This window comes from Rothia sp. HMSC071B01, from assembly GCF_001808945.1.
Taxonomy (GTDB): Bacteria; Actinomycetota; Actinomycetes; order Actinomycetales; family Micrococcaceae; genus Rothia.
The window spans coordinates 150,540-208,210 of record NZ_KV795071.1 but is presented as its reverse complement, the minus strand read 5'-3'; the positions used below and the strand labels follow the sequence as shown (position 1 = coordinate 208,210).

The window sequence follows — 57,671 nt, the reverse complement described above, 5'->3', positions numbered from 1 at the left end:
AGCGCCTGTGCGACCACGTAGCCGTCATGGACTCCGGCCGTATTCTCGCCGCCGGAACGGTCGATGAAGTACGCGCCGGCATGAGCCTTGAAGAACGATTCGTGCAGCTGGTCGGCGGCCGCACCTCCTCGGAAGGATTGTCATGGTTGGGCACCTCGTCTCACTAAAGTGGCAGTATGTGCTCGCTTCCTTCCGCCGCAGCATCTGGGCACTGATCGGCCTGATTTTTGCGGCGCTCTACGCGGGCGGTATGCTCTTCGGCCTCGGCTCCGCATACTTTATCGCTAACTCGGAGGTACCCGAATACGGTCAGCTCGGAACCCTCCTGGTAGGCGCGGTTATTGCGCTCGCCTGGGCTATTGTCCCCATTTTCTTTAGCGGACTGGACGGCACCCTGGACGAGAGCCGATTCGTGCTCTTCCCCATCAAGCCCTCCACCCTGCAGAAGGGCCAGTTCCTCGGCGGGTTCGTGGGTATCCCCGGCATTGCCAGCATCATTGCCGTGCTGCTGGGTGCGATCGCGTTTATATCGCAACCGCTCGCGCTGGTCGTGTACCTCATCTGCTGCGTGCTCGGCCTTGCGAACCTCATGGTGTGGGCTCGTCTCGCCAACCGCCTGGGCATGGCGCTGAATGATAACCCGCGCATCGCCAACACCCTGATGATCGTTGCCATGCTACTGATGATGAGCGCCGGCTTTATCTTCGGTGGAACGATAACCTACCTGACCAAGCACTGGGAAGAGGTGCTGCCCTACCTGCCGTGGCTCAGCGTGACGCCCTTCGGGTCGGCATTTGCGGTGCCCTACTTTATGGCGACCGGCAATATGGGCACCGCCCTTGGTTGCCTGGCTCTGACCCTCGTCTACCTGGCTGGCGGATGGTGGCTGTGGGGTAAGAACCTGGCACGCTCCATGGCGAATGTGGGCGGTAGCGCGCACCACGCGAGCGCAGCTGAAGTCGCCGCGGGTGATTTGGGTCTGTTGGCACGGTTCCCCGCAACCCCGCGTGGTGCCGTGGCGGCACGAACCCTGCACTCATTTCTGAAAGACAACCGTCTGCAGCTGCTGACCGCAAGCACCGCCATGCTTTACCTGATACTGACGGTGGCTATGCCCCTGTTCCTGAGCTCTGTAGGCTCCTTCGAAAGTCGGGCCAGTTTTAACGGCGTCAACGCGGCTGAAGCTAACCAGATCATCAATAGTGGCGTGATGCAGCTCTTCGGATTCTGGATGTACTTCTGCACCGTCTTCACCGGCTACTACATGTGCTACCTCGTCTCCTACGACAACACCGCATTCAGCCTGCACGTGCTCTCCCCGCTACGCGGTATTGACGATCGTCTCGGCCGTCTTTGGGGTTACAGCATCCTGATGGTTCCGATCGTGGTGGTGATGGTGTTCGTCGCCTCAGCGGCAAATGGACACCTGGAGCTTTTCCCCATCGTGCTGATGCACCAGCTGGGCGTGCTCGCCGCAGCGGCTGGTATGGGCTGCGTGATGGACACCTTCATTAGCCCGCCCGTGGCGCCTCCGGGTGCTAACCCGTTCAAGAACCCGAAGAACAATGAGGGCTTCGCTAATCAGTTGCTGCTCATGCTCACCGTAATTCTGGTGATGCTCAGCGCGCTACCCGGCGGTATCTCGGTTGTTGTGTACATTTTCGTGACCCAAGATCTACTAACCCTCGTCTTCGGTGGCTTGATTCAGCTCCTGATTGGTGCCGCACTGCTCGTGGGTGGCGTGGCGTGGGGCGGTCACCGCTACGACAAGGTCAGCTCCAAGATGCTGGAACGCGTGGCACGTTTCCAAGCGAACTAACAAGAGTCGAAGCTCCAGCACATCAGGAATAAAAGAGAAGGGTTCCGTGTTAGGTACTAAGCCTGGCGCGGAACCCCTTTTCTGTGCCGCCCGAACTTCTAACGGAAAGAGGCGCAGGGGAGTGCCCGAAAGGCACCGGAGTCTATGGTTGAGCTGTGGCCTGCCTCCATATTGACCGCCCGTAGGCTCAGCACCTCCCAACTGCTACTAAAATAGAGAAGGCGCCGATCACCCAACCGTGCAGCGGCACCCCTCACCCTATGTATCCCACCTCATCATCAAGGAGAAACATGAGCTCGATCGAAGGCATCGAAGACCCCTTTGGCCCCGGAACCGCAGGCGGTACCGCTCTGCTCGAACGCGAAGAAACCCAGCTTTCTGAGCCCGGCGACCACGAGCGCTTCTCCCACTACGTACGCAAGGAAAAGATCCTCGAATCGGCGCTGACCGGTGAACCCGTGCGCGCCCTCTGCGGCAAAATGTGGGTACCCGGCCGCGACCCGCAGAAGTTCCCCGTCTGCCCCCAGTGCAAGGAAATCTACGAAGGCCTCGCACCCGGCAACGACGGCGACAACGGCTCCGGCGAATAATACACGCCAGACGACACGCCTCAGACAACACATCCTGGGCAATACAACCTGGGCGATACGCCTGAATAAATACGAATAAATAACACGCCGCAGCAAGACTCAACGGCCCAACACCGCTCATGAGACTTTGCTGACGAGCACCAAATTCTTGCACCACAGCCCGGCCCAACCCGCGGATGTGGTGCTAGAATTTAACCTCGCTGTGCCCGGCGGGCATCAGCCGTCCCGAGCCTAACCCGCCGCAACAGCAGATGCAGACGAGGAAGAAGGAGAGAATGAGCGCACCCGCAGAGGAACCCACCCTATTCGACAGTATGGTGAAGCCGAAGCTCTCCCCGGCATACCCCGACCGCGCCCCCTGGGGTACTTCCGTCAGCCTGCGCGCCTGGCAGGCAGAAGCCATGCAGAAGTACTTCGAAACCAACCCCCGCGACTTCATGGCTGTGGCAACCCCCGGCGCGGGTAAAACCACGTTTGCGCTGACCCTCGCCAAGGAACTATTTAACCGCGGCACGGTCCGCCAGCTCATCGTTGTGGCGCCCACCGACCACCTGAAAAAGCAGTGGGCAGACGCCGCCGCGAAGGTCGGTATTCCTATTGATCCGAACTTCAAGAACGCGGATGTGACCATCAGCCGCCACTACAAGGGTGTGGCGCTGACCTACGCGCAGGTGGCGAATAAGCCGCAGCTGCACGCCCGCAACACCGAGGAAACGAAAACCCTCGTAATTTTTGACGAGATTCACCACGCCGGTGATTCGCTGTCCTGGGGCGACGGCCTGCGTGAAGCGTTCGACGACGCGACCCGCCGCGTGGCGCTGACCGGTACCCCGTTCCGTTCGGACACCTCCCCGATTCCGTTCGTCACCTACGAGGTCGACAATGACGGTATCCGCCGCTCCAAAGCGGACTACTCCTACGGTTACGGCCCCGCGCTGAAGGACCACGTGGTGCGCCCGGTCATCTTCATGGCGTACTCGGGCCAGATGCGTTGGCGCACCTCCGCTGGTGAGGAAATGGCGGCAAACCTCGGCGAAGGCTTCACCAAGGACATCACCTCCCAGGCGTGGCGCACCGCCCTCGACCCCAACGGAGAATGGATTCCGACCGTGCTCGCGGCGGCCGATAAGCGCCTGACTGAGGTGCGCCGCACCGTGCCCGACGCCGGTGCGCTCGTCATCGCAACCGACCACGCGGACGCCAAAGCCTACGCCGAACAGATCCAGAAAATCACCGGCGAATACCCCGCCGTGATCCTCTCTGACGACCGTGAAGCCTCCGCGAAAATTGACGAATTCCGTGAAGGCATGCAGCGCTGGATGGTCGCCGTGCGCATGGTATCCGAAGGCGTGGACGTGCCCCGCCTCGCCGTGGGCGTGTACGCCACCAGCACCAGCACCCCGCTGTTCTTCGCGCAGGCTATTGGTCGTTTCGTGCGTGCCCGCAAGCGCGGCGAAACCGCGTCCGTGTTCCTACCCTCGGTGCCGCAGCTGATGATGCTCGCCAACGACATGGAAGTAGAACGCGACCACGCCCTCGACCGCGGCGCACCCCAGGAAATCGACCCCATGGTCGAGGGGCTGGACGACCATCTGCTCGAGGAAGCAAACCGTGAGGAACGCGCCTCCGAGCAGCTGGCACGCGGCAAGTTCGAGGCGCTCGGCTCCGAGGCGTCCTTCCACGGCGTGCTGTTCGACGGCGCCGAGTTCGCCTCCGGCAACCTTGCCGTGGGTAGTGAGGAGGAGCAGGACTTCCTGGGTATTCCGGGTCTGCTGGACGCCGAGCAGGTCGGTACGCTGCTGCGCGCGCATCAGCGTGAACACGCGGCACGTCGCCCGGCGACTGCGGCGCCTTCGGTGGTGGATCACCGCCAGTTGAAGGAGCTACGCAATAAGCTGGCGAAGAATGTGGCAGCGTGGTCGATTCGTTCGGGTCAGCCGCACGGCGTGATTCACAATGAGCTGCGTAAGATTTGTGGCGGCCCGGCGGTCGCGCAGGCTTCTGCGGAGCAGATTCAGGCGCGTATCGATAAGCTGTCGGACTGGTTCGTGGGCCGACGCTAGAACGTGGATAGAACATAGGGGAAAGCCCCGCGGGTGTGCGCTCGCGGGGCTTCTCGTGTGCATAAAATGCAGAATGTTGGGTATGAGGCGCCATAATCATGGCAGCGCAGAGACGGAACGTGTAGCCTAGTGTGGGAAAGGTCTTTAGAACACACGGCATGGTCGCCGAGTTCAGGGGACTTTCCAATGATGCGCAGCATATAGGTCTATGCTGAGCCATCAAAACTTTAAGAAACACCATGCAACCAACCTCGCAATAGCGCGCACCCCGATAGCGTGCCAGGGGAGTGATTGCACCAACCATCGAAGGACAGTGATGTCTCATATTTCTCGCCGTAAGGTCGTGAAGGGTGTCGCCTGGGCGACGCCCGTGATTGCGGCTTCTTCAGTAGTTCCGGCCTTCGCCTCCTCTGTGGACTGTACGTTTGCTGAGAACGCATTTGTCTCTGCTCGGGGTATGAGCAATTATGAACGCGTTGAAGAAGAATTTACTATTCCAGCAGGCACCCATAAGCTACGTTTTGAACTGACCGGTGGCGCAGGCGGAACGTACGAGAAGGGCCTGGACGGAGGATCTGGTGCCAAGGTCAGCGGAATCGTTGAAGTGAAACCTAATCAAACCGTCAAAATTATTGCTGGCGGCGGCGGTAGCTTTGCTCCTGAGTACTACCCCAGCGGTGAAGGATACCGAACCGCTCCGGTAAAGGGTGGATACGGGTTCGGCGATGGAGGCTCGACTCCTGAGGTAAGAATCCCTAACGATGTTATGGATAAAGTATATGAGCGCTGGGTCTGGGCTCACCAATGGTCTTACAGACCCAATCCTTCGCCTATGGAAGAAGTCTACGGATGCTCGGGTGGTGGCTCATCGGCACTACTGATTGATGGTGAAGTCATTGCCGTTGCCGGTGGCGGCGGTGGCGTATCAATTGTCGGAAAACCATACACCGCAGAACCTAATCATCGCCATTTTCCCGGCATTGTGGATGTCCGCATGACCGGTCCGGAGCACCCGACCCACGCGCCCGTATACAGTGCAGCTGGCGTTGCTGGTGGGGCTCGTGGCGGTGATGCTACCGAAGGTCATGAATACTATGCGCAGGATGTGAGCCTTGAACTGACTGTTGAAGGCGGTAAAGGCGGCGGTAACGGTATCGGAGGCGCCGGCGGTGCTAAGCCGACCGTGTTGACCGGTACTCCCAACAGTATCTTTAGCTTCGATAGCCAGAATAAGCAGGTGCTTTATAGCTCCTCGACCGCAGGTAATCCCGGTACTAATGGTCTGCAAGGAAATGGTGGCGACGGAGTAATGTCTGTGAGCTACCAGCTAGATGATAACGAAGCAAGGTACCGTCAGGAAGACGTAGAAGTTCTTGAATTCCCTGATGGAACTCGAGAAGAAATCCACTACTACGGTGTAGCGCCCTACTTTAACGGTGGGCAGATTATTGTGTCCGGTGCTGGAGGCGGCGGTTATGGTGGTGGCGGCTCCGGCGCGGCGCTCTCGCAGTCATCTATCACAATTGCTCAGAAGTGGAATAACAACCCTAAGGGTGTTCGTCAGAGCATCAGCTATGTGCAGCTGGCTGGCTCTGGTGGTGCGGGTGGTTCCTACCTGGCGCCGCAGGTGATGGAGGGTGAAATCTCCAACTCCAATAACGTCACTTCCAGCGAGGTGTTTAGCGGGGCAACCGTCTCCCACGATGGCATCGTGAAGGTATTCCTCTGCCAGGTCGGCAAGTAACTAACCAATATTTGAAGGGTACCGGAGATGAATTGATTCGGTCGCCAGTAAAGCCCCGCGAGTGTATGCGCTCGCGGGGCTTTTTCGCGCCCGGAAATGCTGGGTTGAGCGAGGCCATGGCGTGGTGAGTTGAGAATGTTTTTCGGTGTCTATACTCCAGAAAATGAATATTGCACTTAATGTACAAAGGTATAAATTATTTACCCCCTTAACCCTCATGCAAGAAAACCTCATGCCACACAACGCACACCCCACCCGCCGCACCAGCTTTACCGGCAGCGCAGGTGGCACCGTCATGGGGGAGGTCCGCTTTAAGTAAGCGGCTCAACCGGCTACATAACCGCCGAGGTTTCATGACCTCGGCTAGTTGCAGACACGCTCGGTCATGGGCACGCTAGGTTCGTGGACACGCCAAGAGGCGGGGAGCCTGGGATGTACTATCCCAGGCTCCCCGCCTCTGTATATTCAAGGTCTCTGTATATTCAACGCCCGCCTGAAATGGCGAGTTACCTACAGTGATAGTGGAGGTTAGAGAACCTCAACCACCTCGACGCCCTCATCTTCAAGCTCGGCAACCACGTCGTCGAGCTTGTCCTCGTGCACGGGCGCGGTCAGGTCAATCAGCACGCGAGTCTCGTAGCCTGCATCGACCGCATCGCGAGCGGTTGCCGACACGCAATAATCGGTGGCGATACCGACAACATCGACGAACTCGATACCGCGCTCATCCAGCCACTCCGACAGGGGAGTCTGCGGGCCGTCCTCGGACGCATCCGCACCGGGCTCGTGCTCGCCGGTTGCGACCTCATCCTCGGGAGCGAGAAGACCCTCAAAACCCGAGTAGGCTGCCTCGAAGCGGCCCTTGCGGAAGTACGCCTCAATGTAGTCGGTGTCCAGGTTCTCGTGAATCTGTGCGCCTTCACTCTTGGCGACGCAGTGCACCGGCCAGGAGTCAACGTAGTCGGGGGTGTCAGAGAAGTGCGAGCCCGGATCGATATGCCAGTCCTGGGTGGCGACAATCGCGTCGTAGCGGTGGTGGTTGTTCTCCACGTATTCGCTAATCAGCGCGGCAACGTCCGCACCGCGCTCGGTGGCGAGGGCGCCGCCGGCGCAGAAATCGTTCTGCACGTCAACAATAATCAGTGCCTTAGACATGTCTGTCCTTTACAAGTAGGAATGAGTTTTCACTCTGATTCGCCAGGTGAAAACAGTATCTCAGAAGGGTGGTTTAGATGAATTCGGTCGGAATGATCGGCTCACCCTCCGAGAGGCGGTGGGCAGCTTCGGGAAGCTCAGCCAGGGATGCTACGTGGCGGGCGGTTGCGCGGCGCACGCCTTCCTCGCCGGTGAAGCCGGGGAGCAGCTCGCCGTTGCGGACGAAGTCCACCATGAGCGGGCGGGTGTCCTCGAGCAGGTTCGGGTCCTCGTGGGTGCCCAGAACCTCGGCGGTCGCAATGCCCATGCTGTTGAGGCGGCGGGCCGCACGCTTGGCGCCACCGATGGACGCCTTGCCAGCAGACGCCTTAGCGACCGGCTGCATTTCACCGGCGGAGTTCTCACGCTCAACAACCTTGTACACCATGGAGGAAGTCGGTGCGCCGGAACCGGTGACCAGCTTGGTACCCACGCCGTAGGAGTCCACGGGTGCTGCCGCCAGGGATGCGATGGCGTACTCGTCCAGGTCGCTGGTGACGGTGATCTTGGTGTGGGTGTTGCCGAGCGAGTCGAGCAGTTCACGCACACGTGCCGCGGTGGCGACCAGGTCGCCGGAGTCCAGGCGCACGCCGCCAAGCTCTTCGCCCGCGAGTTCCACGCCGAGGCGGACCGCCTCGTCCACGTTGTAGGTGTCGACGAGCAGGGTGGTGCGGGCGCCGAGGGAACGCAGCTGCGCCTCGAACGCTTCACGTTCGCTGTCGTGCAGCAGGGTGAACGCGTGGGCGCTGGTGCCGATGGTGTGCAGGCCGTAGCGCAGGCCAGCCTCCAGGTTGGAGGTGCCCGCGAAGCCGGCAATCACGGCGGCGCGTGCGGCGGAGACGGCGGCGCGTTCGTGGGCGCGGCGCGAACCCATTTCGAGGCAGGGGCGGTTGCCTGCGGCTGCGCTCATGCGGGAGGCGGCGCTCGCCACGGCGGAGTCAAAGTTCAGGATGGACAGCAGGTAGGTTTCGAGGACGCACGCTTCGGCGAAGGTGCCTTCGACCTGCATGACGGGGGAGTGGGGGAAGAACGCTTCGCCTTCTGCGTAGCCGCGGATGTTGCCGCTGAAGGTGAAGGATTCGAGGTAGGAGAGGGTTTCTTTGTTGACGATGTTGCGGGAGGAGAGGAAGGAGAGTTCTTCGTCGTTGAAGCGGAAGTTTGCGAGGCCTTCGAGGAATCGGCCGGTGCCTGCGAGGATGCCGTAGCGGCGGCCTGCGGGCAGGCGGCGGGTGAAGACTTCGAAGGTGCACTTACGGTTGGCTGCGCCGGAGGCGAGTGCCGCCTGGAGCATGGTCAGTTCGTAGTGGTCGGTGAGAAGAGAGGTAGTAGCCATGTGTTTATTGTAGTGGGGTATTAGGGTATTTTTCTTCTTAAACCGGCGTGTCAATCACTACATAAAGTATTCTTGACTCTAAGTGCTGTAATATGACAAATTACCAGCACTCTGCACAGATACAACACACGATAAACACCGGCACAACGCAGAACGAACACCGCAGTAGCGCAGGACGAACACAGGGGCCACACAGGGGCAACACATACCCGCCCGTATAATCAAAGGGAACCGGCCGCAAAGGAAACCAATGAACACTACCGCCGTGACCCTCTCCACCGGAACCCTCGAGGACACCGACCTCGACACCGCTCTGGAGAACATCCTCGCCACAGACACCCCCTGGAAAGTCATCGTCTGGAACGACCCCGTCAACCTCATGACCTACGTGTCCTACGTCTTCCGCAGTCACTTCGGCTACTCCCGCGCCCGCGCAGAAGAGCTCATGCTGCAGGTGCACAACAACGGCAAGGCAATCGTCTTCACCGGCTCGCGCGAAGACGCCGAAAAACACACCCAGGCAATGCACGCCTGGGGTCTGCTGGCAACCTTCGAGAAAGTAGAAAACTAATGGCGCGACCCTTCCGCCGCACCCCCGGAGGCTACACCGCCTCCTTCGAACCCGCCGAACGCGACCTGATTCGCGAACTCGCCGAAGATGTGCGCGCGCTACTGCGCCCGGCAGACACCACTGCAGACGGCGGCACCGTCGACCCGCTGGAGGCGCTGGTCGGCATCACCGAAAACCCCACCATCCCCGCCGACAGCGCCGTAGCACGCCTGCTCCCCGCCGCAAGCAGCGACGACGAGGCCGCCACCGAATACCGCCGCTACACCGAACGCGACCTGCGAGAAACCAAACGCGCGAACCTCGCCATGCTCGCCTTCGACATTGAATCCAGCGACCTGCGCCTGAACGAAGAACACGCCCGCGCCTGGGCTGCCGCGCTCGGCGATATTCGCCTGGTGCTCGCCGACCGCCTCTACATCGTGGACGAAGACACCGCAGAAGATATTGCGGCATTCACCGACCCTTCCGAGATTGAGACCCAGGAAGAGTACATGGCTGTGGTGTACAACTTCGTCTCTTGGGTTCAGGACTCGCTCATGCTCGCCATGCTCGACGGGCTGGACGACGAAGAAGAGGAAAAGCCTGGCGGAGTATTTGGCGGGGCAAACGAGCAAGAATAGAACGAATTTTTCGAATTCCCCCTCAAACTATCGTCATATACAACCACATAATGGTGGTTCTCGACTCATCTAACCGCTCAACGGACTAAAAGGGTAACCTTAGCGAGTTAGCATAGAACGTGGTACCCGACCGATAACGAAGTGTAGGTGACACATGAGTGACAGCATTGATGCAACCAATCCCTACCGTGCCCGCACCCCCTGGGGAAGCCCCGCGCCCGTAGGCCCCACCGCCGCGGCACCCATCGGCGTCTTCGACTCCGGCGTTGGCGGACTCACCGTGGCACGCGCCATCATGGACCAGCTGCCTCACGAACGCATCATCTACGTCGGTGACACCGCCCACGGCCCCTACGGCCCCCTCAAAATCGCAGAAGTACGCGCCAATGCCCTGCGCATCATGGACGAACTCGTCGACTCCGGCGTGAAAATGCTCGTCATCGCCTGTAACACCGCCTCCGCAGCGGTGCTCCGTGACGCCCGCGAACGCTACACCCGCCAGTACGGCATCCCCGTCATTGAGGTGATTCAGCCCGCCGCCCGCCGTGCGCTCGCCGCAACCCGCAACCGCAAGATCGGTGTGATTGCGACGGAGGCGACCGTCACCTCCCGCGCCTACGAGGACACTTTCGCGATTACCCCGAACCTTGAGGTGCACTCGGTGGCGTGCCCGCGCTTCGTGGAGTTCGTGGAGAAGGGCATTACCTCCGGCCCCGAGCTGCTGGAGACCGCCCGCGAGTACCTGCAGCCGCTCAAGGATGCCGGCGTGGACACCCTCGTGCTCGGCTGTACCCACTACCCGCTGCTGGCCGGCGTGATTTCCTACATTATGGGTGAGGATGTCACCCTGGTTTCCTCCGCGGATGAGACCGCAAAGGACGTGTACCGCGAACTGCTCAACCACGCCATTGAAAGCCCGGTCCCCGAGGAAAACCCGCGCCACGAATTCCTCGCCACCGGCGAATCTGAGACGTTCTCGCAGCTGGCACGCCGCTTCCTCGGCCCCGAGGTCACTAACGTGCGCCACACCAGCTCCGTGGCGGAACGCTATCCGACCGGCTCGCTGGCGGCACTCACCCCCGAAATGCTTGCGGCACACCGCAACATCACCATCGACGAATCGGCAGATCCTGCAGAGGCGGCACGCACCTCCGCGGACACCGAATTTTCTAGCACCACCCCTAAGGACGACACCTCATGCGTCTAACCGTTATCGGTTGCACGGGCTCCTTTCCCGGCCCCGTCTCACCGGCTAGTTGCTACATGCTCACCGCCACGGACTTCGCGGGTCGAACCTGGCGCATCATCATGGACATGGGCAACGGCTCCCTCGGCATGCTCCAGCGCCATATCGATCTGAGCGATATCGACGCGATTCTGATTTCGCACCTGCACCCGGACCACTGCATCGACCTGTCCGGTCTGCACGTGGCGGTCAAGTGGGATCCGCGCGGCTGGCCCAAGGGCCGCATTCCGCTGTACGGTCCCGCCGCGATTAACGAGTACCTTTCGGCGACTCACGGCCTGGACCCGGATCCGGGCATGAGCACCGAGTTTGACTACCACACCTGGACTGAGGGTGAGCCCGTGCAGATTGGTCCCTTCCGCGTGGAGCCGTTCCGTGTGGTTCACCCCTCGAAGGATCCGTACGCGCTGCGCATCATCTGCAATGACCGCGAGGGTCACACCGTGTTCTCGTACTCGGGCGATACCGACCTGTGCGAGGGCCTGGTCAAGGCTGCGCGCGGTGCTGACCTGTTCCTCTGCGAGGCAGCCTACCAGGAGGGTCGAGACGAAGCCCTGCGCGGTATTCATCTGACCGGCAAGCGCGCCGGCGAGGCTGCCACGGAGGCGGGTGTGCGTAACCTGTTGCTGACCCACCTGCCCGTGTGGAACGACCCGGACATCGCTCGCGCGGAGGCGCGCAGTGCTTTCTCTGGCCCGGTCGGCATTGCCGAAATGGCGGCAAGTTACCGCATCTACCCGCGCCCGACGGAGGCTCACCCGGTCACGTCCACCCTGAACGTGGTGGAGGTGCTTGATCCGCCGCTGAACACCGCGATTGCGCTGCCCAAGCCTGAGCTAGATTAGGCGAAGCCCGAGCTGGACTAGGCTAAACCCGACCTGGGCTAAAACAAACTGGACTAGTGCAAACTGCGCTCAGCCCCGCCCACTTTTTGACATAGATTCAACAGACAGACACAGACCCCGCAGACAGATTCAAGGAGAACCCATGACTGCAACCCGCGAAGACGGCCGCGCCCTCAACGAACTGCGCCCCATCACCATTACCCGCGGCTGGTCCCGCAACGCTGAGGGTTCCGCCCTCATCGAGTTCGGCAACACCCGCGTGCTGTGCACCGCATCCTTCACCGAGGGCGTGCCGCGCTGGCTCAAGGGCGAAGGTAAGGGCTGGGTGACCGCCGAGTACGCGATGCTGCCGCGCGCCACCAACACCCGTTCTTCTCGCGAGTCGCTGAAGGGCCGCGTGGGCGGCCGCACCCACGAGATTTCTCGCCTGATTGGTCGCTCCCTGCGTGCGGTCATCAACATGGACGAACTGGGTGAGAACACCATCGTGCTCGACTGTGACGTTCTGCAGGCTGACGGCGGCACCCGCACCGCTTCTATTACCGGCGCGTACGTGGCGCTGGCAGACGCTATTTCTTGGGCGAAGGAGCAGAAGATTCTGCCCGCTAAGGCGAACCCGCTGATCGATTCGGTGTCCGCAATTTCGGTGGGCATTATTGACGGCACCCCCATGCTGGACCTGCCCTACACCGAAGACGTTCGCGCCGAGACCGACATGAACGTGGTCGTCACCGGCAGCGGCAAGTTCGTTGAGGTTCAGGGCACCGCCGAGGGCGTGCCTTTCGACCGCGACGAGCTCAACAGCCTGCTCGACCTGGCGCTGGAAGGCACCGCAGAGCTGGCTCAGATTCAGCGTGAAGCACTGGCACACTAACCCGTCCCAGTAACTAGTTCCGTCGACAAGGAGAAACTATGGCAGACGCAAAGATTGTTCTGGCAAGCCACAATAAGGGCAAGCTCAAGGAACTGCGCGAAATTCTGCGCGGACGCATTGACGGCCTGGACGTTGATACCCAGGTGGTTGACGCCTCCAGCGTGAACGCCCCCGATGTTCCCGAGACCGGCGTGACCTTCGCTGAGAACTCCCTGCTGAAGGCGCGCGCTGTTGCCGAGGCAACCGGCCTGGTCGCTATTGCTGATGATTCCGGCCTGTCGGTGGATGTGCTCAACGGCGCCCCCGGTATTTTCTCGGCGCGCTGGGCGGGTCGCCACGGTGACGATTCCGCGAACCTGAACCTGCTGCTGGCTCAGCTGAGCGATATTTCTGCCGAGCACCGCGGCGCGAAATTCTGCTGCGCGGCCTCGGTTGCCTCCCCGAACGGTTTTGATGCGGTCGAGTACGGCGAGCTGCCCGGTGAGCTGCTGACCGCACCGGCGGGGGAGGGCGGCTTCGGTTACGACCCGATTCTGCGCCCCGTGGAGCTGAACGGTGAGAACGCCCTGTACGAGGGTCAGTACGCTGGCAAGTCTTGCGCTGAGATTCCCGCCGAGATTAAGAACTCGATTAGCCACCGTGCGCGTGCTTTTGAGGCACTGATTCCTCAGATTGCTGCTGCGCTGGCGTCCTAGAACCGTCGCTGAGGCGCCAGAGCATACTCGCTGTGCCGGTCTGATGGGTGAAAACGCGGGGTTGGGTGCGATTTTTTCGTGCATCCCCCTAAAATCCCCCACAGGGATACCAATTAAAGGCACAATAGTGTGAGAAGCTTTACCTCAAGGTTAGTGACACCAAAGAAACTCGTCTGTTGAAGGTACCTTCGGCAGACGAGTTTTGTTGTTGAAGAGCATTTCAACGGTGCATCTGTCAACGGGGCACCTACCCGATGCCCGCCGGTCACCGACCGCGGTAGAAAAACCTGCAGCGAAAGAGACACACTGATGCTCATCCTTCTTCTGCTGATGGCACTCGCCCTTGCCGCCGGATGCTGGGCGTACTCCTACGTGTGGCGCGGACTGAACCGCCGCGTCATTGCCGCCGTGAAGGTGGTTGATCCGATGATTACGCTCGGCCCGTACGTCATGGCGGCGTGGGTGGCGTTCATGGCTCTGATCGCCACGAATATCTGGGCGACCGGAACCCTGCACACTGTGCTGACGATTATCTTCTGCGTGGTTGCCGTAGGGTGCCTCGGCTGGGCTGGATTCTGGCTGCTCATGCACTGCCTGGGCGGGCAGACCCCGGGCAAACGCCCGATGTGGTGGCGCGAGGCGGTTGCCGCGAAGTTCGCCTGGCGTAACCTCTCGCGCATGCCCGCCTACCTGGGTGCTCGCACCAGCATCCTGCCGGTGGAGAACCCGCACCTGACCAAGCCGTATTCGGGGTCGTGGACTCGCCCGCTCGGTGCGACCATGCCCGGGTACAGCTCCAACGGCGAGTTTATTGAGGGCTTTGACGAGTTCGGTCGCAAGATGCCGCGCATCTACCCTGTAGGCCCTGAACCGACCATTTTTGAGATGGCGCGCTGGGGTAAGTCGGTGAGCTCCGATCAGCTGCTGACGACCTTCCTGCCGACCGCTCCGTTTGAGCGTCTGCGTCTGCCCGGCACTATGACGGGCCCCTTCACCTTTGCGGGGGAGGTGCCGCACGGTGCGGTGACGAAGTGGCCTCGCCGCAGCGGCGCAAACCGCGCCTTCGGCTCCTACGCTCGTCTGGGTGAAATTACCGAACGCAAGGTGGAGCTGCTGGTCGACCACCGCCTCATTGCGGCACTGCAGACCACCCGTGAAAGCTACGAACGCCGACACAGCTGGATGCTCGCCTTCACTGATATTGCAGACGGCGACTTCACGATGGACGCCGACGAGAATGGCAACCTGCGCATCACCTTCGGCATGATCACCGAGGGTTACGAGACTCCGTGGGTCTTCACCAGCACCCTGAAAGACAGCCCGCGCCTGCGCCGCAAGGTACGCCGCGCCATGCGCGAGCGTCGCGTGCTCAAGCAGAGCAGCGGCGAGCTGATGGACTGGTACTTCGTGCCGAAGCTCAGCGAGTTCCCCCACGGCCCGGCCACCAATGAGCTTCCCGAAGAGTTCTACTTCAAGTCCAATATCATGGTCACGAACCGTCACGAGAGCTCCTCTCGCGCCTCGGGTGAGGCTCACTAGGGCAGTGCCACTGCTATGAGGTGCCCAGAGTGGACACCTCAGAAGCGCACCCTAAAAATTCAGACATCCATGCACCGACTGCTACTCCATAGGGGAGTGGCAGCCGGTGCTTTTCTGCTGTTTCATTCTCTCGGCAGCGTCTAATAACGGTACAGAGAGCCTCATGACGGCGCAGGCAGAAGCGGGCAACAAGCCACGATAGAATAGAAACTTAGAGCACTATGAGCGCAAGCCCGGGGCATTTTCTCCCCTTCGCGAGCTTGCCGTGCTGAAAACATCTGCAGAGCATATTTGCAGAGAGCATCTGCAGGGAACGCCTGCAGAGAACACACAGCCATCATTTGCCGAAAGGATTCCCGTGGCGTCTTCGAACTACACCGCCCGTCACCTCTCCGTGCTGGAAGGTCTGGAAGCTGTACGCAAACGCCCGGGCATGTACATTGGCTCCACCGACTCCCGCGGCCTGATGCACTGCCTCTGGGAGATTATCGATAACTCGGTGGATGAGGCGCTCGCCGGTTTTGGCCAGTCCATTCAGGTCATTCTGTACCGTGACGGTTCGGTTGAGGTACGCGATGATGGCCGCGGTATCCCCACCGACATTGAGCCGCGCACCGGCCTGTCCGGTGTGGAGGTCGTGTTCACTAAGCTGCACGCCGGCGGTAAGTTTGGCGGTGGCTCCTATAACGCATCCGGTGGTTTGCACGGTGTGGGCGCTTCCGTGGTGAACGCGCTGTCTTCCCGTCTGGACGTGCAGGTGGACCGTGGCTCGAAGACCTACCAGATGTCCTTCCGCCACGGCATTCCCGGTCACTTCGAGTCCGGTCGCACCCCCAAGCCCGAAGATCCGTTCACTCCCGCAACCGAGGGTACTGACGCCCTGCAGATTGTGGGTCGCGCTAAGCGCGGCGTGACCGGCACCCGTGTGCGCTATTGGGCTGACCCGCAGATTTTCACCCCCGACGCTAAGTTCAGCTACGAGGACTTGGCTGCTCGTGCGCGCCAGACCGCGTTCCTCATTCCGGGTCTGCGTATTTGCATCCGCGATGAGCGCCGCCTGCCCGGCACCCCCGGCGAGTTGGAGCCCCACGAGGAAGTTTTCCAGTACGACGGCGGCATTAGCGAGTTCGTGGAGTTCTTGGCGCACGATGAGCGTATTACCGACACCTGGCGTTTTAGCGGCAGCGGCTCTTTTACCGAGACCGTGCCCGTGCTGGGTGAGGATGGCCGCTCGCAGCTGACCGATGTGGAGCGCGATTGTGAAGTGGACGTTGCGTTGCGCTGGGGTATTGGCTATGAGACGACGGTCCGCAGCTTCGTGAACATTATTGCCACCCCCAAGGGCGGTACTCACACGACCGGTTTTGAGCAGGGCCTGCTGCGCGTGATGCGCAAGCACCTTGCCGATAATGCCCGCAAGTACAAGGTGGGTAACGACAAGATTGAGAAGGACGACGTGCTCGCCGGCTTGACCGCCGTGCTGACCGTGCGTCTTGCCGAGCCGCAGTTTGAGGGTCAGACCAAGGAGATTCTGGGTACCCCGGCGGTTCGCCAGATCGTGTCGAAGGTCGTGGGCGATGCGCTGAAGGCTCGCCTGGAGTCGACCGCCCGTGCGGAGAAGGCTCAGGCGACCGCTCTGTGTGAGAAGGTCGTCTCTGAGATGAAGACCCGCGTCTCGGCGCGCATCCATAAGGAAACTCAGCGCCGTAAGACCGCGCTGGAGTCTTCGTCCATGCCCACCAAGCTGGTGGATTGCCGTTCGACCAATGTTGAGCATTCTGAGCTGTTCATTGTGGAGGGTGACTCGGCGCTGGGCACGGCGCGTCTGGCGCGTTCTTCCTCGTATCAGGCTCTGCTGCCGATTCGCGGTAAGATCCTGAACACTCAGCGTGCTTCGGTGACTGATGTGCTCGCGAATGCTGAGTGCGCGGCGCTGATTCAGGTGATCGGTGCGGGTTCGGGTCGTACCTTTGACCTGGACTCTGCTCGCTACGGCAAGGTCATTATGATGACCGATGCGGACGTGGACGGCGCCCACATCCGTACCCTGCTGCTGACCCTGTTCTACCGTTACATGCGTCCGCTGATTGAGGCGGGTCGCGTGTACGCTGCGGTTCCGCCTCTGCATCGTGTGGAGGTGGTGCGCCGCGGCAAGCCGAACGAGATGGTGTACACCTACTCGGAGAAGCAGCTGCACGAGCTTCTGGATTCTCTGCGGGAGCAGGGGGTGTCCTATAAGGAACCCATTCAGCGTTATAAGGGTCTGGGTGAGATGGACGCTGACCAGCTGGCTGAGACGACGATGGATCCGCGTCATCGCATGTTGCGCCGTATTCGCATTGAGGATGCGGAGGCTGCCGAGCGTGCGTTCTCCTTGTTGATGGGTTCTGAGGTGGCTCCGCGTAAGGAATTCATTATTGCGGGTGCTCATCAGCTGGATGCCGAGAGCATTGATATGTAGAGCATCGATATGTAGCGTGCGGTACCTTGCGGGGCATTGCGGTGCCTTGCGGGGCAGTGGTGGCTGGCGTGTCACAATCCATGAATTTTGTGTGAGAATAGTCACGCAATTCTCGGAGATTCCGCGTAAATTCCGCATGAAACAGGCAAATTTAAGCTTTGAGCACTACTTGAAGCACCTGTCACAATCACGAAATCTGTCACCAAAATTTTGCAGAAAATATTAAAAACTGCAATATTTCACCAAGGTTCCGAAACTGCTTCTCAACCCCGCAAGGCACCATCGTGTCTCATTCCTCTCACCACCCTTGCATCGAGGGATAACGTCCAAGGTACCTTTAGCGAAACGTCAAACAATAAACGTCCATACTATGCACAGCCTACTCACAGCTTCTTAGGAAAACCCTGTACCTTAGAAGCATGAGAGACACTGTGTCAGTAACTCTCGTATGCCCTCCATCGATGGTGGACTACCCGAAATCTGGCACAAACGCACATTAAGTACACACATAGTAAGGACCTATCAATGGATCCCCTTGATTTTGGTAGGTGGCAGTTCGGTATTACCACCGTCTACCACTTCTTCATGGTTCCGCTGACTCTGGGTCTGGGCCTTGTGGTGACCTACCTATACATTCGCTACGTTCGTACCAAGAAGGACGAATACAAGCGCATGACGAAGTTCTGGGGCAAGCTGTACCTCATTAACTTCGCTATGGGTGTGGCCACCGGTCTGGTTCAGGAATTCCAGTTCGGCATGGCGTGGAGTGAATACTCCCGCTTCGTCGGCGACGTCTTCGGCGCTCCGCTGGCAATGGAAGGCCTCTTCGCCTTCTTCGTTGAGTCGACCTTCCTCGGTCTGTGGATCTTCGGTTGGGACCGACTCAAGCCTGCTGTACACGCATTCTCGCTGTTCATGGCAGTTCTCGGCTCCTGGATTTCTGCATTCTTCATTCTGGTTGCAAACTCCTGGATGCAGCACCCCGTTGGTGCAGAAATGATTGACGGTCGTCCCCGCATGACCGATATCGGTGCAGTGCTGCTCAACCCCCTCGCATGGGTGACCTTCACTCACGTCATCACCGCCGCTATTCAGGTTGCTGGTGGCTTCCTGGTTGGTATCGCATGGTACAAGCTGTGGCGCCGCCGCAAGGACGGCATCGACAAGGTCGTTGACGGCAAGGTTGTTGTTGGTGAGTCCGACAAGGGTGCACGCGACAAGGCTGACTTCCAGGTTTGGTTTAAGTCCCTGCGCCTGGGCGCTGTTGTAGGCCTCCTCGCTTTCGCAGGTATCGGCGCGTCCGGTCACCTGCAGGCACAGCTGATGATTCACGAGCAGCCCATGAAGATGGCTGCTGCAGAAGCTGCGTGCCACGACGGCACCTCCTTCTCCGTTCTGACCGTCGGTGAACTCGGTGCTCAGAGCTGCGATAAGATTCACACCGTCATCGAGGTTCCCGGCGTGCTGTCCTTCCTGGCACACGACAACTTCGACACCCCGGTGAAGGGTATTCAGACCCTGCTGCCCGAGTACGAAGCTAAGTTCGGCACCAACCTGCCCAACAACCCGCTCTACGGTGAGCGTGCAGGTCAGAAGATTGACTACCTGCCCTCCCTCGAGGTCTCCTACTGGGGCTTCCGCGGCATGATTGGTCTGGGTGCGGTCGTACTGCCCCTCTACCTCTACGCACTGTGGGTAACCCGTAAGAAGGGCGTGGGCACCGTCCCCGAGTCCAAGCTGCTCAAGAACGTTGCAGTTTGGTTCATCCTGGCTCCCTTCTTCGCTATCTCCCTCGGCTGGATCTTCACCGAAATGGGCCGCCAGCCCTTCGTTGTGGCTCCGAACCTTCAGGGTGACCCCTCGATTCACCTGTTCACCGCAGCAGCTATCTCCCCGGGTGTTTCCGGTGAAGAAATCCTCTTCTCCCTGCTCACCCTGGGTCTGCTCTACGGCGTGCTGATGGTGGTTGAGGTTTACCTGCTCATTAAGTACGTCAAGGCCGGTGTTGTGGCAGCAATGCCCGAGCTGGTTCAGTCGCACCACGAGGACGAGTCCAACGACAAGTCCAAGCGCGATGTGCTGGAGTTCGCCTACTAGGCGGGTAAGGATTGATTCACCATGAACTTTGATTTCAATATCTTTGCCGGTCAGCCTGGCCTGCCCACCCTCTGGTTTGTCGCCATTGGCGTCTTCCTCATCATGTACCTGATTCTCGACGGTTTCGACCTGGGCGTCGGTATGCTGATGGGTTCCAAGTTCACCAAGAACGAGAAGGAACGTCGTCTGCTGCTGAACATCATCGGCCCCGTCTGGGACGGTAACGAGGTGTGGATTGTGTCCGGCGGTGCTGCTATCTTCGCAGCATTCCCCATCTGGTACGCAGCCCTCTTCTCGGCTCTGTACATTCCTCTGACCCTCGCGCTGGTCTTCCTGATTCTGCGCGTGGTCGCAATTGAATACCGCGGTAAGAAGAACGACGAGAAGTGGATCCGTAACTGGAACATCGCTCTGTCTGTTTCTTCCTTCTTTATCCCACTGCTCGTTGGTGCTCTGCTGGGTCTGACCTCCATGGGTCTGCCCATCAACGAGAACGGCGACCGCGTCGGCGGCGCCTTCGCATGGGTCTCTCTGCCGGTTCTGCTCGGCGGTCTGGGCTTCGTTGGCTTCTCCCTGGTTCAGGGTCTTGCCTTCATCGCTCTGAAGACCGACGGTGATATCCGCGACCGTGCCCGCAACACCCTGGTACGCTGGGCTCCCGTCCTGCTGCTGCCGATCGTTGCATGGGTTCTGACTCTGGACTTCACCACCGGTAACGGCATCTCCTGGCTGTGCACCATCCTGGCTGTGGTTGCTGTTCTGATTGCTTGGATCTCCGCAAAGGGTGGCCGTGAGGGTCGCGCTTTCGCTGGTCTGTCCGTGTTCCTCGCATTCGGCGCTCTGGCAATCTTCACCGCAATGTACCCGAACGTTCTGCCCTCCACTCTGGACCCGGCATACTCGCTCACCATTGCGAACGCCTCCAGCTCCGAGTACACCCTGGGCGTTATGACCTTCGTGACCTGCCTTGGTCTGCCGGTCGTGTTCGTCTACCAGGCATGGACCTACTGGGTCTTCCGTAAGCGTCTGCACGTGGATCACATCCCCGAGGCTCACGACGCTACCGAACTGGCTGAACTGCCGACCAAGTAGCATGTAGCTGATTGAAGAATCCCCCTAATTTCTCTTCTGAGAAGTTCGGGGGATTTTTCTATGCACACAGTGGACTATGCACACAGAGGGCTATTCCTGCTGGAGACTATGCCCGCAGCGGATGCAGCTCGCGGCAGGCGAGTGGGCGCGCAAAAATTTTTGGTGCCCCCCCCGAAATTCGGGCGCGACAGGGAGTAAAAGGTGTAATGTGGTGTACAACTCACTCTTATGAAAGGCGTTCAACGATGAAGTCCCTCAACCGCCGCACCGGACCCGCCCCTCGTACCGGCACGCGCCGCCGCCTGTTCGCCACGGGCGCCCTGCTCTGCATCGGCGTGCTCCCGCTGAGCGCATGCTCGCTCTTCAACCCGCCGCTGGAACGCGACGAAAGCGTCCACGCCATCTTCGACGCGGAACAGGACATCGTGAAGATGCCCTTGGACGATTACCTCTACTACGAGGGGGGCACTCATTACGAATACACGGCATTGCAGATTGCCATGAAGCAGTGCTTCGCCGAACACGGGCAGAACTACACCATCCCGGCTCCCGACTCTGAGAGTGCGCCGCGTGGCGATTTTGGCCGAAAGTACGGTCCCTGGAACGTCGAATACGCCAAGAAGTACGGATTCCAGAAGCGAGACCCCAACGCCGCCCCCATCTCCTTTAGCTCACCGGAGAGCTTGAGCCCCGAGGAGCAGCTTCGCACCGAATGTCATGACAAGGCCCGCGAGACCCTGGAGGCCGCGGTTCCCGAAGGTAAGAGGCCCGAGAATGACGTGCAGTCCACATACAGTCGTATCTCCACCGACGCAACCAACGCCGTTTACGGTAGCAAACTGCACCGCGAGCTCGAAGAGAAGTGGAAGCAATGCGTCTCAAACCGGGGGCTCACCCCCATTAAGGCAGGCTATGTCGCCGAGGAAAGCCCGCTGAATGAGCAGCAGAGCAAGAACGGCGGTTTCAACGAGCCCGCCTCCGAAGAAGAGATCCGCATCGCCACCATCATGGCAGAATGCAACCAACAGGTCGGCATGAGCCAGCAGCTCTACGACCTGGAGGCACAGTATCAGATGCCGCTCATCCGCAAGTACCAGTCGCAGCTTGAGCAGGACCGCAAGGCAGAACGTGAGCGTGACGAGAAGTTCAAGCAGTACGTTATGGAGCACCAGTAAACCGGGACGCTGAAAGACAGCACCACAAAAGACAGCGCAAAAACAGCTCAGAAAGACACCGCCATGACCACTCACTCACAGAACCAAAACAGCGGTCACCGCTTTAGCGAGCGCATCGCCCGACCCCGCGTGCTCCTGCTGCTGGCAATCCTCGCCATCGGCTCGCTCATGCTGTCCTTCTACCTTGGCACCCGCTACGCCGCAACAGGCCCCGACCCGACCGTGCAAGCGAAAACCGTGATCCCGGTCTGGGCGAAGGTCGAAGAACGCACCGTCAGCGAGGGACTCGCCATTGCAGGAACCACCAAGGCGGGAGAGACCGCCCCGATTAGCGCGCGCACCAACGGTGAGCCGGTGCTCGTCTACCAGAACCAGAAGCCCGGTAACGTGCTCAAGGCCGGTGACTTCATCGGCATTATTGGCGCCGACCCCGTCTTCGTGCTGGAAGGGCCGCTGCCGCTGTACCGCGACCTCAACCTGGGCGATAACGGCGACGACGTGCTCGCCTTCCAGAAGGCACTGAACTCCGCCGGGTACGCCACCGCTCAGAGCGGCACCGTTACCGAAGACACCCTCGACGCCGTCACGCGCCTGCACCGCGCGCACCTGACCGGCGTGCCCAGCGAAGGGGTCACCAGCATTGCCCGCAACAACTACGCGATTCTGCCCGGCGGAAGCCACACCGTCACCGCCGTTGCCGCGGTCGGTCAGCTCATCAGCGACGGCAACCCCATCGCGAGTGTAGAAACTAGCGAACCCTACGTGGAATCCAGCGTTGAGCTCTCTGTTGCCAATAAGGTCAAGGCCGGCGACCGCGTTAGCCTGCGCACTTCCACCGGCAGTGTGGAGGGCACCATCACCAGCATTGGTGAGCTGCAGAACGACCCCTCCAAGGGTGCGGCGAAGAGCGTGCGATTCAGCGCCGACGACCCGAGCAAGCTCACTCCGGGGCAGAGCGCCTCCATCACCAGCAAGGGCAACACCTCAACCACCCTCGCCGTGCCGACTACCGCGGTACGCCAGGACTCCCAGGGCACCTACGTGCTCGTTGAAAAGGGCGGAAGCTCCACCTCGACCAGCAAGGATGCGCCCGCCACCGAACGAGTTAACGTTGAGGTTCTGCGCACCGCCGGCGGATACGCCGCAATCAACGCAAACCTCAGCACGGGACAGAAGGTGCTTGTCTCATGAGCCGCCGTAAGATAACCCCAGACACAAGCCCAGGACGTGCGCCTACAATTGCGCCCAACGTAGCGTCCGCCGCTACACCTGCTGCCGGGCTCGGTACCGCGCCCGCTATCGAAATGCACGGCATTACCCGTGTTTTCGAGGGGAGCGAACGAGCAGTCCTCGACCACCTCGACCTGGTGGTCGAACGCGGCGAATTCCTCGCCATTATTGGTCCGTCGGGCTCCGGTAAATCCACCCTGCTCAACGCCATTGGTCTGCTCGACACTCCCACCAGCGGAACCTACAGCCTCTTCGGCAAAAACACGGAAGGACTCAGCGACAGAGAACGCGACGAAATGCGCCGAGACCACCTCGGCTTCATCTTCCAATCCTCAAACATGCTGCTGGACGAAACCAGCACGACCAACGCCTCCATGGGCCTGCGCGTGCAGGGCGTACCCTACGGCGAGCGCCTGCAACGCACCGAAGAAACCCTAGAATTTCTGGGGTTGAGCGACCGCGCCAGCATCCGCACCCGCTACCTCTCCGGCGGCGAGAAGCAGCGCTGCGCCATTGCTCGTGCCCTCGCCACGCGCCCGCCGCTGATTCTTGCCGACGAGCCCACCGGCAACCTGGACAGCCACAATAGCGCCAAGGTCATTGAGATTCTGCAGCGCATTAACGCGACCGGCTGTACCGTGCTGGTTATTACCCACGACCCGGAGGTTGCCGCCGCCGCCCGCCGTGTGATTCGCATTGAGGATGGGCAGTTGCACGAGCAGAGCCGCGCCGACTTGGCTACGGTGCCGGTCGCTGAGGTGCCGGTTGCCGAGGCTGTGCCGGTTGCAACGGACACCCCGGCAGAAGCCACGGTTGGTGCCCCGGTAGATGCTACCACCAGCCTCGCACCGGGGGAGAAGCCCGCTACGCATCGCCGCGGAAGCTTCCTCACCGACGACAGCATCGAGGCAATCTCGGCGCTCACCTCACGACCGCTACGCACCCTGCTGCTGGGCCTGTCTTTCGCGCTGGGCGTGGGCGGACTCATCAGCGCCTCCGGCATGAGCGAATCCGCCAGCTACCAGGTGAACCAGCGCCTGCTCGGATCCGAACAATCCACGCTCTACATCAGCGACAGGGACAATGACCAGAACATGCTCGGAACCTACCGGCAGGGTGAATCCGCGCAGAATGTTGCCGACCGCATTAGCGCGCTGGACTACGTGAAGAACACCGGATTCGTCAGCAGCGTGGCGCCCGCCGACGTGCGAATCACCCGGTTCAGCCCCTACGAGGACGAACCCAAAACGGCGATTGGCCTCAGCTCCACCTCGAAGACCAGGCTCGAGCAAATCGGTGCCCGCATGAACCCCGAAACCCTGCGTGCGCTCGAACAGATGAACTCGACCCTCACCCAACAGAACGTTGCTGACCGTGAACGCTCCGAGCAGCTCTCCGGCGCTATTGTGTCGGTCTCCGCTGCCCGTGCCCTCGGCATTCTCCCCGAAGATAAGGCGGCAGATAACGCCACAACCGAGCCCCGCCCGGGCGAGCTACCCGCCGTCGAGTACGGCATTAAGCTCGGCGGGCTGCCGCAGGTGGCACCCGGTGTGAGCATCTGGGTGGAAGGTCAGCTGATGCCGGTCATCGGCCTCTTCGACCCCGGCAATAGCGGCTACGAATTCAGGAATACGGTCATTGTCTCGCCGGGCACACTTCAGCGCACTGGACGCGGCCAGGTGACCTACATTGCCGAAACCGAACGGGGCTACGGCAAAGCGGTCGCCAAGGCGATTCCGCTGACCCTCAAGCCCGCTGAACCCAGCCAGATCAACGTGGAAACCCCCTCCGACCTGCAGAGCCTACGCGCGTCCATCGCCTCGGATCTGGGCCTGTACGTGGGTGTGCTCTCCGGTATTCTGCTGGTGCTCGCCTCCCTCTCGGCGGCAACCGCAATGTATCTGTCCGTGCAATCGCGCACCGCAGAGATTGCGCTGCGCCGCGCCATCGGATCGAGTAAATGGCTGATTGCCCGCATCTTCCTCATGGAGGGTGTCATGCTCGGCGTGCTCGGTGGTTCCATCGGTGCCTGCTCCGGCATGATTGCGACGATTATTCTTTCGCTCGTGCAGGGCTGGCAGGCGGTTCTCTCACCCGGATTCGTGGTGCTCGGCGTGGGCGTTGGCGCCCTTACCGGTCTGGTGTCTTCGGCGTACCCGGCGTGGGTAGCGTCCCGCAAGAGCCCCGCCGATGCGATGCGTGGCTAGAACTAGCGCTGGGTGAGGACCAGCCAATTATCCGAAACTTGACTGGTCAAATAGGTATTAGATAGCCCAACCCTTAAACTGATGGGAGGTAAAAACAGCAGAAGACTAAGGACAACACGTGAGTCGAACGCACACACCGCGTCATGCTGACAAACATCAGAACACCGAGGCACCAGAGGTGACCGACGGAAAGCGCAATGACCGCGCTGACCGCCGCCCGCCTCTGGGCCCTGACGCCCGTAAAACCCTCAGCACGTTCGGTGTCATCACTGCCGTGCACACTCTCGCGACGGTGCTTTTCAGCGCCGCCCTGGCTGTGATTATTGCCCGCGCGGCACACGCCGGTTTCGCCGCTGTTGCCGCCGAGCACGCGCGCCTCAAAGAGACCAGCGCCCCGGACGTGTACCGCGCCTACATTGAGTTCTCGGGCTCCGCGCAGGCGCAGCTGGAGGCGCACGGCGGCTGGCTGCTCGGCCTCGGCGGGCTCTTCGGCGACGCAGACACCATTACCCCCGGCCTGATCGCAGTCGCCGTCATCGCCCTGCTCGTCCGCTCGGGTACCGACTACCTGCTGGCTGTGAGCGCGCAGCGTGCCGCCTCCGGAGCGAAGTCTCAGATTCGTTCCGCCCTGCTCAAGCGCGTGCTCGCCACCGGTGGCGCAGACACCCCCGAAGGTACCGGCGCGACCGCTGTGTTGCTGTCCCGCGGCCTGAACGCCCTGGATGACTACTACACCAAGACCCTGACCGCGTTCGTTTCCACCGCGATTGTGCCGTTCATCCTCTGGGTTGTTGTGGCGGCCCTAGACTGGATGAGCGCCATGGTGCTGGCATGCACCTTGCCGCTTATTCCGGTGTTCATGATCCTGATTGGTAAGAACACCCGCGACGAGACCGCAGAAGCTCAGGCTGAACTGCACCGCCTCTCCGACCATATTCTGGAGCTGGTGCGCGGCCTGCCCGTCATTATCGGTCTGGGCCGTGAACGTGCACAGACCCGTTCCATGAACGCCCTCGGCCAGCGTTACCGTGAACGTACTATGCAGACTTTGCGTAGCGCCTTCATGTCTTCGCTTGCGCTGGAGCTCATCACCACCATTTCGGTGGCGCTGATTGCTGTGCTGATTGGTGTGCGCCTGGTCAACGGCACCCTGGGCCTGGACACCGCAATTCTCGTGCTGCTGCTGGCTCCCGAATGCTACCAGCCGCTGCGTGATGTGGGTGCCGCTTACCACCAGTCGGAGGACGGCGTTGCCGCCCTGCGTAGCGCCCAGAAGATTATTGATGCGCCCCTGCCCGCCGCCGCTGCGGACTCGACTGCACAGGATCCGTCTGCAAAGGATTCGGTAGTGCAGAAGGGCCAGCCTTCCACCATCGCTGTTGAGGACCTGTCGGTGAGCTACCCGGCGCGTCCTGCCGTGCTGACTAACCTGTCCCTGAACCTGGATCGTCGCGTTGCTACCGCCCAGAGTGAAACTGCTCAGGGTGAGCGCGGTGCGGTTATCGGCGTGATGGGTGAGTCCGGTTGCGGTAAGTCCACCCTGCTGAACGTGTTCTCCGGTGCAGTACGTGAGGGTCTGGTGCCCACCGGCTCGGAGGAGCCCGTGCACCTGACCGGTAGCGTGAGCGGTCTGGGAACCACCCTGGTTATTCCGCAGTCGCCGGTCTTCACCGCGCCGACCGTGCAGACCGAAATGGCTCTCTACGCACTCAGCGCCACCGAGGCGGAGCGTGAGCGTGCAGCCGCTCTGCTCGGTGAAGCGATGGACTCCAAGAAGCTGTCCGTCACCGATGCCGAGTCCGCGCTGATGGTTGGCCCGCTGGCTCAGCTGGGCATGGAGAAGCTGACCGCCCTTGAACCCGGTGCCCTCAGTGCTGGTCAGGCGCGCCGCCTCGCCGTGGCACGCACCCTGGCTCGTGCCGAGGCTATCTACCGTGCCGGCGGTGAGCAGACCGTGCTGACCGTCCTGGTGGATGAGCCGACCGCGCACCTGGACGCCTACTCGGCATACCTGGTGACCCGCGCCCTGCACCGCCTGGCGGAACTAGGCGCAACCGTGCTGATCGTGACCCACGAGCAGGAGCTCGCCGCTGGCTGCGACACCCTCGTTCGTGCCGTGCAGACCGCCCAGGGCTACACATGGACCGCTGAGGCGAACACCGCCCGCGTTGCGGTTCCCGCGCAAGCCCCCGCGCACCTGCTCAAGGACAGGGAAGAGTACGAGGCTGAAAGCACCGCCCCGGCGGGCACCTCCGCAGCTACCGAGGTCAAGGAAGCCGAGCCTGCCGGCCTGTTCGCAAGCCTGCGCACCCTGAAGGAACTGACCGGTATCGGTGTTCGCGCCGCAACCGGCCCGGTGATCATGGCTGCGATTACTTCCCTGATGGCTGCGGCACTGACCGCGCTGTCCGGCTGGCTGATTGTTCGCGCCGCCGAGGGCCCGGCAATGATGTACCTGATGGTCGCCATCGTGGGCGTGCGTTTCTTCGGCCTGGGCCGTGCCTGCGCCCGCTACGCTGAGCGTCTGATGACCCACTCGAAGGTCCTTGCCGCCGCTAATATTCTGCGTCTGCGCGCCTGGGTTGGCGCATGGCAGAGCGTGAGCAGCGTGCGTGCCCTGCTGCGCGGTGACGCGCTGCTCGAACGCCTCGTCGGCGGTATTGATGAGCTGCGTGACGGCGTGCCGCGCGTTATTATTCCGCCGGCTGCGCACCTGCTGGTCATGACCGCGGCGCTGATTACAACCGCGTGCATCCTGCCGCAGGCTCTGATTCCGGTTCTGCTTGCCGTGCTGGTCAGCACTTTTGTGGCTCCGTGGATTGTGCTTCGCGCTGATGCCCGTGCGGAGTCGCTGGCTCGCCGCTCCACCGCGCAGATGCTGCGCCTGGGTACCGGCATGCTCTCGGCTGCTGAGGACCTGCGCGCTAACGGCGTGGCAACCACCGCTGAGAAGGCTAACGGCGCCCTGGACGCCGAGAACCTGTCCGCCCTGCAGAAGGGCTCGACCGCTCAGGGCGTGGGTCGTACCCTCGTGACTCTGAGCTGGTTCGGTGCGGCTCTGGCAAGCGCAGTCATTGCGTACCCGCTGGCTGTCGACGGCACCGTGCGTGCCCCCGAAGCGGCGATTGTGGTGCTGCTGTGCACCGGCATGCTGGAAAGCTCCCTGGGCCATGTTGAGGCGGTCCGCTCCTGGCCCGCGTTCAGCCGCCTGCTCGCTACGATTGCCCCGAGTGTGCGTGACGTATCCCTGGAGGGTGTTGTTGCCGTCTCGACCCTGAAGCGTTCCGTGCCGACCGAGGCTGAGGTGGACACCCACGTTCTGCCGCGTCGTGTTGAGCGTCTGCGTGCCCGCGCAGAGGCCGAGATGGAGGAGCTGCTGGAAGCTGACCGTCAGCGTGCCCACCGCTTTGATCGCCCCGGATCTGCGGCTGGCGCTCAGACGGATTCTAAGGCTGGTTCTAAGGCTGGCGCCCCGCGCCCGCCGAAGCCCGGCGAACCCACCCTGGTCAGCTGCGGCACCCCGCAGGAACTCGGCGTGAAGGTCACCGACCCCGCCCCGGCACTGAGCCTGCAGGACGCAGCCGCCCGCTGGCCCGGCATGGATCACCCGGTCTTCACCGACCTGAACATGAACGCCCGCGCCGGCTCCTGGACTGCGGTGACCGGCCCCTCCGGTTCCGGTAAGTCTACCGTGCTTGCAACCGTTCTGGGCTTCTTGCCGCTGGAGTCCGGCCGCGTGCTGGCTTCCGGCGAGGTCCTGGAGGGTGAGCAGCTGCGCGGCTACGCGGCGTGGTGCCCGCAGGCGGCTCACATTTTCGAGTCGACCCTTGAGGGCAACCTGATGCTGGCTCGTGACCGTTCGGATCGCCCGAGCGAGGAAGAGCTGATTGAGGTTCTGCGCCGTGTGGGTCTGGGCGAGTGGTTTGACGCTCTGCCTCAGGGCCTGCGCACCCCGGTGGGTGCTGGCGGTTCCTTCCTTTCCGGCGGTCAGCGCCAGCGTCTGGCGGTGGCTCGTGCCCTGCTGGTGAACTCGCCGGTGCTGCTGCTGGATGAGCCGACCGCGCACCTGGATGCCGAGTCTGCCCGTGCGCTGATGGCTGACTTGGATGCGGCGACCCGCTCCAGCTCTGTGGCTACGGTTTTGGTGTCGCACCGTCCTGAGGATATTGCCCGTTGCGATGAGGTGGTTCGTCTCTAGCAGCTGCTCTCTAGCAGGCGGCGGGGCGCGCCGATGATGCGCCCCGAAAGAACGCTCCTAGAAAAACGCCCCTAGAAAAAATAGTGTGCATGGGAATGCCCCGGTACTTCGTGAAAGTACCGGGGCATTTCTTGTGCGCGAATAGGTTCGGGTGAGGGTGGGGAGGAGAGAGCTAGACCCAGCCGAGTATCTGCGCGCTCAATCGCAGCAGCATGAGGGTCATAACGATAACGAGCACGCGGCGAATGAATCGCTCGCCCAGGTGAATTGCGGTGCGGGCACCAACCCAGCTTCCCGCCATGTTGGCGCATCCCATGGCGATTCCGAGGAGCCAGTGAATCGAGCCCAGCGGAATGAAATAGAGGAGCGCGCCGAGGTTGGTGGCGGTGTTAAGAACCTTGGCGGCTGCGGTTGCGTGGAGCATATCGTAGCCCATGGCTATCTGCAGGGCGACGAGCATCATCGCGCCGGTGCCAGCCCCGAGGATGCCGTCGTAGCCGCCCAGAATCAGACCCAGCGCAAAGCCGCGCACTAGGAATGATGAGGTTGTGAGCGTGCGAGGCCGCCCGCGAGGTATGCGCGGTTGTAGCACCGAGAAGACGAGGATAGCGGCTAGAACCACCACAATGGCGGGGCGGAAAATATGTGCCGGCAGGATCGTAGCGCAGTGCGCGCCGGCGGCGGAGGCGCAGAACGCCACGAACGCTACGGGGAGCAGGATTTTCCACGGGATTTTGAGCGAGCGAATATAGGTTGAGGCGCTCGTCAAAGTGCCCATGGCGCTGGCAACTTTATTGGTGCTCAGGGCGGCGACGGGTGAGAATCCGGGTGCCATGAGCAGGGCGGGGAGCTGGATCATGCCGCCTCCGCCCACGACAGAGTCGATGCATCCTGCGCAGAAGGCAGCGAGCAGGAGCACGATAAATAACTCTGGTGTGACGGACAGTAAATCAAGCACGACAAATCCTCTAGGAATAATGCGTCAATGAATGTGTGCTGTGTTACTTAAGGTACACCACATAAAAGCCGGGGGTGAAGACACACACAACGTGTCTTCACCCCCGGCTTCGTTAACAACCTAAGGCCGAAAGGCCGTGAACGGCGCGCCTAGAAGAGCTTTTCACCCTCCGGGCTAACCGCCATCGCAGCAGAAACAGCCGCATAGTTCGGGCCCACAATGCCGATGCTCTGAGTGAGCATCACACCGGAACCGTCACGGGCACCGTGCTCGGTCGGCAGGGAACGAGCCACACCGCCGGAGGACGCCGCCTTCGCCGGGCCCACGCCCACCCACGCCAGAGCCAGCTGGCTCTCACCGGTGAGGAAACGGTGCGCACGCACACCGCCGGTTGCGCGGCCCTTCTGCGGGTACTCGCTCAGGGCGGTGACCTTGGCGCTCGCCAGGCCGTCCTTGCCGTTGGCGACGGTTACGACCTCCGCCGCGTCGCCGGGCGCGGTCACACCCAGGGCGATGAGGCGGTCGTCGTCGGCAAGCTTGATGCCTGCGATACCGCCGCCGGTGCGTCCCTGCGGGCGGACCTTTGCCGCGTCGAAGGTCAGTAGCTTCGCGTCGCGGGTGACGAAGGTGAGTACCGCATCGTCAGTGGGGCAGGGGGCGGCGACTACGATTTCGTCGCCATCCTTGAGCTTCATGATGTCCCACTCGGTCTGGTTCAGCGGGTAATCCGGGTTGAGGCGCTTGATCACGCCGCCCGCGGTTGCCAGCGCCAGCACCGTGTTCAGCGGTACGAGGGCGACCAGCTTCTCACCCTTGGCGAGCTGAACCAGCTCGGCTGCCTTCACAGCAGACGTCATGGAGGGGGTGCCACCGTTCTCGTCCAGCACCGCAATGTCCATGACGGACAGGCGCACCATGCGTCCTGCGGAGGTCACGGCACCGATCTCACCGCGCGCGGTGGTCGGCGCAATCGAGGTGAACACGTCGTGCTTGAAACGCTTGCCGGGATCCACGAGCGCCTCGCGGATGGGCTTGCCGGGGGTACGTCCCATCATGCCGGATGCCGAAAGTAGCACCCAGCAGGGATCATCCGCGATTTCGAGGGCGAGGCCCAGGCTCTTCTTCGCCTTGGACTGCGCGGTGACTGCCTCAATGGCGACCTGCATGTCGTCCTTGGTTTTGAGCTGGGTGCGGCGGTCGGTGCCGTAGCGTTCGGCAACTTCGGCGAGCTCGTCGGAGACCAGTTCACGTAGCGCCGCATCGGAGCTGAGGATACGCTGCAATTCCGCGATTTCCTGCTGCAGGGTGTCGCGCTCTGCTTCGAGTTCCAGGCGGGAGTACTTGGTGAGCTGGCGCAGGCGCAGCTCCAGAATGTGGTTCGCCTGGGTGTCGGTCAGGTCGAAGACGACCTTCAGCTTTTCGCGCGCCTGAGCGGTCTCGTCAGATTCACGAATGATCTGGATGACCTCGTCAATGTCGAGGATTGCCACGAGCAGGCCCTCCACCAGGTGCAGGCGGTCGGTGCGCTTGCCCAGGCGGAATTCGGTGCGGCGGCGGACCACGTTCAGGCGGTGGTCAATGTACACGCGCATCAGGTCGAGCAGGCCGAGGGTCTGCGGCTGACCGTCCACGAGCGCCACGTTGTTGATGCCGAAGGAATCCTCAAGCGGAGTGTGCTTGTAGAGGGCGGCGAGCACCGCCTCCGGGTTGAAGCCGTTCTTGATTTCGATGACGAGGCGCAGACCGTTGGTGCGGTCGGTCAGGTCGACCACGTCGGAGATGCCGGTGAGTTTCTTGGAGTTGACGCCGTCCTTGATCTTTTCGATGACCTTTTCGGGGCCGACCATGTACGGCAGTTCGGTGACGACGATGCCCTGCTTGCGGGGGCTGACCTGCTCGATGGAGACCTTCGCGCGGGTCTTGAAGGTGCCGCGGCCGGTTTCGTAGGCGTCACGGATGCCTCCCAGACCCACGATGGTGCCGCCGGTGGGCAGGTCGGGGCCGGGGATGAACTTCATGATGTCTTTGAGGCTCGCCTCGGGGTGAGCGATGAGGTGGCGGGTACCGGCGATGACCTCGCGCAGGTTGTGCGGCGCCATGTTGGTTGCCATGCCGACCGCGATGCCGGTGGTGCCGTTGACGAGCAGGTTCGGGAACGCTGCGGGCAGCACGGAGGGCTGCATGAACTGGTTGTCGTAGTTCGGTACGAAGTCAACCACGTCTTCTTCGAGGTCTGCGGTGAGTGCCTGCGCGGCGGGTGCCATGCGTGCTTCGGTGTATCGGGCGGCTGCCGGGCCGTCGTCGAGGGAGCCGAAGTTACCGTGACCGTCAACGAGGGGCAGACGCAGCGCGAAGGGCTGGGCGAGGCGCACCATGGCGTCGTAGATGGCGGCGTCGCCGTGCGGGTGGAGCTTACCCATGACCTCGCCGGTCACGCGGGCGCTCTTGACGTGGCCCTTGTCGGGGCGCAGACCCATCTGCTGCATCATGTAGAGGATGCGGCGCTGCACGGGCTTGAGGCCGTCGCGGGCGTCGGGGAGGGCGCGCGAATAAATCACCGAGTAGGAGTATTCCAGGAAGCTGGTTTCCATCTCGGCGGATACGTCGATGTCGACGATATTCTCTACCACATCCACCGGGTAGTCGCTGACGGCGGATTTGGATCGGCGAGCCATATATCTCCTCGTGTCGGTGTGTTTTCGCTCCTCCTATTTTAGCGGGTGGGAGCGGATGAAACGGGCTGGCTGGTCAGCGTCACCTGTGGGGTGCGCCAAGCCGGTCGCGGGCCAGTAACCGAAGCGTACCGGGGGAGCGCACGCCGTCATATACGCCTGTATCAGCGTGGTCAAGTAGCACAGCCCGGCTGGAACCCTCTAAGGTAGAGGGGAGTAATACCTAACCGCCTTCATCGTGTGCGCCGACCGACGTCGCCTCATGAGGGCACCGCACGAAAGAGGTACGATGTACGCCACCACCCCCGAACGCGAGCAACTGGTCGCAGATATTAAGCATGCCGGTTTCTACCCCGACCTCGTGCTGGAAGTGGTGGATGACGCGCTGGCGGGCATGAACCCGGACGCGCACTTCGTACAGCATGAAACCCACTTCTCCCGCGATGATTTTCACCGCCACATCACCGTGATGGTGCTCTGCGGTGAGCACGTCATCTTTGCGCACCTGGACGACCAGCACCTTGAAGGTGACGCGCAGGGCACCGTGGCGCATGTGAGCGTGGAGGCGGTGCACCTGAGCGCCCTGAACGCGGTCACCATCAGCTACGGTTTCAGCCAGCCGCAGGCGTACAACGCCGGTAGCACCGCCCCGACTGAGATTTCCTTCCAGATTGCTTGGACCGGTTCGCTGCACATGGAGCTGGCTCCTGCTGGCTGCCAGGATCCGCAGTGCAACGCCGACCACGGCTTCACCGGCGATGCGCGCCGCGAGGACATTGCGGTGCGTGTTTCTGCGACCGCTGACGGTCCTGAGTCGGTTCAGCGTGCGCAGCATTTTGCGCGTGCTCTGCACCGTGCCCGCATGTACGCAACCCGCCGATAAAAACCAGCGCCCCAACGGCGCTCGCTACACCCCTAAGACACCCGAGAGGAACTTATGACGGCCCCGTCCCGCACCGAACAGCCCACTCTGCACGATGTTCTGGGCGCGCCGTTGCCTCCCGCGCCCGCCTACGGTAGCAATAGCATCGCCGATGTGCTGGAGTCCGCCTCCTCTCTGGTGGCTCAGCGAAGCCTGGCGCGCCCCGCGCACGCGCTAGATTCCGACCCGGCGTTCCACGCTGTTGCCGACCCGCTGAACCTTGCCGGCCGCCTCGCGGAGCAGGATGTTGACCCGGTGTCGTTCCGTCACGCCTGCGTGATCATGGTGGACGGCCTGGGCGAGCAGCTGCTCAACAGCTACGGTGGCTACGCGCCCGCCCTGCGTAAGACCCTGAACCTGGGCCCGCTGGACGCCGCGTTCCCCACTACGACTGCCGCCTCCCTGACCTCGCTGGGTACCGGCACGGCACCCGGCGCGCACGGCATTGCCGGCTATGAGGTGCGCAACCCGGCAGGTAATGGGGGAGCGGGCTCGGTCATGAACCACCTGTCCGGCTGGGATCAGTCGGTGGACCCGCACGCCTGGCAGCCGCTGCCGACCGTGCTGGAACGCCACCATACGAACCGCCGCGTGCTCACCATTTCGCTGGGTAAGTACCGCGGTACCGGTCTGACGGAGGCGGCGCTGCGTGGCGGCGACTTCGTGGATGCTGTCGGCTATAACGCCCGCGTCACCTACGCCCTGGAGGCGCTCTCCAGCCGCACCCCCACCACCGTGTACCTGTACTGGGGCGAGATTGACGCGGCGGGCCACCGCTACGGCGTGGGTAGCGACGAATGGCTACAGCAGCTGGAGGAACTGAACTCGGCGCTGAAGCGTCTGGCGGAGCGCGCCCCGGCGTGGGCGGCACTCTTCGTGACCGCCGATCACGGCATGGTGAACGTGCCCGAGCACCAGCGCATCGACTACTCCGGTGTGGAAGAGCTGACCCGCAATATCGCCATGACCGCCGGTGAACCGCGCGCCGTGCACCTGTACCTCGAAGACACCTCGGAGGCGGCACGTACCGCCACCGCTCAGCGTTGGGCGCAGTACTGGGGCGAGCGCGCCTGGGTGATTGACTCTCGCGAGCTGATGCGTGCCGGCTACTTCGGCCCGGTCATCACGGATGCGGCGCGCGGCCGCATTGGCGACCTAATGGTGTGTGCTCGCGACGACTGGGCGCTGTACGATATGCGCCACTACCAGGAGCGTGCCCTGCACATGGTTGGTCAGCACGGTTCGCTCACGGACGCGGAACGTCTGGTGCCGTTGCGCATGCTCAAGACTTTCTAAAGTACTAGTCTTCTAAAACCCAGAGGGCATAAAAAACCGCTGGTTATTCGGGTGAATAACCAGCGGTTTTCGTATGTCTAGATGCTCTCGTCTCGATGCCCCTATCGGGCAGCGCGAGGGCGGTCGCTTACTTGCGGCTGCCGAAGATGATGTCGTCCCACGCCGGAACGCTTACACGCTGCTTCTTCGAGGAGGAGGACTTGGGCTTCTCCTCAGCAGGTTCTTCAGCAGCTTCTGCGGGTGCGGACTCTGCCGGTGCCTCAGCAGTCTCTGCGGCGGGTGCGTGCTCACTGTAGTCTTCCGGTGCCGGATGCGCCGCGGGGGTGTGTGCGGCGGGTGCGCCGGTCAGCGGGCCGCGAGCAGATGCAACCTCGGCGGGAGCCTCAGTAGCGGGCGCTACGGGAGCCTCAGCGGCAGGCGCCTCAGCTTTCGGAGCCTCTGCCGGTGCAGTAGCTACAGGTGCAGCAGCTTCGGGCGCCTCAGCGGGCTGTGCGGACTCGCGGTGCACGAACACCTCGGGCTCCTCAACCTGTGCCGGGCGCACCGAACGGGCGCGCTCCAGAAGCTCCTTGAGCTTACGCTCATCAGCGCTCTCAGAAGAAGTAAGGGGTGCCGGTGCAGGCTCGGGTGACTTCGGCAGGCGGGCGGGAGGAACCTCCACGGGAGCCTTCTTAGCGGCGGCGGCAACAGCGTCCTCACTGTTGCCCATCAGGAAGTACGCCGCCTCATTCGAAGCGTACAGGCCCTGGTTCGCCGGGTTGTACACCCAACGTGCGGGGAAGACGACCTGCGCGGGCAGGTTCTGACGCACCGAATCCTTCAGCGCAATATCAACCTCAACGCGCCACTGGCCGTTCTCCTGCTGGCGGGTGGTCCAGTCCTGGGTTGCGTCCTCAAAACCGTAACGCTCGGAGACTTCCTCAATGCGGGCGCTCAGGGTCACGGGAATCTGTGCAGTACCCGAAGCGGAGCTGCGGCGACCAATCTTCACGCTCTGAGCGGCACGAATAATGTGAGCACGCTCAGCAACAATCGGCCACTCGTAGCGGCGCACGCGCTCCGGCTCCCAACCGGACTCTTCAGCGATTTCCTCAACGGAGGCACCCTGACGGAAACGGGTCTGAATATCGCGCGGACCGAAGGTGCCCTTAGCGCCCAGACCGCGGGCGGGCTGAATACGGCGAGCCTTGGTGATGCTCGTGCGCAGGTTCGCGTCAATCGGCAGCAAGAAGCGGGTGCCGTCAGCAGACTCAAGCACCAGATTTTCGCCGTCATCGTGAACGCCAATCAGACGCAGTTCAAGCATGAGAACCTCCATAGGTGAACCGGACGCGTTCGTGAATGTGTTGCACGGAACGCAAACTACCTTCCAGGGTACCGTGAAAGCGCGGTAAATCAGTAGCGGAGGCGGGATTTTCCCCAAAAAAAGATGTACTTTTCGGACCGAAAAAGCTAGAATGTGACGCCTAAACCGTCCAAAGCCTACCCAGGATTAGACAAATAGGGTGCCAATGGTGAACAATACCTGGCATGCCGTCGGGGTTAAATCCTCACCAGCGGCACCTAGAGCACTCATTAAACCAGCGTGGCCTAGTTCAACACACAGCCACAGAACCAACGGAGCGTGAAAGTTTGGCAACTGATTACGATGCACCTCGCAAGCAGGACGAAGAGCAGAACGAAGAGTCCTACGAGGAGCTGAACGCCCGCCGTTCCGAGATGCAGTCCGGTGCGGTGGACGAAGACGAAAACAGCGCAGCAGAAAGCTTCGAGCTGCCCGGTGCTGACCTCTCCAACGAGGAGCTGAACGTTGTTGTTCTGCCCGCTCAGGACGACGAGTTCACCTGCGCATCCTGCTTCCTGGTACGCCACCGCTCGCAGATTGCACGCGAAGAGGGCGGCCTGTCCTACTGCATCGAGTGCGAGGGCTAAAACTTTAGGGAAGGGCTAACACCCACCCGACATACACCTCATGACGGGGCGAGTGCCGAGTGCACCCGCCCCGTTGAGTATGTGAAAGCCGCGCGCGCAAGAACAGCGCCGCATCGCACCCAACACGGCACACCGCGGCACGCGCTGAACGCGAACAAGCAACGAAAACACCCCGCAGTAGAGCCTCAACACAGCGCGAGGTGATGGCACAGACACCCGCGAAAGGTTAGAGTATTGACCATGATGACCCCCGTAAACGTCCACATTAAGCTGCTCGACCCCGAGCTGCCCGCACCCGCCTACGCAAAGCCCGGCGACGCCGGCGCTGACCTGCGCTCCCGTATCGACTTCGAGCTGGAACCGGGCGAACGCGCCCTCGTTCCCACCGGCGTGGCAATTGCCCTGCCCGAAGGTTACGTTGGTCTGGTGCACCCGCGCTCCGGCCTGGCAACCAAGAACGGTATCACCATTGTGAACGCACCCGGCACCGTTGATTCCGGCTACCGCGGCGAGCTGATGGTCACCCTGCTCAACACTGACAAGACCAAGTCCTTCCACGTGCAGCGCGGCGACCGCATTGCCCAGCTGATCATTCAGAAGTACGAGCACGCAACCTTTACCGTGGTGGATGAACTGGAACAGACCGAACGCGGCTCCAGCGGCTTCGGCTCCAGCGGAATCCACTAGTCTGCTCTCACCGCGAAAACCGCACGAGAGAAGAGAAGAAACCCCCGCACCCTGCGTGCGGTGAAAGTAGGAATACCATGTTCGGATTTGGTAAGAAGAAGCACGCCGAGGAGGCTGAAAAGGCCGCCATCGACAAGGCTGTCGCCGAAGAGATTGAGGAGACCAACGTCGAGGTTGAGGAGCTGAAGGAAGAGGAGAACTCTCCCGAGGTCATCAAGTACGACCGCGTCAACGGCCCGCACGACATTGAAGAAGTCACCGCCGAAGACCTCGAAGACTACGTCGACCTGGGTGCACTGCGCATCAAGCTGCTCGACGGCATGAACCTGCGCCTCGAAACTGACGACGCAACCGGCGCGGTAATCGCCGCAACCATCACCCGCGACGGCGCAACCTTGCAGGTGCAGGCATTCGCCGCACCGCGCACCACCGGCATTTGGGATGACATCCGTCACGACCTGACCGAGTCCGTCGCCTCCCAGGGCGGCATCGTCGAAATCTACGCCGGCGTATTCGGTGCCGAGATGCTGACCCGCCTGCCCGCCGTCACCCCGGACGGTCAGCCCGGCGAGCGCATCGCCCGTTTCGTGGGTGTGGACGGCCCCCGCTGGTTCCTGCGCGGCGTCATCTCCGGCGCGGCTGTGCTCGGTGACGATAAGGCTGCCGCCTCCGTGGAGGAAGTCTTCCGCACTGTCGTGGTGGACCGTGGCGACGACCCGCGCCCGCCGCGCGAGCTGCTGCCCATGACTCTGCCCGCCGACCTGGTTGTGGCTGAGGAAGAGCCCGCCGTTGAGGAAGAAACCGAGAACGAGCACAGCAAGCTGCGCCCGATGCCTCGCCGCGGCCCTGAGATTACCGAGATTGGCTAATGCCTGAGTTTTCGAACTACCCGAGTGCGCTCGCGGTTCCTGAGGAGCAGATTCTTGCTCCCGGGTACCCCGAGCGCTTTCGCGTACGCCTTGCCGGACGCGTGGAGCAGGTATGGCTGCCTGCGCTGCAGGATAAGCCGATGTACCGTGCCGAGCTGGTGGTGGCTAAGTCGAAGCCCCTGCAGTGGTCGAGTCCGCTGGCGCTGATTGGTATGCCGATTGTGGAGCCGCCCGGTGAGGATTTCGAGGAGGAATCCGAGGACCTCGAGAAGCAGCACCATTTGAACACGGCGTCTTTGGCGACCGTGGCGGTGCAGGAGCCTCACGAGGTGTCTTTCCCGCCGTATGCGCCGTTCAACCCGGGGGATAGGGTGCTGCTGAAGTGGCAGGGGCAGCGGATGGTGCCCGGCGTGCTTGCCGGTGCGTTGCTGCGCTGTTCCGGTGTGGTGTCGGTGAGGGCTCATCAGCCGGTGATTTATAACCCGCGCTATGAGATCGTGCCGCAATTCTTTGTTGAGAAGGGAAAACATGAGCGCTGAGCAGTCTTCGACCCAGCCCGATCCGAACGCTAACCCCGCAACTAGCCCGGCTGTTGACCCGGCGCGGGAGGAAAATCAGCTGGCGCAGAGCCTGAGCGCCTCCATGGGTGCGAATATGCGCCGCACCGCCAACGGTGATGTGGATATTCTGCACGCTATCGGCGGCTGGCGCGGCCTGGTGGAATCCTCCCTGCCCGCTGTGGCGTTCCTGGTGCTGTTCACCGTGACGAAGGAACTGAACCTGTCCCTGATTGCGGCGCTGGCTGCGGCGGGCGTGTTCACCCTGATTCGCCTGGTGCAGGGCTCTAAGCTGGTGAGCGCGCTGACCGGTCTGGTGGGCGTGGCGATTTGTGCGTTTGCCGCGTACCGTACCGGTAATGCGAGCGACTACTTTGTGGTGGGCTTCTGGACGAACGGCGTGTACATCCTGGCGTATCTGCTGTCGATGCTGGTGCGTTGGCCGCTGATGGGTCTGATTTTTGCGGTCATTCGCGGTGAGGCGCTGAGCTGGCGCCAGAACCCGGTGCGCCTGCGCCAGTACATGCTGGCGACCTGGATTATTACCGTGCTGATGATGCTGCGCCTTGCCGTGCAGGTGCCCCTGTATTTTGCGGATAATGTGGAAGCGCTGGGCGCGACCCGCCTGATTATGGGTCTGCCGCTGTACGCTTTGGGCGTGTGGCTGGCGTGGCGTGTGTCGGCTCCCGAGGAGGCGCCGGTGAACGAGGACCCAGAGGCTGACGAAACTGCCGACACTGCCGAAGTTGACGGTTCAGAAAGCCGCTAATCCCACAACTTCATACATAGAAGAACTTCGTAGAAGTATGCGAAGGCCCCGGTACCCGTAAAGGGGACCGGGGCCTTCGCCTCCTCAAAACTTACGTATAAACGCTATGCAAAAGCTTGCGCATAAACGCTTAGGCGAACAGTGCGCGGATCTGGTCCTCACCGGCAATGGTCGTGATGAAGAACAGCTCGTCGCCGCCCTCAATCGCCACGTCGGCACTGGGCGGAATCGGTGCGCCGTCACGCAGGATCGCGGTGAGCACCGTATCGGCAGGCCACTGCACGTGATCCACGCGGTAACCGATGACGGGGTGGTCCGCGGGCACCGTGTACTCGGCGAGGGTCGCGCCGCCAGCCTGCAGAGTCAGCAGGCGCACCACGTCGCCGACTTCCACGGCTTCCTCGACGAGAGCGGTCATCAGACGCGGGGTGGACACGGCAACGTCCACGCCCCAGGAATCGTCAAAGAGCCACTCATTACGCGGGTTGTTCACGCGCGCCACGGTACGCGGCACACCAAATTCACTGCGCACCAGCAGAGACACCATCAGGTTTGCCTTGTCGTCACCGGTTGCGGCAACGACCACATCCGCCTTGTTCGGGTGCACCTGGCGCAGTACGGACAGTTCGCAGGCGTCACCTATATGCCAGCGCACGCCGGGCAAATCGGCGCGCTTCTTGACTTCGGGCTTGGAGTCGATGATGGTCACGTCGTGGCCGTTCATCATGAGCTCTTTAGCGATGGAGGCGCCCACGGAACCGGCACCAACAATAAGGACCTTCACTTACTTCTCACCTTTCGAGGAATCACGATGGCGGCCGATGAGTTCGAGGGGGTCGGGCAGCTCCGGGGGAGTGTCACCGAGGTGGAACTCATGCTCGACAACGGGGCCGTCGTTGTGCTTCTGCTCGGCGGGTTTCTTCGGGGCGTGGGGGTGCTTGCGGTGGCCCGAGGCGGGGGCATAGTCCACCTCCACTTCTTCGTCTTCAACGCGCGGCGGGCGGGAGAGAATACGGGTTACGTCCGCAACGTCGTCGGTGCGCATCATGACGTGCACGCTATCGCCCTGCTGGTAGGCGGAATCGGGGCGGGGGAGCATACCCTCACCGAATCGGGTGATGTAGGCGATGCGCACCCCGGCGGCACTTTCGATGCTGGTCAGCGCGTGACCCGCCCAGCCGTCGTCGAGCGGAATTTCGGTGAGCATGAGGCGGCCCGAGGGTTCACGAAAATCACCCTTGAGCGCCTGCTCGGGCAGCAGGCGGCGCAGCACCTGGTCGGTGGACCAACGCACCGACGCCACCGTAGGAATACCCATACGCTGGAAGAACTCGGCGCGGTTCGGGTCGTACACACGCGCCACAACGTTCTTCACCTTGAACATTTCGCGTGCCACACGGGCGGCAATAATATTCGAGTTATCGCCCGAAGAGACGGCGGCAAAAGCATACGCCTCGGTAATACCGGCACGCTTGAGAGTGTCCTCATCGAAGCCAACACCGGTCACCAGACGGCCCTCAAAGCCCTTACGCAGCGGCTGGAAAGCACGTTCGTCCTGGTCAATGACGGCGACCGTATGCCCCGAAGCTTCCAGAGTGCGCGCCAACATGACGCCCACGCGCCCGGCACCCATAATGACGAAGTGAGGCATACAACCCTCCGAATGTGTTGATGTTTTGTGTCGATAAGGCGTTACCGCCTACCCCTACCAGTGTAATGGGCGGGTGAGCCTCCGCGCCGATGCTCCGTGATATTCCGCTCGCCATGCCCACTATTCGGCTGAATAAAATTGAGCTTTGAAGCCGCGACCTATAGCCTTAACAGCGTGAGGAATCGTTGGGATAAGATGCGCATCGCCCTGACCGGCAGGCCGGTCAGCACGCGAAATCTTTCGGCTGTCAATCTGCCGAAGCGCTACGCCCTGCCTCTTTTCGGTGCCGACGGCATCTCTTCGGTCGCCTACGCCGCCGATCAGATGATTCTGACCCTTGCCGCCGCGGGTGCCTCTGCGCTCGCTTTTTCGCCCTGGATTGGTTTGGGTGTGGCGATGGTGGGTCTGCTGGTGATTGGCACCTACCGGTACAACATTAACCAGATTGCCTCCAAGGGCGATATTCAGCTGGTGCACCACAAACTGGGTGCGCTGCCCTCGATCGTGATGGGCGCTTCCTCGCTGATGGACTATATGCTCACAGTGGCGGTTTCGATGTCTTCGGCGTCCTCGTTTTTGGTGGCGCTGTACCCGCAGATTCAGGATTGGCGCACCCTCATTGCGGTGCTGCTCATTGTTGCCCTGACGCTGTTTGCGCTGCGTGGCGTGCAGCTGCTGGGCAAGATTGCGTACTGGCCGCTGTACGTTTTCTTGGCGCTGTTAGGAGCGACCCTCATTGTGGGTTGGATTCGTGCCGCGACGGGTACCCTGCCGCTGGCTGAGTCGGCGACCTACGTGATTGCCCCCGAATACCACGATCATGCCCTGGAAGGCTTGGCGCTGGTGCTGCTTCTGGCGCGTTCGTTCTCCGCCGGTGTGGTGGCGTTCTCGGGTGTTTCTACGATCTCTAATTCGGTGAAGTATTTCCGCCGTCCGAAGAAATATAACGCGGCGGTCACCATGATGATGATGGGCCTGATTACCTCGGTCCTGCTGGTGAGCCTGCTCGGTTTTGCGGCGGCAACCCGCGTGCACATGGTGCACGATACGACCCGTTTCTTGTTCATTGACGGGCACGCGCCGGGGGAGTACTTCCACCAGAAGCCGGCGCTGTACCAGGTGGCTTTGGCGATTTATCAGGGTGTTCCGTTCTTCGCGCAGCTGCTGGTGTTTGCCACGGTGGGCGTGCTGATTATTGCCTCGCTGACTGCGTTTACCGGCTTCCCGGTGATTGCCTCGTCGCTGGCTGATTACCAGTACCTGCCGGTGTTCTTCCGCAGCATGGAATCACGCGGCCTGTATGCGAACGGTGTGCTGGCGCTGTCGGCATTCTCAATTTTCCTCACCACCGTTTTCGGCTCGGACGTGTACTCGCTGATTCAGCTGTACATCGTGGGCATGTGCCTGTCGATGGTGCTGGTTCAGCTGGCGGTGGTGCGCTACCGCATGCGTCTGCTGCGCATCACCCTGGCACAGATGCCGCGCCGCGCCCTGATTCGTGATATCGCTGTCTCTGTGGTGGGTGTGGTCGTAACCGCCGCGGTGCTGGTCATCGTCGTGGTGACGAAGTTCGCCGCCGGTGCGTGGCTCTCCCTTGGAATGATTGCCCTGATGGTTGGAGGTATGGTTGTGACTCGCCGCCACTACGATGCGGTGGATGCCGCCCTGGACATCCCCCTGAACGCCGAATCCGTTGCGGATGTGGCGGCCCTGCCTTCGCGTGTGCACGCCATCGTGTACGTGGAGCGTGTGCGCCGCCCGGTGGTTCGTGCTCTCTCCTATGCGCGTGCCGGTCGCCCCTCCACGATTGAGGCGCTGACGGTCAACAATGACCGGGCCGCCCTGGAGGTCGTGAAGAAGCGCTGGTACGCCCTCGGTATTCCGGTGCCGCTGTCGGTCATTGACTCGCCGTACCGTGACACGGTGGATGCTGTCGTCTCGTATATTCGCCGCCGCCGCAAGAAGTCACCGCGCGATATTTTGGTGGTCTACCTGCCGGAATTCGTGGTGGAGCACTGGTGGCAGCGTCTTCTGCACCGCCGCACGGTGCGCCGCCTCAAGCAGGCGCTTCTGCATGAGCCAGGCGTTATGACGGCAACCGTGCCCTGGGCGATGCACGAGGATGAGGTGTATGATGAGATTTTTGATCAGCGTTTACAAAGCGAAGAATCAACGGTAGAAGCAGAGGACCCAACGGCAGCTGTCGCCCCGAAGATTACTCGTTCAGCCGGTGGCGGCCGCGAACTGATTCAGAGTAACCGCCACGCGGTGTACCGCGGCCGCCTGCACGAGGCGGACGCTGTGGCGCGCGAGAAGAAGCGCTAGCCGTATCGGCTAAGCCGATTTCTGAGCCTCCGTACACCCCGTACGTAGCCTCGTACATCCCCTCGAATAGCGCCTGGACTTTGCCCTTTACGCCCTATTCGGTACCCCTAGCGGGGCGTCGGAATCGGAATAAAGATACAAACCGGTGTAAAATAGTTCACATTAAGTGATTCTTTAGGAGACAATGCTGTGACTCACACTGCTACCACGCCTGCCGCCTCCAAAAAAGTAGACGGATACAGCGTCGGGCAGACCCTCACCGTCACCTGTGAGGCACCCGCACACGGCGGCGCCTTCGTAGCGCGCACCGAACAGGGCGTCATCTTTGTGCGTCACGGCATCGTCGGCGAACAGGCAGAAGTACGCATCACCGCAATCGGCCCCAAGCGCCGCTTCTACTTCGCGGACGTTATTTCCGTACCCGTACCCTCCCTGGCGCGCCGTGCCCACCCCTGGATTCAGGCGGATGCGCTCGCCACCGAAGAGGAACGCGCCGCAGCAACCGGCGTACCCGAACTACTCGGCGGCATGGAGTACGGCCACATCAACCTGGATGAGCAGCGACGCTACAAGACCGATATCGTCCGCACCCAAATCAACCGCCTGGGCGGCCTGCCCCTCGAATCGCCGTTGCTGACCAACCTCATGGTTGAAGAGCTGCCCCTGCGCGATAACAACGAGGGTCTGTCCTGGCGTAGCCGCGTGCGCTACAACGTGACCAAGGTCCGCGCGCACAATAGCGAAGAGCAGAACGGCGGCAAGAAGAGCCCTGCCGTCACCTGGCGCGTCGGCATGCACCCGTACCGCGCCTCCCAGCCCGTACCGGTCGTCGACTTTCCCCTCGCCGCCACCGAGTTGCGTAACCTGCAGCTTGAACAGCTGAACCTGCGCGGCGTACGCGAAGTCGAGGCGACCGTCTCCTCCCGCGGTAGGGTCCTGCTGCAGTTCATCGTCGACCCGCGCTTCTCCGTCGAGGAGGTCGCTAAGGACATCGAACAGCAGGCATCCGACGCCTGGGGTCTGCTCGCCAAGCGCAAGATTTCGCTGTTCTTTACCCCGCAGTCCACCTCCAACGGCAAGCCCAAGCGCCGCCGCCCCGGTTCCGCCCACAGCCCCTACCGCCGCGTACCCGAAGGCGACCAGCTGCTCGGCGCGGGTCTGCGCTCCGTCACCGAAGAAGTCACCTTCGGCTCCCGCCGCTTCAGCTACCAGGTGTCCGCCGGCGGCTTCTGGCAGATTCACCGCGCCGCCCCCTCCACCATGGTCGGAACCATGCTCACCATGCTCCGCCCGCAGGAAGGCGAATGCACCCTCGACCTGTACGCCGGCGCGGGTCTGTTCACCGCCGCGCTCGCGGACGCCGTGGGCGCCACCGGCACCGTGGTCAGCATTGAGGGCTCCCCGGTGACCCATAAGGATGCGCGCTCGAACTTCGCGCCGGATGGCTGCTCCCGCACCGAGAACTCTGCGGACACCCGCATTGAGGTGATTCGCGGCGACGTGGCACGTCACCTGGTGGACTTGAAGACCGCCCTTGAGTTTGGCGAAATCCCCGCCATTGATGCGGTGGTCCTTGACCCGTCCCGTGAGGGCGCGAACCGAACCACCTTGGAACGCCTGGATGCGCTGGACCCCAAGCGTATTCTGTACGTGGCGTGCGATCCGGCATCCCTGGGTCGTGACACCGGTATTTTGCGTGAGCTGGGTTGGGATATGGTGCAGCTTCGGGCGTTTGATATGTACCCGAATACGCATCATGTGGAGACGGTTGCGCTTTTTGAGCGTGCCCCGGCGAAGCCTCGTCCGCGCCGCCGCCGCACCAAGTAGTGCGGAGAGTAGCGCGAGGCTAGTAGCCGTAACAAAGCAGCAAATAATCGCCGTGTTGGACGGGTTGGGCTGTTCACCAGCCTGCCCACTAGGGGTTATTTCAGGCCGTTTTCGCTCAACCCGGTGCGTCTTGCTCTGCGGGCGCATAAATCTGCTTTTTGGCATCGTAAACGGTAGAATCATTGAAGAACCAACGCACGGAATGAGCCGTGCCCCGACCTTGAGGAGTGTGGGTGTATGTCCGCTGAAAACGCATTGCCGCAGGAGGAGACCCCGAATAGCGCCGCCGGTGGCGCACCCACCGCCGACTACAGCATTGGCGATGGCGCCACTGCTAAGTTGCTCCCGGGTATTCAGCGCCCGGCGGACCTGCAGAACCTCAGCTACGAGCAGCTGGAGGAGCTCTCTAAGGAGATCCGCCAGTTCATCGTGACGAACGTGTCGGCGACCGGCGGTCACCTGGGCCCGAACCTGGGCGTTGTGGAGCTGACCCTCGGCATTCACCGTGTCTTCGAATCTCCCAAGGACAACATTCTTTTCGACACCGGCCACCAGTCCTATGTGCATAAGCTGGTGACTGGTCGTCACGCGTTTAAGACTCTGCGTCAGAAGGGCGGCCTGTCCGGTTACCCGGATCGTGGCGAGTCTGAGCACGACATTATTGCTTCTTCGCACGCCTCCAGCTCGATTTCGTGGGCTGACGGTATTTCTCGCGCGCACAAGCTCAACGGTGAAGATGACCGCTACACCGTGGTCCTCATTGGTGACGGCGCGCTGACCGGCGGTATGGCGTGGGAGGCTGTGAACAATATTGCTGCCGACCGCACCCGCAAGGTCGTGATTGTGGTCAACGATAACGGCCGCTCCTACGCGCCGACCATTGGCGGTTTTGCGAACCAGCTGTCTGAGCTGAAGCACGGTGTGCAGCAGCAGGTGGATCGCGTGCGCCTCGATCACCGCTACGACCACGCCCTGGATGCGGTGCGCATCGGTCTGCAGCGCGGCGGCCCCGTTGGTCAGATGGTGTACCGCGGCCTGCACGGCATGAAGGCGGGCATTAAGGACGTCGTCGTACCCAAGGGCATTTTTGAAGACCTGGGCATGAAGTACGTGGGCCCCATTGACGGCCACGACCAGCAGGCTGTGGAGAACGCACTGACCGCGGCGAAGAACTACGCCGGCCCGGTGATTGTGCACGCCATTACCGAGAAGGGCCACGGCTACGCGCCCGCCCGCGCGAATGAGGACGACCAGTTCCACGCGGTGGGCCAGATTGACCCGCTGACCGGTGAGGATGTTTCGACCAGCACCTCCGAGTCGTGGACCGGTGTCTTCGGTAGCGAAATCGCGGATATTGCGGATGAGCAGGAGAACGTCGTCGGTATTACCGGCGCGATGCTCATCCCCGTGGGTCTGCGCGAATTCCAGAAACGCCACCCCGAGCGCGTTATTGACGTAGGTATCGCTGAGCAGCACGCCGTGGCGATGAGCGCCGGCCTGGCGTACGGCGGCATGCACCCGGTGGTTGCCCTCTACGCAACCTTCCTGAACCGCGGCTTTGACCAGCTGCTCATGGACGTTGCCCTGCACAAGGCGGGCGTGACCGTGGTGCTGGACCGCTCCGGCATTACCGGCCCGGACGGCGCAAGCCACCACGGCATGTGGGATTTGGCGATGCTGCAGTTCATTCCGGGTCTGCACCTGGCGGCTCCGCGTGATGGTGCGACCCTGCGTGAAGAACTGCGTGAGGCCGTAGCTATCAACGATGCACCGACCGTGATTCGTTACCCGAAGGGCTCCGTGGGTGAGGACATTCCCGCCCTGGAGCGTCGCAGCGACGGTGTGGACGTGCTGGCACGCACCGGTGAACCCCACCCGGAGACCGGTCAGCGTGACGTGCTGTTCGTTGCCGTGGGTGCTATGGCTCGTGTGGCTCTGGAAGCCTCCAAGGTGCTTGCCGCTGAGGGTATTCAGTCGACCGTCGTTGACCCGCGCTGGGTGATGCCGGTGCCGCCTTCGGTCATTGAACTGGCCCGTGATCACCGCATTGTGGTGACCATTGAGGACGGCGTGCGTTCCGGCGGCGTGGGTTCGCGCATCCGCCAGGAAATGCGTGCAGCTGGTGTGGATACCGCGCTGAGCGAGCTGGGTCTTCCGGCGGAGTTCATCCCGCACGCTTCCCGTGAAGAGATCCTGGAAGAGGTCGGCCTCACCGCGGAGACCATTATCGCGGACCTGCGTGCGCAGCTGGCAGGCGATAAGGTGCCGTTCGCACGTGAAGAGGGCCAGAAGCCGCGCCACACCCGCTAAGCGGTCGTATCTGAGTGCCGCCTGAGCTTCTCTTAGTAGCGCGCCGCAATAGCAGGCGCTTAGCGACGGACACAGTATAGACATTAACGCCCCGCCCATCGATTGTGATGGGCGGGGCTTTGCCGTATGCACTATGCTGTATCCACTGTACGGGGCGCTATCGGCCAGCGCCTGAGCTTATGAGCATGAGAAGTAGTGGTTTTAGGAATTGTTAGTAGTGCCGCTGACGAAAATCTTGCCGCCCTTCACCTGCACTGGGTAGCTGGTCAGAGGCGCCTCCGCAGGGCCGTGCACTACCGAGCCGTCAGCTACGGCGTACTCGGAACCGTGGCAGGGGCACACGATGCGGTTGGAGTCCTGCACCTGCACCTGACAACCCTGGTGGGTGCACACGGTGCTGAACGCCTTGTACTCACCCGAAGACGGCTGGGACACGATAACGGTCGTGGAGCCGTGGGTCAGACGCGCCGTCTTGCCCACGCCCACTGCGGAGGCGAAACCCACCTCAACGGTGCCTTCCGGGGCGGTGACGGCGCCGTCACCTTCGGCGCAGGAAGCGAGTAGCGCACCGGACGCGACGGCACCGGTGACGAGGGTTGCGCGGCGGGAGAAGACGCGCGCAGAAGATTCAGTCTCTGCGGTATCGACTGCGGTGTCGACGGCATTAGACTCGACTGCGGCGGGGGAGGCGCACGCCTTCTGAGAGCGGCAGCATCCGTTGGGTGCGGGCATGGTGGTTCCTTTCGTGTACTCTTTCCACCCTATGCCGGTTTGGGATAAAAATCGAATGAGAGCAGGCGAAGCTTGGTTCGCATTTGCTCCCCCCCCGAGACAAAATCCTGAGGCACACTCCGGAGGCACACAAAATGCCGGTCGGGTGGTCGCATCAGCAACACACCCAACCGGCACACATCTATTGAGCGTTAGTGAAATCTACCCCAGGTGACGGGCAAAAATCGGCGCAATCACGGGGGCAACCAGACCAGTCTGCCAGGGGCGCGCACCGTACTCGGCGAGTGCATCCCGCAGGGTCTGCTCGTCAAAACGCGCCGGCGGCTCCCAGCAGAGGCGGCGAACATAATCGGTCGTGATCAGGTTCTGCGCTGGAATGGTCAGCTCCTCAGAGAGCTCATCAATTGCCTGACGAACCTCGGTGAACAGCGCCAAGTTTTCGGGGCGCTTAGACTCCCAAGCCTTCAACGGCGGCGGGGCAGTCGACGGCAAAGTGAACGGTACGGCGTTCTCACCGCGTGCCGCCGCGGCAATAGCACGCACCCAGCGCGGGCCCTCACGGCGCAGACCGCGCGTCTGAAAACCGGGGATCGCCATAACCGCGGGCACGTTACGCGGCATGGTGCGTGCCGCCTCCACAATCGCAGAATCGGGTAGCAGACGCTTCGCGTCAACGTCCTTCTTACGCGCCAGCGAGTCACGCTCATGCCACAGGTTACGCAGCGCCGTCAGCTGCTTGACCGAACGCAACATCGTGCGGCCCTTCGTCTTACGCCAACGCTCCGGCTGATCCGTCGGATCCTTCACCGGGGTCTTGCACAGGTACTCGAACTCCTCCAGAGCGTACTGCAGCTTACCCTGCTGGCGGAGCAAATCCTCCAACGCGTCACGCAAATCAATGAGCACGTCAACATCCAGCAGCGCATAGTTCAGCCAAGACTCCGGCAGGGGGCGGCGCGACCAGTCTTCCTTCGAGTGCTTCTTCGCCAGCTTATAGCCGAGCAGCTCCTCAACGGTCGCACCCAGATTCACGCGCTCCAGACCGGCAAGACGCGCACCAAGCTCCGTATCAAACAGGCGGTTCGGGCGCATACCGAGCATATCCAGGCTCGGGAAGTCCTGAATCGCGGCGTGAATAACCCACTCAGCATCCGCCAAAGCATCGTTAATAATGCGCAAATCCTTAAACGCCTCAGGGTCAATCAGGTACAACTGATCTTCACGCTTAAGCTGCACCAAAAAAGCACGCGAACCGTAGCGGATGCCCTGAGCACGCTCAGTATCAACAGCCACCGGGCCGGACGCCGCCGCCAACTGCTCAGCGGCACGACGCAGACCACTCTCAGTGGTGATGAGAGTCGGAATCGGTGAGGAAGGGGCCTCCAGAGGAACAACGTCCGGAACTTCGATACCGTTAAGGGTCAGCTGAGGGGTGCCTGCGGCATTCTGTTCAGCTGCGGTACTCATGCACTCAATCCTTTTCCTCTGTCTGGTTCGACGCGCCCATACGATGCGCCAGATGCCTGGGTAGGCGTACGCCCGAGCAAACACGAGCCCGGGCGGGGTGGCGTGCCCGCGAAGGCACTACGCCATTCTACCCGCCCGAGCTTAAAGCCTCGAATTTAGAGAGACTCACAATAAGGGGTTCACCGGTGTGCCCGCGAGGGGGCATTGCCTGGGTTTATTCCGCGGATTCCGCCTCGTCAGCTGACGCCTCACCAGCCGGGGTCAGCGTCAGACACACCGAATTAATGCAATACCGCAAATCCGTGGGAGTCGGAAAACCCTCACCCTCAAACACGTGACCCAGATGCGAATCGCAGGCGGCGCAACGCACCTCCACACGGCGCATACCGAACGTCGTATCCTCCAGGTAACGCACACGATCCTCAGCCAGCGGCGCGAAAAACGACGGCCAACCACAATGCGAATCGAACTTCTGATCAGAACGGAACAGCTCCGTACCGCAGGCACGGCAAGAATACACACCCTCCGTGTGGGTGTTCCAGTACTCGCCCGTGAACGCGCGCTCGGTGCCGCCCTCACGCAGAACAGCGTACTCTTCAGGCTTGAGCACCTCACGCCAGTTCTTGGCGATAGCACCCACGCCGGGTAGCGAATTGCCCATCATGACTCCTTCAGTTTGCTCTCATGCCCAGACTCTTACGGCATATGTAACGCCGCGGCCGGGCGGATTATTCCCGCTGAGCGCGGACTAAGCGCGGATGTCAGCGTACTTGCCGTTGGTGAGCTTCAGCAGGTCGTCCGGGGCGAGCTCAACGTCCAGGCCGCGCTTACCGCCAGAGACCATGATCGTGTCAAAAAGCTGCGCAGACTCATCGAGCAGGGTGGGGGAGGGGGTCTTCTGGCCCAGCGGGGAGATGCCTCCGACCACGTAGCCGGTGCGGCGTTCGGCGACCTTCGGGTCGCACATGGAGGCGTTCTTCCAGCCGAGGGCTGCGGCGGCCGCCTTCACGTTGAGCTTGCCAGACACGGGTACGATTGCGACCGCGAAATCCTTCTCGTGCACAATCAGCAGGGTCTTGAACACCTGCTCCTCGGAGGCGCCGAGGTTCTTCGCGGCCTCTTCACCGAAGGAGGTGACGCCCTCAACGTGCTCGTATTCGCGCATCTGGAAGGGGGTGTTCGTTTCGGTCAGCAGTGCTACGGCGGCGGTTGCTGCGCCGCTCTTCTTACCTTTAGTTTTCTTAGCCATAGATACCATTTTACGGAAGTCACCACGCGCCGATACCTATGCGCTGATACCCATGCGCCGAGAAGCCACATGTGTTTCGAGAAGCCACAATAATGGTGGCTTCTCGAAACACATGTGGCTTCTCAATGGTTATGGGGTTATTTCAGTAGCCCTTTTTCCTTCAGCTGCTCTTGAGAAAGCGAGCCAACGACAGTCCAAAATCCATCTGATTTGTCTACGTTCTGAGGTGGCCTTTAGGCTCCCTTTTTTCTTAGTAAATACCGATGAGTAATTGCATGCCAAGACTAGTCAAGATGATAGCAATCCAGCAAAGGGCTCCAAGAAAAATGGATTTTCCACTGGATTTGATCATAGCAATGAGGTTGGTTTTGAGACCAATAGCACTCATAGCCATGATGATGAGGAATATGGAGAGTTGTTTGAGAGGTGAAAAGAAGCTATTGCTGACACCGAAAGATGTGAGAAGAGTAGTTAGCAGAGAAGCTAGGATAAAGTAGAGAATGAAAACGGGGAAGATTTTTTTAAGCTTCACTCCTTGGTTGTTGCCTTGTTGACGGCTTTGCCAATAGGAGAGGAAGAGAACGATAGGGATAATAGCTAGAGTACGTGTCAGCTTGACAATAGTTGCAGGCTCAAGAGTGTTTGCATTGTAAAGACTATCCCAGGCACTAGCAGTAGCTGTCACAGAGGAAGTATCGTTGACCGCAGTACCCGCAAAGAGAGCAAAACCTTCGTTGGAAAGATGGAGCCAAGAACCTAGAGTTGGAAAGATAAGAGCTGCCAAGACATTGAAGAAAAAGATAACAGAAATGGCTTGGGCCACTTCTTTTTCCTTGGCGTGAATAACAGGAGCAGTCGCTGCAATGGCAGAACCGCCACAGATAGAAGAACCTACACCGACCAAGGTAGCAAGCTTTGTATCCAGATTAAAAAAGCGTTGGAAAAAGAAAGCAATAATTAAAGCGATAGAAATGGTCGAAATGATGACAGGAAGGGAAGATTTTCCAACTGCGAAAACTTGTGAGATACTGAGTCCAAACCCAAGCAAAATAACAGCATACTGAAGCAATTTTTTGGAGCTATAAGTCAAACCGGCATCCAGTTGTGTATAGGAAGTGAGAAAGGGATGGAGAATCATTCCGATAAAAATGGCGAAAACAGGTGCTCCCACAACAGGCAGAAATCCTCCTAAAACCCAAGAGATGATAGAAATGATCAGACAGACTGACAGCCCTGCCCAATTTTTTGATAGAAATGACATAAAAACCTCCGAAAATAGATACTCCTTATTATAGTCTTATTTGGTAAACTAGAAAGTAGGAATACAGACCCAGTCCGGGGAGCGCACCACCTCACCCTCCGCGCTGATAAAGGCGTTCGATATCCTTGAGGAACTTAATATCCTTCTCGTAGGTATCCAGCATATAGGGCCATACATACTGCATGTCATTGCGCGGCGGGTCAAAAGAGTGGAAGCCATGGAAACGTATTCCTTATATCGGTGTGGTGTGTAAAAGGTGAATGCTGCTTAGACGTTGAATTCTTCGAAGTCTAGAATTGACCACTTTTGGCCGTCATGTTTCATTTTGACTTTGAGAGTATCGTTAGTTTTATCCTCGTTATCCCACGCAGTCCATTTACCGTCTGGTTCAACGTGGATTTCCTGATTCCAGTTACGATACATTTTCCAGAAATATGTTTCGCCGTCTTCGGACCAAGGCGACCCATCAGCTGTAAATTTTTCGATACCGTCGATAACCCATCCGCCGCGCCTGTATAGTTTTTCGACGCTTTCGTAGGCTTCTAATTCGGAGCTGAAATTAGGCGAGATGAATTCTCGTGCCTTTGCATAGTCACCAGTCTGGATACCGTAGTTTCCCCACTGGACCCATGCGTCAAATGTTTTACGTAGGCCTTCTAGAGACTTTTCGTTGTAGCCATCTTCGGGCGCAGTGGGTTTGGGTACATTCTGGGCTGGACCGTATTTGTCAGCCGAGCGGTACTCGCCGTCAGGTGCCTTGGAGCCACCCGAGTAGCCGCGGGTAATGACCGGGCTCGGAGTAGCGGAAGCAGAAGCCGCATCAGATGCCGCCGCAGAAGCCGAAACGGTCTCACTCGGCGCAGCGGAAGTCGTGGCTGCCGCCTCATTATTTGCCTGCTGGCCACACGCTGCAAGCAGGGCGCCAAGGCCCACAAATGCGCTGCCGCTCAACATCGCCCGGCGGGTAAGAAAAACAGAATTCATGGAAGTAGATTCCTTATATCGGTGTGGTATGTGAATCAAAAGAAAAGGCTACTTCTCGTTTTGCAATTCCTCTTCCGTTTTACTGCCAGCAATTTTCCAATAGCCGTCAGAGTAGGTGAAAAGGAAGTAGAAAGTATCGTCGCTGGTGTCAGTATTAGCCTGCATATCAAGGTGACCATTAGACTCCACGTACATAACAGTGGTCCAGAACCGGCGATGCAGCATTCGGTACTTTTTCTTCGCCTCATCGTAGATGAGCGGGCCTTGGGGTTGGTAGCTATCCAGCCCGTCAACAGTCCACCCGCCGTTCTGGTAAAGGTCCTCAATGAACAGGTAAAATCCGTATTCTTCAGATTCGTCCGTAACGTATTTGAAAGCGTAGGAGCAGTCACCGGTCTGAATCGCGTAGTTATGGGAGACAAGCCAATCCTTCATCATACGGTAGAGGCCTTGTTCAGACTCGGGGTACTGCTACGGCTCTGCTTTCGGAAGAGGAACATTCTGTGCAGGACCATATCCGTCTGCCTTGCGATACTCGCCGTCAGGTGCCTTGGAACCGCCGGAGTAGCCGCGGGTAACGACCGGCTTCAGGGTTGCGCTTGCCGAAGGCGACTCAGATGCTGCCGCAACCGCCGAAGCGGTTTCGCTCGGTGCTGCGGAGGCGGCGGCTACCGCCTCATTAGCCGCCTGCTGGCCGCAGGCTGCGAACAGGGTACCAATGCTCAACATTGCGCTGCCGCTCAACATTGCGCGGCGAGTAAGAAAAACGGAAGTCATGGAAATAAATTCCTCGTATCGGGGTGGTGGTGAGTTAAAGGAAAAGGCTATTTCTCGTTTTGCAATTCTTCGTCTGATTTACTTCCAGCAATCTTCCAATAGCCATCAGAGTAGGTGAAAAGGAAATAGAAAGTATCGTCACTAGTCTCAGTGTTAGCCTTCATTGTGAGGTGGCCATTAGATTCCACGTACATAACAGTGCTCCAGAACCGGCGATGTAGCATACGGTACTTTTTCTTCGCCTCATCGTAGATGAGCGGGCCCTCTGGCTGGTAGCTATCCAGACCATCAACAGTCCAACCACCGCGCTGATAAAGACCCTGAATATACAGGTAGAACTCATATTCTTCTGCATCTTCCGTGATGTACTTGAACGCGTAGGAGCAGTCACCGGTCTGGATAGCGTAGTTGTGCGCAACAACCCAGTCCTTCATCATGCGGTAGAGGCCTTGTTCAGTCTCAGGGTACTGTGCGGGTTCCTTGCGGGGTTCCTGGACGTTCTGCGCAGGACCGTACTCATCGGCTTTACGGTACTCTCCGTCAGGAGCTTTAGAATTACCTGAATACCCGCGAGTTACTCTTGAGGTAGCGCTTGCCGAAGGCGACTCAGAAGCCGACGCCGACTCGCTCGGTGTAGCGGTTGAGGACGCCGAAGCACCCGCTTCGTTAGCGGCCTGCTGACCGCAGGCTGCGAGCAGGGCCCCCAGGCCCACAAGTGCGCCGCCGCTCAACATCGCGCGGCGGGTAAGAAAAACGGAAGTCATGGAAATACATTCCTCGTATCGGTGTGAAGTGTGAATAGGGGGGGCTGGTTAGAAACCGGAAGACTAACCAACCACAGAGAAGAATCCAATAGCTGAGAAGCCACATGTGTTTCGAAAAGCCACCATTATCGTGGCTTCTCGGCGAACATGTGGCTTCTCAACGTAAGACCCACGGGGGGCTTTACATGTCGGGCCAGTCGCGGTGCAACGAATACTCCGTATCCCCGTCACCGCTATCGTTCAGGTGCCAGCGCTGACCGGTACGGATATCGGCCTTGCGCAGGCGTGGGTTCGGGTTATCCTTCTTACCCATCGTGGGATCGTTCTTGCAACCCCAACGAGTGTCGTCTTCATCGCAGGTGCCGCCGACACGACCCACATCAACCCACCACACACGAATCAGCAGCGGATCGACAGTTTCCTTCGTCAAAACGACATCCAGAGCCTGCCAATCGCCACCGTCAACACGGAAACGGCCAGAATAAGAAACGGTCGCGTACGCATGGAAATTACCTGAACGTTTGTAGGTATAACTGGTCGCGGTCTTGCGTTACTCTTCACCACGTGCCCTGCTAACCGGCTTGCCCATGGTGTAGAAGCTGCCCTCGTCACCGTTGCCGTACTGGATGGTCATCTGGGTGGGGTAGGACTCCATCTCAACGTGGCCAATCATCAGGTCGCCTTCCCAACGTGCGGTGGGTGCATCGACGTAGAAGTTGACGGCCTGGTTCTTGTAGACGTTGGGGTTATCTTCACCCAGGCCGGTGCCAAGGTTGTAGGACTGCTTCAGTACGGGGGCCTGGATGTTGGTGTTAGCGAATTGGTCCTCAACTTCTTGGAGCATTTCCTCAGGAGAAGGGCCCTTGGGCTGTTCAGGATTGTTGGAGGTGAGGGTTTTAGTGTCATTGGGTACGCAGTAGCGCCCGCCGACCTGGTTGGGTATTCTGTTAGCGTTATCTCCCAGGGGTAGTGATCCTATGACGTAGTGGCCAGGACGATGGTCTGGTTCTGTATGACATTCTGCATCTCCGGCTTGTCGGGCTTTGACGCTACTTGCGCGATATGTTTGATTTGCTCCATCGAGTTGTATTGGATGTTCTTCATTCCATTTTTGGACTGCCTCTTCTGGAGAAATTGCTGATCCTGATGGAGTTGAATTAGCTTTTACTAAGTCTTGCGTATTATTCTCGGATTTGTTTCCTTTGCGATTTGAGCTCGGAACTTGCTTATCTTTGGAGACTTTAACACAATGTCCATTTGAATCTCCCGTGGTGCACTCACTGCTTAATGCTGGGGGGATATTTAAGGTAGATACAATTAATGTTGAAAGTATAAAAAGCGTAGATATTTTGCTAATGTTCTTCATATTTCAATTAGCCTCTAAAGTTCGTTCTCGTACTTGCTGTCGATTATTTTCCAATAACCATTAGAATAGGTATAAAGGAAGTAGAAAGTATCGTCACTTGTATCAGTGTTTGCCTTTCTCGTTATATCTCCATTTGATTCAATGTATATTTCAGTTGACCAAATTCTGCGGACTTTCATGCGATAGATTTTCTTAGATTCATCATAAAATAGGGCGCTTTCACTCTGGTACGAATCTAGGGAATCTACAGCCCATCCGCCATTTTTGTAAAGTATTTCAATATATTTGTAGAACCCATATTCTTCAGTATCTTCTGTTACATACTTGAAGGCATAGGAGCAGTCACCAGTCTGAATTGCGTAGTTATGGGCATTGACCCAATCCTCCATCATACGATTGAGGCCTTCTTCGGTCTCAGGATACTGAGCGGGCTCATTACGAGGCTTGGGGACATTCTGCGCGGGTCCGTAGCCGTCTGCCTTACGGTACTCACCATCGGGTGCCTTGGACTGTCCTGAGTATCCGCGAGTAACCTTCGGTTTAGGGGTAGTACTCGCTGAAGGTGACTCAGTAGCTGCCGCAGATGCCGAAGCGGTCTCGCTCGGCGCGGCGGTCGCGGTAGCTGCCGCCTCATTGTTAGCCTGCTGGCCACATGCCGCAAGCAGGGCCCCCAGGCCCACAAGTGCGCCGCTACCCAGCAGGG

The 57,671-nt window shown here is 60.5% G+C and carries 47 protein-coding genes and 1 pseudogene (1 of these 48 only partly in view); 29 read left to right on the top strand and 19 right to left on the bottom strand.

Going from position 1 to position 57,671, the window contains the following annotated elements:
- From HMPREF2527_RS04335 to HMPREF2527_RS04315, 5 genes are all read left to right on the top strand, one after another.
- Window positions 1-167, top strand: the 3' end of a protein-coding gene (locus tag HMPREF2527_RS04335) for an ABC transporter ATP-binding protein (protein ID WP_070506634.1). It extends 850 nt beyond the left edge of the window; the window shows 167 of its 1,017 coding nt (coding positions 851-1,017); the start codon falls outside the window, past its left edge; its stop codon occupies window positions 165-167.
- The gene (locus tag HMPREF2527_RS04330) at window positions 143-1,819 is read left to right on the top strand and encodes a transporter (RefSeq protein ID WP_070506632.1); all 1,677 of its coding nucleotides are present in this window, start codon (window positions 143-145) and stop codon (window positions 1,817-1,819) included. The genes HMPREF2527_RS04335 and HMPREF2527_RS04330 overlap by 25 nt, the downstream gene beginning before the upstream one ends.
- A gap of 290 nt (window positions 1,820-2,109) precedes the next feature.
- Entirely contained in the window at window positions 2,110-2,409 is a 300-nt protein-coding gene (locus HMPREF2527_RS04325) for a DUF3039 domain-containing protein (RefSeq protein ID WP_005506434.1), read from the top strand.
- 275 nt (window positions 2,410-2,684) lie between these two features.
- Entirely contained in the window at window positions 2,685-4,472 is a 1,788-nt protein-coding gene (locus tag HMPREF2527_RS04320) for a DEAD/DEAH box helicase (protein ID WP_005507820.1), read from the top strand.
- Between the two features lie 316 nt (window positions 4,473-4,788).
- The gene (locus HMPREF2527_RS04315) at window positions 4,789-6,216 is read left to right on the top strand and encodes a transcriptional initiation protein Tat (protein WP_246824775.1); all 1,428 of its coding nucleotides are present in this window, start codon (window positions 4,789-4,791) and stop codon (window positions 6,214-6,216) included.
- A 528-nt stretch (window positions 6,217-6,744) separates the two neighbouring features.
- On the opposite strand, the gene HMPREF2527_RS04310 is transcribed toward HMPREF2527_RS04315, so the two are convergent.
- Complete coding sequence (locus HMPREF2527_RS04310) at window positions 6,745-7,371, bottom strand: isochorismatase family protein (RefSeq protein ID WP_049352972.1); 627 nt, start codon at window positions 7,369-7,371, stop codon at window positions 6,745-6,747.
- A gap of 73 nt (window positions 7,372-7,444) precedes the next feature.
- A complete protein-coding gene (locus HMPREF2527_RS04305) occupies window positions 7,445-8,743 on the bottom strand; it encodes a nicotinate phosphoribosyltransferase (protein WP_070506626.1) in 1,299 nt (432 codons plus the stop codon).
- Window positions 8,744-8,993: 250 nt separating this feature from the next.
- On the opposite strand from HMPREF2527_RS04305, the gene clpS reads away from it, so the two are divergent.
- The 14 genes from clpS (at window position 8,994) to HMPREF2527_RS04235 (ending at window position 29,593) form a co-directional block, all read left to right on the top strand.
- Complete coding sequence (gene clpS / locus HMPREF2527_RS04300; RefSeq protein ID WP_005507825.1) at window positions 8,994-9,314, top strand: ATP-dependent Clp protease adapter ClpS; 321 nt, start codon at window positions 8,994-8,996, stop codon at window positions 9,312-9,314.
- Window positions 9,314-9,934: a DUF2017 domain-containing protein gene (locus tag HMPREF2527_RS04295; RefSeq protein WP_070506624.1), complete on the top strand. Its 621-nt coding sequence runs from the start codon at window positions 9,314-9,316 to the stop codon at window positions 9,932-9,934. Before clpS ends, HMPREF2527_RS04295 begins: the two co-directional genes overlap by 1 nt.
- A gap of 154 nt (window positions 9,935-10,088) precedes the next feature.
- Window positions 10,089-11,141: a glutamate racemase gene (murI, locus tag HMPREF2527_RS04290; RefSeq protein WP_070506620.1), complete on the top strand. Its 1,053-nt coding sequence runs from the start codon at window positions 10,089-10,091 to the stop codon at window positions 11,139-11,141.
- Complete coding sequence (locus HMPREF2527_RS04285; RefSeq protein ID WP_070506618.1) at window positions 11,132-12,025, top strand: MBL fold metallo-hydrolase; 894 nt, start codon at window positions 11,132-11,134, stop codon at window positions 12,023-12,025. The genes murI and HMPREF2527_RS04285 overlap by 10 nt, the downstream gene beginning before the upstream one ends.
- Before the next feature lie 142 nt (window positions 12,026-12,167).
- Window positions 12,168-12,899 (top strand): ribonuclease PH, encoded by a 732-nt coding sequence (gene rph, locus HMPREF2527_RS04280; RefSeq protein WP_005507829.1) that lies wholly within the window; start codon window positions 12,168-12,170, stop codon window positions 12,897-12,899.
- 38 nt (window positions 12,900-12,937) lie between these two features.
- Window positions 12,938-13,594: a non-canonical purine NTP pyrophosphatase gene (locus HMPREF2527_RS04275; protein WP_070506615.1), complete on the top strand. Its 657-nt coding sequence runs from the start codon at window positions 12,938-12,940 to the stop codon at window positions 13,592-13,594.
- Window positions 13,595-13,903: 309 nt separating this feature from the next.
- A complete protein-coding gene (locus tag HMPREF2527_RS04270; RefSeq protein WP_070506611.1) occupies window positions 13,904-15,133 on the top strand; it encodes an RDD family protein in 1,230 nt (409 codons plus the stop codon).
- Window positions 15,134-15,491: 358 nt separating this feature from the next.
- Window positions 15,492-17,594 carry a DNA gyrase/topoisomerase IV subunit B gene (locus HMPREF2527_RS04265; RefSeq protein ID WP_070506609.1) on the top strand — a complete coding sequence of 701 codons (2,103 nt, stop codon included), beginning with the start codon at window positions 15,492-15,494 and terminating at the stop codon, window positions 17,592-17,594.
- Between the two features lie 525 nt (window positions 17,595-18,119).
- On the top strand, window positions 18,120-19,691 hold the full coding sequence (locus HMPREF2527_RS04260) for a cytochrome ubiquinol oxidase subunit I (protein ID WP_070506607.1): 1,572 nt from the start codon (window positions 18,120-18,122) through the stop codon (window positions 19,689-19,691).
- A gap of 21 nt (window positions 19,692-19,712) precedes the next feature.
- On the top strand, window positions 19,713-20,783 hold the full coding sequence (gene cydB / locus HMPREF2527_RS04255; RefSeq protein WP_070506605.1) for a cytochrome d ubiquinol oxidase subunit II: 1,071 nt from the start codon (window positions 19,713-19,715) through the stop codon (window positions 20,781-20,783).
- Window positions 20,784-21,028: 245 nt separating this feature from the next.
- Window positions 21,029-21,958 carry a multidrug transporter gene (locus tag HMPREF2527_RS04250; RefSeq protein ID WP_083294457.1) on the top strand — a complete coding sequence of 310 codons (930 nt, stop codon included), beginning with the start codon at window positions 21,029-21,031 and terminating at the stop codon, window positions 21,956-21,958.
- A gap of 63 nt (window positions 21,959-22,021) precedes the next feature.
- Complete coding sequence (locus HMPREF2527_RS04245) at window positions 22,022-23,149, top strand: efflux RND transporter periplasmic adaptor subunit (RefSeq protein ID WP_070506602.1); 1,128 nt, start codon at window positions 22,022-22,024, stop codon at window positions 23,147-23,149.
- Entirely contained in the window at window positions 23,146-25,395 is a 2,250-nt protein-coding gene (locus tag HMPREF2527_RS04240; RefSeq protein WP_070506599.1) for an ABC transporter ATP-binding protein/permease, read from the top strand. Before HMPREF2527_RS04245 ends, HMPREF2527_RS04240 begins: the two co-directional genes overlap by 4 nt.
- A gap of 178 nt (window positions 25,396-25,573) precedes the next feature.
- Window positions 25,574-29,593 (top strand): thiol reductant ABC exporter subunit CydD/CydC, encoded by a 4,020-nt coding sequence (locus HMPREF2527_RS04235; protein WP_246824774.1) that lies wholly within the window; start codon window positions 25,574-25,576, stop codon window positions 29,591-29,593.
- A gap of 172 nt (window positions 29,594-29,765) precedes the next feature.
- Here HMPREF2527_RS04235 and HMPREF2527_RS04230 read toward each other — a convergent pair whose 3' ends face one another.
- Entirely contained in the window at window positions 29,766-30,512 is a 747-nt protein-coding gene (locus tag HMPREF2527_RS04230) for a sulfite exporter TauE/SafE family protein (protein ID WP_256387618.1), read from the bottom strand.
- 188 nt (window positions 30,513-30,700) lie between these two features.
- Window positions 30,701-33,226 carry a DNA gyrase/topoisomerase IV subunit A gene (locus tag HMPREF2527_RS04225; RefSeq protein ID WP_070506590.1) on the bottom strand — a complete coding sequence of 842 codons (2,526 nt, stop codon included), beginning with the start codon at window positions 33,224-33,226 and terminating at the stop codon, window positions 30,701-30,703.
- A 286-nt stretch (window positions 33,227-33,512) separates the two neighbouring features.
- Between HMPREF2527_RS04225 and HMPREF2527_RS04220 the strand changes: the two genes are divergently transcribed.
- A complete protein-coding gene (locus tag HMPREF2527_RS04220) occupies window positions 33,513-34,106 on the top strand; it encodes a DUF5998 family protein (RefSeq protein WP_005506389.1) in 594 nt (197 codons plus the stop codon).
- A 54-nt stretch (window positions 34,107-34,160) separates the two neighbouring features.
- Window positions 34,161-35,441, top strand: a complete 1,281-nt coding sequence (locus tag HMPREF2527_RS04215; protein WP_070506588.1) for an alkaline phosphatase family protein — start codon at window positions 34,161-34,163, stop codon at window positions 35,439-35,441.
- 127 nt (window positions 35,442-35,568) lie between these two features.
- Here the strand turns inward: HMPREF2527_RS04215 and sepH are convergent, their stop codons facing one another.
- Window positions 35,569-36,747, bottom strand: coding sequence for a septation protein SepH (gene sepH, locus HMPREF2527_RS04210; protein ID WP_210390367.1), 1,179 nt, complete (start codon window positions 36,745-36,747; stop codon window positions 35,569-35,571).
- 326 nt (window positions 36,748-37,073) lie between these two features.
- Between sepH and HMPREF2527_RS04205 the strand changes: the two genes are divergently transcribed.
- The 5 genes from HMPREF2527_RS04205 to HMPREF2527_RS04185 all read left to right on the top strand — a co-directional run bounded on the left by HMPREF2527_RS04205 (window position 37,074) and on the right by HMPREF2527_RS04185 (window position 40,255).
- On the top strand, window positions 37,074-37,373 hold the full coding sequence (locus HMPREF2527_RS04205; RefSeq protein ID WP_005506382.1) for a DUF4193 domain-containing protein: 300 nt from the start codon (window positions 37,074-37,076) through the stop codon (window positions 37,371-37,373).
- Between the two features lie 240 nt (window positions 37,374-37,613).
- Window positions 37,614-38,060 (top strand): dUTP diphosphatase, encoded by a 447-nt coding sequence (gene dut / locus HMPREF2527_RS04200; protein ID WP_070506583.1) that lies wholly within the window; start codon window positions 37,614-37,616, stop codon window positions 38,058-38,060.
- 77 nt (window positions 38,061-38,137) lie between these two features.
- Complete coding sequence (locus tag HMPREF2527_RS04195) at window positions 38,138-38,929, top strand: DUF3710 domain-containing protein (RefSeq protein ID WP_049337392.1); 792 nt, start codon at window positions 38,138-38,140, stop codon at window positions 38,927-38,929.
- Entirely contained in the window at window positions 38,929-39,468 is a 540-nt protein-coding gene (locus HMPREF2527_RS04190; protein ID WP_049337394.1) for a hypothetical protein, read from the top strand. Before HMPREF2527_RS04195 ends, HMPREF2527_RS04190 begins: the two co-directional genes overlap by 1 nt.
- On the top strand, window positions 39,458-40,255 hold the full coding sequence (locus HMPREF2527_RS04185) for a DUF3159 domain-containing protein (protein ID WP_070506580.1): 798 nt from the start codon (window positions 39,458-39,460) through the stop codon (window positions 40,253-40,255). The genes HMPREF2527_RS04190 and HMPREF2527_RS04185 overlap by 11 nt, the downstream gene beginning before the upstream one ends.
- Before the next feature lie 130 nt (window positions 40,256-40,385).
- Here HMPREF2527_RS04185 and HMPREF2527_RS04180 read toward each other — a convergent pair whose 3' ends face one another.
- Together HMPREF2527_RS04180 and HMPREF2527_RS04175 are read right to left on the bottom strand one after the other, a co-directional pair.
- On the bottom strand, window positions 40,386-41,039 hold the full coding sequence (locus HMPREF2527_RS04180) for a potassium channel family protein (protein WP_070506578.1): 654 nt from the start codon (window positions 41,037-41,039) through the stop codon (window positions 40,386-40,388).
- Window positions 41,040-41,906: a potassium channel family protein gene (locus HMPREF2527_RS04175; protein WP_070506576.1), complete on the bottom strand. Its 867-nt coding sequence runs from the start codon at window positions 41,904-41,906 to the stop codon at window positions 41,040-41,042.
- Window positions 41,907-42,101: 195 nt separating this feature from the next.
- Here HMPREF2527_RS04175 and HMPREF2527_RS04170 point away from each other — a divergent pair, with 195 nt between their 5' ends.
- From HMPREF2527_RS04170 to dxs, 3 genes are all read left to right on the top strand, one after another.
- Window positions 42,102-44,231 carry an APC family permease gene (locus HMPREF2527_RS04170; protein ID WP_070506573.1) on the top strand — a complete coding sequence of 710 codons (2,130 nt, stop codon included), beginning with the start codon at window positions 42,102-42,104 and terminating at the stop codon, window positions 44,229-44,231.
- A gap of 189 nt (window positions 44,232-44,420) precedes the next feature.
- Entirely contained in the window at window positions 44,421-46,058 is a 1,638-nt protein-coding gene (locus HMPREF2527_RS04165) for a class I SAM-dependent RNA methyltransferase (protein ID WP_012903711.1), read from the top strand.
- Window positions 46,059-46,295: 237 nt separating this feature from the next.
- Window positions 46,296-48,368, top strand: a complete 2,073-nt coding sequence (dxs, locus tag HMPREF2527_RS04160; protein WP_083294455.1) for a 1-deoxy-D-xylulose-5-phosphate synthase — start codon at window positions 46,296-46,298, stop codon at window positions 48,366-48,368.
- Between the two features lie 201 nt (window positions 48,369-48,569).
- On the opposite strand, the gene HMPREF2527_RS04155 is transcribed toward dxs, so the two are convergent.
- From HMPREF2527_RS04155 to HMPREF2527_RS04110, 12 genes and pseudogenes are all read right to left on the bottom strand, one after another.
- The gene (locus HMPREF2527_RS04155; RefSeq protein WP_044150551.1) at window positions 48,570-49,100 is read right to left on the bottom strand and encodes a Rieske (2Fe-2S) protein; all 531 of its coding nucleotides are present in this window, start codon (window positions 49,098-49,100) and stop codon (window positions 48,570-48,572) included.
- Between the two features lie 201 nt (window positions 49,101-49,301).
- Window positions 49,302-50,567, bottom strand: coding sequence for an HRDC domain-containing protein (locus tag HMPREF2527_RS04150; RefSeq protein WP_044150550.1), 1,266 nt, complete (start codon window positions 50,565-50,567; stop codon window positions 49,302-49,304).
- A 214-nt stretch (window positions 50,568-50,781) separates the two neighbouring features.
- Window positions 50,782-51,228 (bottom strand): peptide-methionine (R)-S-oxide reductase MsrB, encoded by a 447-nt coding sequence (gene msrB / locus HMPREF2527_RS04145; protein ID WP_070506570.1) that lies wholly within the window; start codon window positions 51,226-51,228, stop codon window positions 50,782-50,784.
- An 87-nt stretch (window positions 51,229-51,315) separates the two neighbouring features.
- On the bottom strand, window positions 51,316-51,816 hold the full coding sequence (gene ybaK, locus HMPREF2527_RS04140) for a Cys-tRNA(Pro) deacylase (protein ID WP_070506566.1): 501 nt from the start codon (window positions 51,814-51,816) through the stop codon (window positions 51,316-51,318).
- A gap of 250 nt (window positions 51,817-52,066) precedes the next feature.
- Window positions 52,067-53,077, bottom strand: a complete 1,011-nt coding sequence (locus tag HMPREF2527_RS04135) for a YeiH family protein (protein WP_049340581.1) — start codon at window positions 53,075-53,077, stop codon at window positions 52,067-52,069.
- A 267-nt stretch (window positions 53,078-53,344) separates the two neighbouring features.
- Complete coding sequence (locus tag HMPREF2527_RS04130) at window positions 53,345-54,061, bottom strand: DUF6318 family protein (RefSeq protein ID WP_070506562.1); 717 nt, start codon at window positions 54,059-54,061, stop codon at window positions 53,345-53,347.
- Window positions 54,062-54,109: 48 nt separating this feature from the next.
- A pseudogene (locus tag HMPREF2527_RS09885) lies at window positions 54,110-54,511 on the bottom strand (DUF6318 family protein); the annotation flags it as partial.
- Window positions 54,512-54,532: 21 nt separating this feature from the next.
- Window positions 54,533-54,838: a hypothetical protein gene (locus HMPREF2527_RS09880; RefSeq protein WP_239662341.1), complete on the bottom strand. Its 306-nt coding sequence runs from the start codon at window positions 54,836-54,838 to the stop codon at window positions 54,533-54,535.
- Window positions 54,839-54,885: 47 nt separating this feature from the next.
- Window positions 54,886-55,602: a DUF6318 family protein gene (locus HMPREF2527_RS04120; RefSeq protein ID WP_070506560.1), complete on the bottom strand. Its 717-nt coding sequence runs from the start codon at window positions 55,600-55,602 to the stop codon at window positions 54,886-54,888.
- 181 nt (window positions 55,603-55,783) lie between these two features.
- Complete coding sequence (locus tag HMPREF2527_RS09875) at window positions 55,784-56,032, bottom strand: hypothetical protein (protein ID WP_246824771.1); 249 nt, start codon at window positions 56,030-56,032, stop codon at window positions 55,784-55,786.
- 120 nt (window positions 56,033-56,152) lie between these two features.
- Complete coding sequence (locus HMPREF2527_RS09870; RefSeq protein ID WP_246824770.1) at window positions 56,153-56,446, bottom strand: hypothetical protein; 294 nt, start codon at window positions 56,444-56,446, stop codon at window positions 56,153-56,155.
- A 536-nt stretch (window positions 56,447-56,982) separates the two neighbouring features.
- The coding region (locus HMPREF2527_RS04110; RefSeq protein ID WP_070506558.1) for a DUF6318 family protein at window positions 56,983-57,671 on the bottom strand (689 nt) is incomplete at its 5' end.

Coding starts and splice junctions, on each gene's coding strand:
- HMPREF2527_RS04270 (WP_070506611.1), top strand. CDS start 13,904: ATGCTCATCCTTCTTCTGCTGATGGCACTCGCCCTTGCCGCCGGATGC.
- dxs (WP_083294455.1), top strand. CDS start 46,296: ATGTCCGCTGAAAACGCATTGCCGCAGGAGGAGACCCCGAATAGCGCC.
- HMPREF2527_RS04215 (WP_070506588.1), top strand. CDS start 34,161: ATGACGGCCCCGTCCCGCACCGAACAGCCCACTCTGCACGATGTTCTG.
- HMPREF2527_RS04195 (WP_049337392.1), top strand. CDS start 38,138: ATGTTCGGATTTGGTAAGAAGAAGCACGCCGAGGAGGCTGAAAAGGCC.
- HMPREF2527_RS04170 (WP_070506573.1), top strand. CDS start 42,102: ATGCGCATCGCCCTGACCGGCAGGCCGGTCAGCACGCGAAATCTTTCG.
- HMPREF2527_RS04295 (WP_070506624.1), top strand. CDS start 9,314: ATGGCGCGACCCTTCCGCCGCACCCCCGGAGGCTACACCGCCTCCTTC.
- HMPREF2527_RS04130 (WP_070506562.1), bottom strand. CDS start 54,061: ATGAATTCTGTTTTTCTTACCCGCCGGGCGATGTTGAGCGGCAGCGCA.
- HMPREF2527_RS04135 (WP_049340581.1), bottom strand. CDS start 53,077: ATGTCATTTCTATCAAAAAATTGGGCAGGGCTGTCAGTCTGTCTGATC.
- HMPREF2527_RS04250 (WP_083294457.1), top strand. CDS start 21,029: ATGAAGTCCCTCAACCGCCGCACCGGACCCGCCCCTCGTACCGGCACG.
- HMPREF2527_RS04330 (WP_070506632.1), top strand. CDS start 143: ATGGTTGGGCACCTCGTCTCACTAAAGTGGCAGTATGTGCTCGCTTCC.
- clpS (WP_005507825.1), top strand. CDS start 8,994: ATGAACACTACCGCCGTGACCCTCTCCACCGGAACCCTCGAGGACACC.
- HMPREF2527_RS04260 (WP_070506607.1), top strand. CDS start 18,120: ATGGATCCCCTTGATTTTGGTAGGTGGCAGTTCGGTATTACCACCGTC.
- HMPREF2527_RS04310 (WP_049352972.1), bottom strand. CDS start 7,371: ATGTCTAAGGCACTGATTATTGTTGACGTGCAGAACGATTTCTGCGCC.
- HMPREF2527_RS04120 (WP_070506560.1), bottom strand. CDS start 55,602: ATGACTTCCGTTTTTCTTACCCGCCGCGCGATGTTGAGCGGCGGCGCA.
- HMPREF2527_RS09880 (WP_239662341.1), bottom strand. CDS start 54,838: ATGACTTCCGTTTTTCTTACTCGCCGCGCAATGTTGAGCGGCAGCGCA.
- HMPREF2527_RS04285 (WP_070506618.1), top strand. CDS start 11,132: ATGCGTCTAACCGTTATCGGTTGCACGGGCTCCTTTCCCGGCCCCGTC.
- sepH (WP_210390367.1), bottom strand. CDS start 36,747: ATGCTTGAACTGCGTCTGATTGGCGTTCACGATGACGGCGAAAATCTG.
- dut (WP_070506583.1), top strand. CDS start 37,614: ATGATGACCCCCGTAAACGTCCACATTAAGCTGCTCGACCCCGAGCTG.
- msrB (WP_070506570.1), bottom strand. CDS start 51,228: ATGGGCAATTCGCTACCCGGCGTGGGTGCTATCGCCAAGAACTGGCGT.
- HMPREF2527_RS04175 (WP_070506576.1), bottom strand. CDS start 41,906: ATGCCTCACTTCGTCATTATGGGTGCCGGGCGCGTGGGCGTCATGTTG.
- ybaK (WP_070506566.1), bottom strand. CDS start 51,816: ATGGCTAAGAAAACTAAAGGTAAGAAGAGCGGCGCAGCAACCGCCGCC.
- HMPREF2527_RS04240 (WP_070506599.1), top strand. CDS start 23,146: ATGAGCCGCCGTAAGATAACCCCAGACACAAGCCCAGGACGTGCGCCT.
- cydB (WP_070506605.1), top strand. CDS start 19,713: ATGAACTTTGATTTCAATATCTTTGCCGGTCAGCCTGGCCTGCCCACC.
- HMPREF2527_RS04320 (WP_005507820.1), top strand. CDS start 2,685: ATGAGCGCACCCGCAGAGGAACCCACCCTATTCGACAGTATGGTGAAG.
- HMPREF2527_RS04305 (WP_070506626.1), bottom strand. CDS start 8,743: ATGGCTACTACCTCTCTTCTCACCGACCACTACGAACTGACCATGCTC.
- HMPREF2527_RS04325 (WP_005506434.1), top strand. CDS start 2,110: ATGAGCTCGATCGAAGGCATCGAAGACCCCTTTGGCCCCGGAACCGCA.
- HMPREF2527_RS04245 (WP_070506602.1), top strand. CDS start 22,022: ATGACCACTCACTCACAGAACCAAAACAGCGGTCACCGCTTTAGCGAG.
- HMPREF2527_RS04185 (WP_070506580.1), top strand. CDS start 39,458: ATGAGCGCTGAGCAGTCTTCGACCCAGCCCGATCCGAACGCTAACCCC.
- murI (WP_070506620.1), top strand. CDS start 10,089: ATGAGTGACAGCATTGATGCAACCAATCCCTACCGTGCCCGCACCCCC.
- HMPREF2527_RS04220 (WP_005506389.1), top strand. CDS start 33,513: ATGTACGCCACCACCCCCGAACGCGAGCAACTGGTCGCAGATATTAAG.
- HMPREF2527_RS04150 (WP_044150550.1), bottom strand. CDS start 50,567: ATGAGTACCGCAGCTGAACAGAATGCCGCAGGCACCCCTCAGCTGACC.
- HMPREF2527_RS04190 (WP_049337394.1), top strand. CDS start 38,929: ATGCCTGAGTTTTCGAACTACCCGAGTGCGCTCGCGGTTCCTGAGGAG.
- rph (WP_005507829.1), top strand. CDS start 12,168: ATGACTGCAACCCGCGAAGACGGCCGCGCCCTCAACGAACTGCGCCCC.
- HMPREF2527_RS04315 (WP_246824775.1), top strand. CDS start 4,789: ATGTCTCATATTTCTCGCCGTAAGGTCGTGAAGGGTGTCGCCTGGGCG.
- HMPREF2527_RS04225 (WP_070506590.1), bottom strand. CDS start 33,226: ATGGCTCGCCGATCCAAATCCGCCGTCAGCGACTACCCGGTGGATGTG.
- HMPREF2527_RS04155 (WP_044150551.1), bottom strand. CDS start 49,100: ATGCCCGCACCCAACGGATGCTGCCGCTCTCAGAAGGCGTGCGCCTCC.
- HMPREF2527_RS04275 (WP_070506615.1), top strand. CDS start 12,938: ATGGCAGACGCAAAGATTGTTCTGGCAAGCCACAATAAGGGCAAGCTC.
- HMPREF2527_RS09870 (WP_246824770.1), bottom strand. CDS start 56,446: ATGCTCCAAGAAGTTGAGGACCAATTCGCTAACACCAACATCCAGGCC.